The organism is Rhodanobacter lycopersici, assembly GCF_040812335.1.
Taxonomy (GTDB): Bacteria; Pseudomonadota; Gammaproteobacteria; order Xanthomonadales; family Rhodanobacteraceae; genus Rhodanobacter_A; species Rhodanobacter_A lycopersici.
The window spans coordinates 345,104-402,054 of record NZ_JBFOHK010000005.1; the positions used below are offsets into that span (position 1 = coordinate 345,104).

A 56,951-nucleotide genomic window follows, 5' to 3' on the forward strand; every position below is an offset into this window, starting at 1 on the left:
GAGGATTGCGTGCCGCCCAGCTGCTGCAGCGCCGCGGCCAGGGCGCCGCCCGCGACTGGCGGCGCCGCGCCTGTCGCCGTGGCGGCCGGCAGCGGCAGGTCGAGGTGTTCAGTGTGCGGCGGGTAGCAGATCTTCGGCTCCACCTCGTGGCAGCCCTGGTACTGCACGTCCATCTGCAGGCGCGTGGTGCCTGGCGCCACGGTGTAGGGGATGCTGGCGTCGACCGCGTGGTGGTAGGTCTCCACCGGACCGAGATACGGGTCGTCGTGTTTCTCGCCGGGTGGCAGTTGCGCCTCGCCCAGCGTCACGCCGGGGCCGGCGGTGAACTTCATGCGGCCGCGATAGAGGTAGTAGTCCGGTGCGATCGTCCAGTGCAGCTTGAGCGTGCCGGGCGTGCCCGCGTCCGCACTGAGCTTGTAGGCCTCGGTCACTGGCAGGATGTTGCCGTCCTGCGTCTGCGCGAACGCCGCGGGGGTCAATGCCGCCAGCAGGCCAAGCAGCAGGCCCGTCAGCAGGGTTCGATGGAAGATCTTCGACATCACGACTCCGGCGGTACGACCGCCCCATGCGGTGGCCACGAACAGTGCTTCATTATGACGACGGGATGCGCGCGAGGTTCAGTCCGTGGCGTTCGCCCGCACCCAGTCCAGATAGGCAGCATGGCCGCGTTCCGCCGGCAATGCGATCAGCTCGGGCACCTCGTACGGATGCAATTCCAGCAGACGCGCCTTGAGTGCTTCGAAACGGGCGGCGGTGGTCTTGATCAACAGCAGCTCCTCGCTGTCGGTGCTCACCTTGTCCTGCCAGCGGTAGGTGGAGAGCACGCCCGCTACGCGGTTGACGCAGGCGGCCAGCCGCTCGCCCACCAGGGTTTCGGCCAGCTGCTGTGCGCTGGCCGCGTCGGGGCAGGTGCACAGGCATAGCAGGATGGTGGGGTCGGGCATGGCGGCAATCGGTGTCGAAAGTCCTGTAGGCGCGAGGCTTCGAGATGCCTCTATGGCCTCAATGGCCGGCAATGGTCTGATCGATCCACGCCGCATAAAAACTCACCCGCGCCGCTGCAAAATGCTGCCCACAGACGCCCATGCGAAACGAGCCGTCTTGCATCTGCCGCACGATTTGCTGCACTTCACTGGCCGTACCATCGAGGCCGTGGGTGACGCCGGCCAGATAGGTACGGCCAGCCACATCGATGGTGACCGGGCCACCACTATCCCCGCCAGCCGTGGCACCGCCAAGTGCCGGCGCGCTGGCGCCGCAATCGAATATGTAGCGCACCCACGAGCCGTCGGCCTGGGTAAGGCGATTTTCCGCACGACGCAGTTGGGTCCGATGCGCTTCGCTGTCCGGCGCGCCGGTGAGGTCAGTGCCGGTAGCGCCCGCACCGTAGACTTTGGCCAGCAAACCGGGCTTGGCGTTGCCGCGGTCGATTGGCAGCGGCGCGACATCAGTTACTGGCTCGGCCAGTTCAAGCAGGGCGATGTCGTGCATCGTGCCCATCGCAGCACTGTATTGACGACTGAAGGTGGCGGGTTTGGCCGTTTTGACATGCTGGAACATCTGCTGCCACTGGCTGCGTGCGGCGGGGTAATCCGGATAAACGATGATGCGGCTCACCGTGCGGCGCTTCCCGTTGATCGTCACGAAATGCTCCTCCGGCATCTCCTGCATCATGCTCACTGCATGTGCAGCGGTGAGCACCCATCGCGGGGCGATCAGGGTGCCATGGCCTTCGTCAGGCAGGTCAGCCAAAGCAGGAATGGTTGACGGATTGACGCGATAGCGCGCATCGGGCTGGTTGTGACGGATCACGATGGCATGGGCGCTTGTGCTGAGCAGCAACAAGGGCAGGGCGAAGCGGAGCGTGATCTTCATGCGGTTCTTTCCCCTTGGGGATGGCGTTGAGCGAATCAGAGCCGGTTCGCAACGCGGGGCAGCTTAGTGCACGGACAGGCACCTGTCGGTCGGACGCAGTGCCGCATGGGCAGGCGACATCGGGTGGCTTTCGATGGCCGAGGGCTCTTGAAAGCTGCCCGGGTCCACCCCATTCGCTGTCCCAAGGGTCGAACCGGGTGATGTCGCACACGCCGCCACTTGCGGCGGGGGCTTGCATCGCTAGAATTGGCACTCATCTATGGCGAGTGCTAACAGCGGTCCCTCCGGCCGGCCTGTCAGTTCTCCAACCGCATTCCACCACCTAGCTTGGGAGCCACCCATGAGCAAACTGCGTCCGCTGCACGATCGCGTCATCGTCAAGCGCCTGGAAGAGGAGCGCGTCTCCGCCGGCGGCATCGTCATCCCCGACAGCGCCACCGAGAAGCCCACCCGCGGCAAGGTGATCGCCGCCGGTACCGGCCGCATCCTGGAAGACGGCAACGTCCGCCCGATGTCGCTGAAGGAAGGCGACGTGGTGCTGTTCGGCAAGTACGCCGGCCAGGAAATCAAGATCGACGGCGAAGAGCTGGTCTTCCTGAAGGAAGACGACATCGTGGCGGTGATCGAGGGCTGATCGACTGAGCGCGTAACACGCGCTCGCCGGCCGCCAGGGGCTTCCTCCGGCGACGCTTTCGAAACGACAAACCCCCTTACTTAATTTCAAAATTTTTCAAGGAAAAATTTTATGGCCGCTAAAGAAGTCCGCTTCGGCGAAGACGCCCGCTCGCGCATCCTGAAGGGCGTGAACACGCTCGCCAACGCCGTTAAGGTCACCCTGGGCCCGAAGGGCCGCAACGTCGTGCTGCAGAAGAGCTTCGGCGCCCCCACCGTCACCAAGGACGGCGTGTCCGTGGCGAAGGAGATCGAGCTGGCCGACGCCTACGAGAACATGGGCGCGCAGATCGTCAAGGAAGCCGCCTCCAAGACCTCCGACAATGCCGGTGACGGCACCACCACCGCCACCGTGCTGGCGCAGGCGTTCATCCGCGAGGGCATGAAGGCGGTCGCCGCCGGCATCAACCCGATGGACCTGAAGCGCGGCATCGACAAGGCCGTGGTCGCCGCCGTGGCCGAGCTGAAGAGCCTCAGCAAGCCCACCGCCGACGACAAGGCGATCGCCCAGGTCGGCACCATCTCCGCCAACTCCGACAGCGCGATCGGCGACATCATCGCCACCGCGATGAAGAAGGTCGGCAAGGAAGGCGTGATCACCGTCGAGGAAGGCTCGGGCCTGGACAACGAGCTGGACGTGGTCGAGGGCATGCAGTTCGACCGCGGCTACCTGTCGCCGTACTTCATCAACAACCAGCAGAGCCAGCAGGTCGAGCTGGAAGACCCGTTCATCCTGCTGTACGACAAGAAGATCTCCAACGTGCGCGAGCTGCTGCCCGTGCTCGAGGGCGTGGCCAAGGCCGGCAAGCCGCTGCTGATCGTCGCCGAGGAAGTGGAAGGCGAGGCGCTGGCCACCCTGGTGGTCAACACCATCCGCGGCATCGTCAAGGTCGCCGCCGTCAAGGCGCCGGGCTTCGGTGACCGTCGCAAGGCGATGCTGGAAGACATGGCCATCCTCACCAACGGCCAGGTGATCTCCGAGGAAGTGGGCCTGCAGCTCGAGAAGGCCACCGTGGCCGACCTGGGCCGCGCCAAGAAGATCGTGGTCACCAAGGAAAACAGCACCATCATCGATGGTGCCGGCGAAGCCGAGAAGATCCAGGCACGCATCAAGCAGATCAAGGCGCAGATCGAGGAGACCTCCTCCGACTACGACCGCGAGAAGCTGCAGGAGCGCGTGGCGAAGCTGGCCGGCGGCGTGGCGGTGATCAAGGTCGGTGCCGCCACCGAAGTCGAGATGAAGGAAAAGAAGGCCCGCGTCGAAGACGCCCTGCACGCCACCCGTGCGGCGGTCGAGGAAGGCGTGGTGCCGGGCGGCGGCGTGGCCCTGATCCGTTCGCTGAAGGCGGTCGAGAACCTGAAGGGCGACAACGAGGACCAGAACCTCGGCATCGCCATCACCCGCCGTGCGCTGGAAGCCCCGCTGCGCGAGATCGTGTTCAACGCCGGCGCCGAGCCGTCCGTGATCGTCAACCAGGTCAAGGAAGGCAAGGGCAACTACGGCTACAACGCCGCCACCGGCGAGTTCGGCGACATGATCGAGTTCGGCATCCTGGACCCGACCAAGGTCACCCGCTCGGCGCTGCAGTACGCCTCCTCAGTGGCCGGTCTCGCCATCACCACCGAAGCGATGGTGGCCGAGCTGCCGAAGAAGGAAGAGCACAACCACGGCGGCGCCCCCGGTGGCATGGGCGGCATGGGCGGCATGGATTTCTGATCCATTCCCCACCGCTGCACGCAAGACGAAAAACCCCGCTTCGGCGGGGTTTTTCATTGAAGCCGACTCCAGGGATTTGCAAGTTTTCGAGCGAAGAGCTCCTGGCGATGCCCAAGGCAAAGAGCCTGCCCCGGCCAGAACCGTTCTACGCGCTTGCCCGGATCGATGGCCCAGCATCCGGAGAGGGATGGATGCGCATACATCTCTCCGCCGTCTCCGAAGTTGATCGATGGCTCGTCGAACAGTGCATCGACATGGGGCGGCCCGGCTCGCGTCTTGCTCGGCCGAATACGGGTCAAGCCGTGGACATGGGTGCGGTGGGGTCAGTGAGTGAGTCGCGCGCCTTCGCCCGGTGTCGCCGGTGCGGGTGCCGCATGGACCACGGTAGTGGGCGCGGGTGTTCCGCCAATTACCTTCGCCAGAACCGCCTGCAGCTTGCGGTTCATGCGCAGCTGCTCGACGCTGCCCATGGACTGGTCGAGCTGGCGGGTGGCGGCGTCTTCGTCCGGCTGCGGGGCACCGGGGGCGCGGGTGAGCGCGGCGAGTTGCGGGCCGAGGAGCTCGGTAAGCGCGAAGTAGGGATCGTCGTGGATGCCGGCCGCGGCAAGCAGCTTGCCGGGCAGCAGCCATGCGGCCGTGTCCTCGTGCACGGGCTGGCCGGTGGTGGCATGGGGGTCGACCAGCAGCCAGGTGCCGGCTTGCGCGAGCATGTCGCCGCCGTTGACGAAGCCGTCGATGCGGTAGCTGTCGGTGAGCGCGGGCAGGTGGTCGCCGTAGAACAGCAGCAGGGCGGGGCGCTGGCGCTTGGCGAGCAGCGCGGCGAGACGGCCGAGTTCCTGGTCGGCGTGCTGCATGTGATAGAGGTAGGTCTGCAGCTCCAGCTTGTTCTTGCCTTCGATGCCGGCAGGCACCGCGATCGCGTCGCGCGCGGCGGTATCCTTCGGCACCACGTCGTAGGGGCCGTGCGCCTCGATGCTGATCGCGAAGATGAACTGCGGCGGCCCGCTGTCCTTGAGCTGGCGCATGATTTCGTCGGTCATCGCGCTGTCGGCCATGTACTTGCCGTCGTTCGGCGCATCAGGCGGGAACGCTGACTGCGACACGAAGCGCTGGAAGCCCAGCGTCTTGAACGCGATGTTGCGGTTCCAGAACGTGGGGTCGTTGCCGTGCACCGCCACAGTCGCGTAGCCGTGCTCGTCCAGTACCTGCACCAGGCTGGACATCGGCTTGCGGCCGATCTGCAGGTAGGGGAACTGCAGGTTGTCGAAGTAGCGCAGCGAGAGTCCGGAGAGCACCTCGAACTCGGTGCGGATGGTGCCGCCGCCGAAGGTGGGCACGTGCAATGCGCCACTGATGCCGTGCTGCGCCAGGCGGTGCAGGTTGGGCGTGAGATCGCTGTGCGCGTAGCCCTTCATGATGCTCGGGTCGAAGAACGACTCGCTCTGCACCACCACGATGTCGGGCAGCACACTGGCGTTCGGCATTGCGAGGTGCTGGCGCAGCGCGTCGGCGGATTGGCCGATCAGCTGCTCGGCGATAGTGCGGTCGGGCTTGGGTTTCTGCTGGCCGTATTGCAGGTGGAACATCACCAGCTCGCTGAGCAGGCCGGCATGCACGCGGGTGGATGCGGCCGACCATGGCTCCAGCCACAGCACGCGGCCGTTGTAGATCTTCGCCCAGCCGCTCCAGCCACCGAGCAGGCTGCCGAACAGCAGCAGCAGCACACCGCCGGCCGCGAGGCGCTTGCCACCGGTGCGGCGCGCGAACAGCGGCGGCTCCAGCCGCCACATCGCCAGCAGGATCAGCACCCCGGCGATCAGTGCCAGGTACGGCCACGGGCTGTGCGGGAGGTAGCCAGCCAGCAGGTGGAACCCGCCCTTGCGCAGCTGGCCCACCATGCGGAAGTCCGCCGGCAGCAGCGGTGTGCCCAGGTTCGCCGCCTTCAGCGCGCTGACACCGTAGATCAGCCCCTGCAGCAGGTAGGCCAGTCCGAACGACAGCAGCAGGCGGCGTGTCATCACCAGCAGCAGGCCCGCGAACAGCAGGCCGGGCCAGGCGTTGGCGATGGGGAAGCGCGGCTGGTCCAGCAGGCGCAGGGGCAGCACGCCCTTGCCGCCGTCGAGCAAGCCGGTGAGCAACACGAAGATCAGCGTCATCGCCAGGATCAGGGCGATGCGCGGTGCCGCGCGGCGAAGGTTGGGGACAGCGGATGGGGTCATGGCGAAACCGGGGACTCGGTTGTCATGGGATGGATTGAAGAGTGCGGCCATGGCTGGCCGCCTGTTTGATTCTTGCGAGCGTGAAGGATTGCCGGGGAACAGTAATCAGGATGACATGAATCGACTGTTCGCCGCGGGCGGGCGACAATCGTCGGGGACTCCCCCTGCAACGCACCAGCTCGGCCGGCGGTGTACCGGTCGTGCTGCCGGTCCGTCCCCCGGCTGCGGCACAATGGCCCGATGCCTGCCTTCGCCCATGAATCGCCCGCGCTGCGCGCCCTGATCGACGATCGCTATGCCGAGCTGGCCGCCTGCTGCCGTACGGCCGGCGTGCCCCTGCACGACGATGCCGGCGTGGCCGAGCGCATCCGCCGCACACTCGGGGCCAGCGACTTCGCGTTCGAGGCCTGGCGCGCCCAGCCGGCGCTGCTGTCGCCCGCGGGGCTGGAGCGGTTGCGCTCGAATGCCGATGCCGCCGCCCGCATCGACACGCTGAGGCTGCCCGGGGACGAGGTCCCGACGCTGGCCGCGCTGCGCCGCTTCCGCCACGCCGAGGCGCTGCGGCTGGTGTTCCGCGACGTCAACGGACTGGACGAGCTGCCGGAGACCCTGTCCGCCACCAGCGTGCTGTACGAGGTGCTGCTGGAAGCGGCGCTGGGCTGGTCCGAGCGCGCATTGGCCGCGCGCTACGGTCAGGCGCGCAGTCGCGAGGGCGAACGGCAGCGGCTGGTGGTGGTGGGCTTCGGCAAGCTGGGTGGCGCAGAGCTCAACTTCTCCTCCGACATCGATCTGGTGCTGGCCTACCCGCACGGCGGCGAGAGCGACGGCGCGCGCGTGCTCGACAACGGCGAGTACTTCGTGCGGCTGGGCCGGCAGCTGGTGCGCCTGCTCAACGAACCCACGGTGGACGGCATCTGCGCGCGCGTGGACCTGCGCCTGCGGCCGTTCGGCAACGCGGGGCGGCTCGCGCTGTCGTTCGCGGCGATGGAGCAGTACTACCAGCGCGAGGGCCGCGACTGGGAGCGCTATGCGTGGATCAAGGCGCGCCCGGTGGCCGGCGACCGCACTGCCGGCAAGCAGTTGCAGGAGCTGCTGCGGCCTTTCATCTATCGCAAATACCTCGACTACACCGCGTTCGCCGGCCTGCGCGAAATGAAGGCGCTGATCGACGCCGAGGTGGCGCGCAAGGATCTTTCCGACAACCTCAAGCTCGGCTCCGGCGGCATCCGCGAGATCGAGTTCATCGTGCAGCTCACCCAGCTGATCCGCGGCGGCCGCGAGCCGTCCATGCGTGTGCGCGGCCTGTTGCCCGCGCTGGCCGCCTGCGAGGCGCGCGGGCACATTCCCGCGGCACGCGCGAAGGCGCTGCGCGAGGCCTACGTGTTCCTGCGCCGGCTGGAGAATCGCGTGCAGATGCTGCGCGATGCGCAGACCCACGACATTCCCGCCGACGCGTTGAGCCGCGAGCGCATCGCGCGGGGACTGGACTGGCCGGCCTGGGAGCCGCTGGCCGAGGCGCTGGCGAAACATCGCGAGATCGTCGCCAGCGAATTCGCCGCCGTGCTGATGCCGCAGGGCGGACGCGGCGCCCGCGTGCCGGCGGCGGATGCGGCGCTGTGGCAGGCCGCCTGCGCCGAGACGCTGGATGCGGGCATGCTGGAGGCCAGCGGCTTCGTGCCGGGCGCGGACCTGGCCGATGTGCTGGCCAAGCTGCCGCAGGGGGGCGCAGTGCGTGCGATGTCGGCGCGTTCGCGCGAACGGCTGGATCACCTGATGCCGCAGCTGATCACGGCCGCGCGCGGCAGTGCGGCGCCGGTGCCATGCCTGCTGCGGTTGTGCCGGCTGACCCAGGCGGTGGCGCGGCGCTCGTCCTATCTCGCGCTGCTGGAGGAGCAGCCCGCCGCGCGCAAGCGGCTGGCCACGCTGTTCGCCGACAGCGCCCTGCTTGCCGGGCAGGTGATCGCGCAGCCGTTGCTGCTGGACGATGTGCTCGATCCGCGCATCGAGCAATTGCCGCTGAAGCGTGCCGACATCGCCGCCGAGATCGCCCGCGTGCTGGCCACGCTGGAGGAGCGCGAAGCCGAAGCCGAGCTGGAACGCATCAACGAGTTCCAGTCGTCCACCGCGTTCCGCCTCGGCCTTGCCTTCAACGACGGTCGGGCCGATGCAGCGGCCACCGCGCGCCGGCTCGCCGCGCTGGCCGAGTCGGTGGTGGGCGTGGTCACCGCGCTGGCCGAGCGCGAGCTGATCGCCCAGCATGGTCGCTTGCCGGGCGCGGGATCCGGCTTCGCGGTGCTGGGCTACGGCAGCCTCGGCGGCGAGGAACTGGGTTTCGCCTCCGACCTCGACCTGGTGTTCGTCTACGACGGCAGGCGCGCGCAGGCGATGAGCGACGGCGCGCGACCGATCGAGGGCGCGCGCTGGTACCAGCGCCTCGCCCAGCGCGTGATGAACTGGCTCACCGTGCCCACCCGCGCCGGCCGCCTGTACGAGGTGGACACGCGCCTGCGGCCGGATGGGTCCAAGGGCCTGCTCGTGGGCAGCCTCGACGCTTTCGTCGCCTACCAGCAGAGCCGCGCCTGGACCTGGGAACATCAGGCGCTGCTGCGCGCGCGCCCGGTGGCCGGCGATGCCGCGCTGGGCGCGGCGCTGGCGGCGGTACGCCGCGACATCCTCGGCGTATCACGCGAGCACACCGTGGTGATCGACGAAGTGAGCCAGATGCGCCGCCGCTGGCGCGCCGAGCGCGATCGCTCGGACGCGCAGAACATCGATCTCAAGCAGGGCCGCGGCGCGTTGCTCGACATCGAGTTCGCGCTGCAGGGGCTGGTGCTGGCGCATGCCGCGCGACATCCCGCCCTGCTTGGCGTCACGGCCAACGCGGCCCTGCTCACCGCCTGTCGCGACGCCGGCCTGCTCGACGCGGCGCAGTCCGCCGCACTGGCGGGCGCGCATGCAACCCTGCTGCAACGCTCGCTCGCCTGCACGCTGGACGCGCGTCCGCGCATCTCGCCGCGCGCCGCCGCGCTGGAAACGCTCTGCAACGAGGTCGCCGCGGTCACGCGGGCGCTGGGCTTCGCGTTCGACTGATCCGGCTGCGTCGCCCTGCGTGCTTCGAGGCCAAGGTGGCGGCGCGGTCGGGTCGATTGCGGACGGCGAAGCAGAACAGGGCAGGGCGTTGGCGGCCGGCAAGCCGCGCCGGCCGCCGCCCGTGATCGAGTGGTGCCGGGCTCAATGCACCAGTGCCGGTGCGGTCAGCGGCGTGTTCACGACGTACTCGATCGATTCACGGCTGTCCTTGCTGGATTCGTGGTAGCCGCCGCCATAGAACTTGCGCGCCCAGTCGCCATGGCGCTCGAGCTTGGTGGGCATGTGGTCGCTGCGCGTGATGATGTTGCAGGCATAGGGAGAGCTGACAAACGCGTCGAACATGTTCATGACGACACCTCCTCTCTGGATCCGCACCATGCGCTGATGGTGCGACGCTGGCCGCCAGCCTCCCGGGGGATGTGCGTCGATGGCCGGGCTGGCGTCCGAAACCCGTGACCTGTTTGCGCTGCCGTGCTTTCGACGCCATTGGACGCCAGGTCTGGGTACAGCAGCCGTGAACACCGGGCGATGCGGAAGTGAAGGTCTTGTTCTGCGAACGTCCGTTCAGTCTTTGGCCATGCGCCGCCGCAGTTCGGCCGCGATCATCGCGGTTTCGCGCAACGGTGGCTGGCGGGCGGTGGCGGCGTCATCGAGCCCGTGCAGCAGCCCGCGTTCGCGCAGGGCGTGATGGAAGCGCGCGAGCTTGTCCGGTAGCGGTGCGGCGACATGGGTATGCACGGCGCAACCCACCGCGCAGGCCTCGCTGAGCATGTTTACCGAGTCGGGCGTGACCACCAGCCGATCGGCCCAGCCCAGCACGCCGGGATAGGGATTGCGGCCATCGTCGGGACCGGACCATACCAGTCCCGGCACCGCGGCCAGCGCCTCGCGAAAGATCTCCAGCACTTCCGGCGGCGTGCGCCGTGAGGCCAGTGCGAGCAGGCTGCCACCTTCGTGGTCGTGACGGGCGAGCAGGCGCGCCGACAGTTCGTGTGCATAGTCTGCGTCCAGCGCCAGCTGCTTGCGTGGACCGCCGAGCAGCACGCCGACGCGCGGTTGCGGCAATTCCCCGAAGGCGGGGCAGGCGTCACGGCCGTCGGCCAGCCAGTCCTCGTCCACCGGGTTCAGCGAGCCCAGCGGGGTGAGCACGTTGGGGCCGGCGAGCTGGTCGTGGTGCGGCGCGATCACCGTGTCCCAGTACGCCGGAGCGATGCGCGGATCGAGGATCTGCACGGTGTGGCACTGTCCATGCGACAGGCGGCGCAGCATGCGGGTGAACAGCGCGGCGGCGCGCCCGCAGCCGATCGCCAGCCGCGGCCACGGCGATGCGAACTGGCGACGCTGGTCCGCCGGCAGCGTCAGCGCGCCGCCCAGCGCGAAGCGCGGCGCCAGCCACGACCACGGCGCACGCGGCTCCAGCAGCAGGTGACGCACCGGCAGGTCCATCATTTCGGCCAGCGCCAGCGCTTGCCGCTGGTTGCCAGCGGAGGCGTCGGTGATGGCCCAGCATTCTTCCCTCAGGCCGGGCATGCGGAGGGAGGCCGATGGATTGTTTCCCGTACGTACACGCTGCGTTGCTCCCGGCTGCGTTTCTGGCTTGGCGGCGTGTCTATACACTGACGGCCGGCACTGTTGCCGTCCAGCCGGCGCCTTGGAGAATACCGGCGATTGACCGTTTTTCCGAGGCGTCAGCGTGGGCTGCTCGTCGACTTTACTTGCCGGTGCGGCTGTCGCACGGCCGATCATCCATCCACTGCGGAGAATTTCCATGCGCGTGTTTCGTTGCCTCCTGCTCGCGGGCCTGCTCGGCGCCGCGGCCACCGTCCAGGCCGATCCGGTCACCTACAAGCTGGACCCGGGCCACACCATGGTGCTGTTCAGCTGGAACCACTTCGGTTATTCCAACCCCACCGCCGACCTGGGCCTGGGTGATGGCACGCTGGTGTTCGACCAGCAGAACCCGGCCAAGTCCTCGGTGGACGTGACGCTGCCGCTCGCCAAGCTCGACACCCATGTGCCGGCGCTGGACCAGCACCTCAAGGAGGCCGATTTCTTCAATGCCGCCAAGTACCCGGTGGTGACGTTCAAAAGCACCAGCGTCGAGCCGCTCGGGGGCAACCACTTCAAGGTCACGGGCAATCTCACCGTGCACGGCGTGACCAAGCCGGTGACGCTGGATGCCACGCTCAACAAGATCGGCCCGCACCCGATGACCAAGGCCCAGGCGATCGGCTTCGATGCCACCGGCACGCTGAAGCGCTCGGATTTCGGCGTGGGGGCCTATGTGCCGATGGTGAGCGACGAGATCACGATCCACATCACCACCGAAGGCGCGGTGCCGAAAGCGAAGTAAGCCGCGGTCCGCGGAACGAACAAGCCCACGCCGGCGACGGTGCGGGCTTGCTGTTGCGGGAAACCGGAGCCGGCGACGCGGCTGCGCCTGCCGGGCGCGTCCGCCGGCCACGAGCCAGCACTGCACTGTCCGGGCACGGCAGCCTGCTACCATTGGCAGCCTCGCATCCAGTCCGGAGCCATCCCCATGTCTGCCTCTGCCGCGGCTGTCGCGCCGATCCCGGCGAATGCCGAAAATCGTTATGAAGTGACGCGCGCCGACCTGCCGCTGTCCTGCCCGATGCCGGGGATGGCGCTGTGGAACTCGCACCCGAAGGTGTACCTGCCGATCGTCGACGACGGTGGCGAGTCGGTTTGTCCTTATTGCGGAGCACGTTACGTTCTGCGCGACTGATCCGGCCTGCCGTTCAGGGTGACGACGGCATTGTTCTTGCTTGGATTTCAGGATGAAACTCGTGCACCAGGATGCAGGCCCGCAGGCGGGAACCATGTCCGGCAGTGTCGATACCGCACCGCGACTGACCGTCGTCCAGCTGATCCCCGCGCTGCAGTCCGGCGGCGCGGAGCGTTCCGCGCTGGAGGTTGCCCGTGCGCTGGTGCAGGTCGGGCACCGCTCGGTGGTGATCTCGGCCGGCGGCCGGCTGGTGGAGCAGCTGGTGGCCGAGGGCAGCGAGCACATCACGCTGGACATCGGCCGCAAGTCGCTGGCCACCCTGCGGCGGCTCGGTGCCCTGCGCCGGCGCCTGCGCGAGCTCAAGCCCGACATCGTGCATGCGCGCTCGCGCCTGCCGGCATGGCTGGGCTGGTGGGCGCTGAAGGGCTTGAAGCCGCGGCCGCATTTCGTCACCACGGTGCACGGACTCAATTCGCCCGGCCGCTACAGTTCGATCCTGCTGCGCGGCGAGCGCGTGATCGTGGTCTCGCAGACCCTGCGCGACTACGTGCTGGGCCATTACCGCTGGCTGGAGCCGGGCCGGGTACGGGTGATTCCGCGCGGCATCGACCCCGCGGCCTTCCCCTACGGCCATCGCCCGGACGAGGCGTGGAAGCGGGCGTTCTTCGCTGAATATCCCGCGCTGGCCGGCGCGCCGCTGCTGACCCTGCCGGGTCGCGGCACCCGCCTCAAGGGGCATCATGACGCGATCGAGCTGCTGGCCGACCTGAAGCGTCGCGGCATCGACGCGCGGCTGCTGCTGCTGGGTGTGATCGAGGCAGGCCGCGAGGCGTACGTGGAAGAGCTGCGTGCGTTGATCCGCGAGCGCGGTGTGGAGGCGCAGGCAGTGCTGACACCGCCGCGCAGCGATGTGCGCGATGTCTATGCGATCTCCAGCCTGATCCTGCAACTGTCGAACAAGCCGGAATCCTTCGGTCGCACCGTGATCGAGGCTCTGTCGCTGTGCCGGCCGGTGCTGGGTTACGCGCATGGCGGCGTGGGTGAGCTGCTGGCCGAGCTGTATCCCGCCGGTCGCGTGCCGCCGGGCGACCGCGAGCGGCTGGTGGAGCGCGCCGCCGAACTGCTGCGCGTGGCGCCACCGATCCCGATGTTGCAGTCCTACCGGCTGGAGGACATGCAGCAGGCTGTGCTGGCGTTGTACGGGGATGTCGTGGCGGGCTGAGCCGCGCATCCCTAAAATGCGGGATCGTCGTCCTGCCGGTTCCCGCATGACCACCACGATCGATTCCCTCAAGGCCGCCCTGCGCTCGCCGCTGCTGCCGTTCTGGCTGGTGATCGCGCTGCTGCCGTTCGGGCGCAGCAGCGAGTTCGGCACCTTCCTCTGCCTGGTCGGGGTGATCCTGTTGTTCGTGCGCTCGCCGCAGGGCTGGCGCGAACAGCCTGGCGCGCGGCTGCTGCTGTGGCTGTTGGCGGCCTATATCGGCGCGGCCCTGGTCTCGGCTTTCGATTCGCTGGCGCCGGGCAAGAGCTGGAGCACGGTGGCCGCGCTGCTGCGCTATCTGCCACTGGGTCTGTACGCCTGTTTCGTGGTCCGCGGAGAGCGTCGTTTGCAGGCTTTGTACATGGCGGTGGCCTGCGTGCTGGCGTGGTGGGTGCTCGACGCGTGGACGCAGGCCCTCACCGGCTGGAGCCTGGGCGGACATGCCGAAGCCGAACGCATTTCCGGCATCTTCGGCGCGCGGAACCTCAAGCTCGGGCCCACGCTGGCGGTGCTGTCGCCGTTCGCGCTGTGGACGGCCCAGCGGCGCTGGGGCTGGCCGGGGCTGGTCGCAGCCTTTCTGCTGCTGCTGGGGCCGGTGTTGCTGGCCGGTTCGCGTGCGGCATGGTTGTGCTACGGGCTGGTGGCGCTGGCCTTTGCGTGGCGCGAGGCGCGCTCATGGCGCCGCTTCGTGCTGTACTGCGTGTTGGGGGCCATGGTGCTGGCGCTGGCCGGCGGCCTCGCGTGGCGTACCTCCACCCGTTTCGAGACGCGCATGGAGCGCACGCTGGATGCATTGCACGGCACGCATCGCGGCTTGGACGAGGCGCTGACCGGACGACTGGATATCTGGCACGACAGCCTGAAGATGATCGCCGCGCATCCGTTCAACGGCGTGGGCGTGCGCGCCTTCCGCTACGCCTACCCGCAGTTCGCGCCTGCGGACGACCACTTCATGGTGGCCGAGTCCTGCGGCGAGGGCGAGGGTGCCTGCCACGCGCACCAGATCGTGCTGGAGATCCTCACCGAGACCGGCGGCATCGGTCTTGCGCTATGGCTGGCCGCGGTAGTGCTGGCCTGGCGCAGCTGGCGACGCGTGGGTGCGGCGGCGCGCGAGCGGGCGTTCCCGGTCACGCTGGCGCTGGGCGCGATGCTGTTTCCGTTGAACACCCATCTGGCCTTCTACTCGGCGTGGTGGGGCTTGCTGTTCGCCTGGCTGCTGGGGCTGTGGTGCGCAAGTTTGTTTGTTGCCGGCGGCATAGCCGATGCCGGCCTCCCTGCCGGCAGAGCAGAGCCCGGCTTCCCTGCCGGACTCCTCAAAGAAGCACTTCCTGCGGAGCATTGCGATGGAGCGTGAGCCGCTGTCGGTGGTGGTGATCACCCTCAACAATGCGGCCACGCTGGATGCCTGCCTCTCTGGCGTGGATTGGGCCGACGAGATCGTGGTGCTGGATTCGGGTTCGACCGACGACACGCTGGCGATCGCGCAACGCCACGGCGCGCGCGTGGCCACGCATCCGTTCGACGAGTTCGGTCCGCAGAAGCAGCGCGCGATCGACATGGCCAGCCACGACTGGATCCTCAACCTCGATGCCGACGAGGTGCTTTCGCCGGCCAGCCGCGCGGTGATCGAGCGCGCGCTGACGCAACCGGGATACGCGGGCTTCCGCCTGCCGCGGCGCGAGCGCATGTTCTGGACCGTGCAGCACCCGTGGAGCTGGCGCAACGCGCACCTGCGCCTGTACGACCGCCGCCGCGGTCGCATGAACGACGTGGAAGTGCATTCGGCGATGGAAGTGGATGGCCCGGTGAAGACGCTGTGGCGTGCCGACTTCATCAACGACAGCGACCCCGACATCGCCAGCCGCATCGACCGCATCAACCGCTACAGCAGCGCACTGGTGGCGCACAAGCTGCGCCGTCGGCAGCGCTTCACCGGACTGCGCATGGTGGTCTATCCGCCCGTGTTCTTCCTGCGCCAATACCTCTTCAAGCGCTACTTCCTCAACGGCTGGGCCGGCTTCATCGCCAGCGTGGTCGGCGCCAACTACGTGTTCCTGAAGTACGCCAAGCTGCACGAGGCGCGGCGGCGGATACGTTGAGGAGTGCGGCCAAGGATGGCTGCCCGTGTGATTTTTGCGATCAGGGATGATCGCAAAGACCATGGCGGCGTGCTCAGTTCTGCAAGTCGCCCAGCTGGCGCACGAACTCGGCGGCGATCACCAACGTGCTGAAGTGCCGCAACGCGAAGTCGCGCGTGGCTGCAGCCATGGAGCGGCGCTTCGTATCGTTGCACAGCGAGAGGATGCCATCGCGCCAGGCCTCGGTGTCGCCGGGCGGCAACAGCAGGCCGGTGACGCCGGGCTGCAGGGTTTCCGGGATGCCGAAGGCATCGCTGCACAGCACCGGCACGTTGCAGGCCTGCGCCTCCACCGGCGTGCGGCCGAAGGCTTCCGTCGCGATCGAAGGGAAGGCCAGCATCGACAGCACGTTGTAGTACGGCGATGCGTCGGCAACCCAGCCGGGCTGGTGGTGGCGGGCGGGAAACGGCGAACTGGCGATGCTTTCGCGCAATTGCTGCGTATCGGTGCCGCTGCCCAGCCACAGGCAGTGCAGACGCGGCTCCTGCGCCATCGCTGCGTTGGCGGCGTCGAGCAGGGTGTAGATGCCCTTGCCGGCATGCAGGCGGCCAAAACAGCCCAGCACGATCGCGTTTTCGTCCAGCCCCAGCTGCTGCTGCAGCGTGGCGCGGCGCACCGGATCCGGTCGGCACAGTTCCATGTTCACCGGGTTGTACAGCACCTGTACGCGCCTGGCGGGCATGCCGTGCTCGATGCAGTCGCGGCGTGCGTATTGCGACACCGCAAAGAAGCGTTGCGCACAACGGGCCACCAGGCGCGCCGAGAGCCACTTCATCGGCTTGAGGCGATGGCGGAACAGCGCTACCGGGATGCCAAGCAGGCGACCGATCAGGATCAGCGGCCAGTATTCCTTGCCGAAATCGCCCACCAGCCAGTCCGGCTTCAGGCGGCGCGCGGCGGTGATGGTGGCGTGGTAGCCGCGCAGGTCGAACACGTTGCGGAAGCGGCCCGCATGCAGCTGCACCGTCGTGTCGGCCAGCGCCTGTGCCATGGGCGCGCCCAGGTGCACCACCGCCTCGACGGTATGGCCGGTGCCGGCCAGCGCCTGGGTCAGGGTGACGAAGTGGGTCTCTGCACCGCCATTCTCGCGGCTGGTGCCGATGAACAGGAATTTCATCCGTGGCGGTCCTCGTAGCCGGTGAGCGCACGCCAGGCGAACTGCGGCAGGATGTGGCTACGCGCCACCGCCACGCGCGGCAGCCGCCACAGGTCGCCGCCCGATCGCGCGCGGCCGCGTTGAACCGTGGTGGCCGCCGCGTAGCCGGCTTCCCGCGTGGCCGCGACCACGCGCTCGTCGTGGTCGCCGTAGGGGTAGCAGAACTGCGTCACCGGCGCGCCGAGCAGGTCTTCCAGCTCGGCCTTGTTGCCGGCGATCTCGTCGCGCAGTCGCGTGTCGTCGCACTGGCGGAGGCGGGGATGCGTGCGGGTGTGCGCGCCCACTTCCATACCGCCCGCGTGCCAGGCGCGCAGTTGTGCCGCGTCCATCATCGGCTTGCGCACGCCGAGCTTGGCATCGTCCCAGTCGTTGTAGCGGCCCAGCGCGCCGCTCACCGCGTAGCAGGTGGCGCTGAAGCCGTGGCGTTGCAGCACCGGCAGCGCGTTCGCCAGGTTGTCAGCGTAGCCGTCGTCCAGCGTGATCGCCACGATGCGGCCCTGGCGTTCGCCGCGCAGGTACGGCATCGCTGCGTCCATCGACAGGCCGGTGTAGCCGAGTCGACGCAACAGGGCCATCTGCCGAGCAAACGAACGCGGGTGCACATAGAGACTGCGCCAGCGTTTCAGCTCGCGCGGCACCGGTGCGATGTTGTGGTACATCAGGATGGGGATGGGCATGGCGCGCATGCTGCGAACGCCGCCTTTGCGCCAGCTTTCAGCGACGCTGGGCAAGTGCACCGGCTTGCAGCGCCGTTGAACAACCGTTCAGCGTGTCAGTACACGGGCGGCAGGCCGGGGGGGCGGGTCTTGAAGCGCTTGTGCACCCACAGGTACTGCTCGGGTGCCTCGCGCACCATCTGCTCGATGCAGGCGTTGATCCGTGCGGCGTCGTCCAGGGCGCCCGGTCCCGGGAAATCGTCCAGTGGCGCGCCGAGGCGCAGGGCATAACCCTTGCCATCGGGCAGGCGGCGGTGGAAGAACGGGATCACCGCCGCCCCGGACAGCCGCGCCAGATGATGGGTGGCAGTGATGGTGGCGGCAGGCACGCCGAAGAACGGCACGAACACATTGTCCTTGCTGCGCATGTCCTGGTCGGGCGCGTACCACAGCGTGCCGCCCGCGCGCAGGTATTTCACCGTGCCGCGGATGTCGTCCTTGTCGAACATCGCGTCGGCATAGCCGAGTCGGGCGCGCAGTACCACCCATTCGAACACCGCCGAATCCATCCTGCGGTACATGCCGGCGATGCGGATGCGTTGCGAGACCAGTCGCGCGCACAACTCAAGGTGCGAGAAGTGGCCGCCCACCAGCAGCACGCCGCGGCCCTGCGCACGGGCCGCTTCGAGATGCTCCAGCCCCTCGATGCTCACCGGTACGCGTTCGATGGCGCGATCCGAACCCAGCCAGCCCAGTGCGAACTCCATCAGCATCAGACCGATGTCGCGCAGGTGCGCGTCGACCAGCGCGGCCTGTGCCGGCGCGTCCAGCTCGGGAAAGCACAGCGCGATATTGGTCGCCGCCACTGGTCGCCGCGCGGACGGCACGCGTTGCACCAAGGCGCCCAGCGCACGGCCCAGCGCCATCAGTGCGCGATATGGCAGCAGCGCCACCAGCCGGATCATGCCCACGCCCAGCCACGCCAACCAGTGGCGTGGAGAGAGCAGGGAGCGGTGGAAGTCGGGGCGTGGGGTGCCGGGCATCCGCGGCATTGTAATGGACCTGTGCCATGGACGAGCCGGAGCCACATGCCGGCTCCCGTATACTCGGGCGCTGTTTCCGGAGCCCGCCGTTGCGTTATCTCTACACCCTCGCGATGTATCTGGTGACGCCGCTGATCGTGCTGCGACTGGCGCTGCGCGGTTTCCGCTCGCGGCCGTACTACTGGCGCTGGGCCGAGCGCTTCGGCTTCTTCAAGGCGCCGCCGGAGCTTTCCGGCAGCCTGTGGGTGCATGCGGTGTCGGTGGGCGAGGTGAACGCGGCCGAGCCGCTGATCAAGGCGCTCAAGCGCGACTATCCGGACGCGCCGCTGGTGGTGACCACGGTGACCCCCACCGGTACCGCGCGCGTGCAGCAGCTGTTCGGTGACAGCGTGTTCCACGTCTATCTGCCCTACGACCTGCCGTATGCGGTGAACCGCTTCCTCGCCGGGGTGCAGCCGCGGCTGGCGCTGATCGTGGAAACCGAGATCTGGCCGAACCTGTACTTCGCCTGCCGGCGCCGTGGCATCCCGCTGATGATCGTCAACGCGCGGCTGTCCGAGCGCTCGCTGCGCGGCTACCTGCCGCGGCCCTTGCGCGGGATGGTGCGCGCGGCGCTGGGTTGCGTGCGCCTGGTGGCCGCGCAGTCACGCGCCGATGCCGCGCGCTATCGCCTGATCGGCGCGCCGCCCGAGCGGATCATGGTCTGCGGCAACCTGAAGTACGACATGCCGGTACCGCAGGATGCACTGGAGACCGGTGCACGCCTGCGCGAACATTGGGGTGCGCGGCGGCCGGTGTGGATCGCGGCCAGCACCCACGAGGGCGAGGAGCAGGCCGTGCTGGAGGCGCACCTTTCGGTGCTCAAGCGCCTGCCCGATGCGCTGCTGCTGATCGCCCCGCGTCACCCGGAGCGCTTCCGGCCGGTGGAGCATGCCGTGCGCAGCCTGGGTTTCGCCACCGGCACCTATGGCGCCGACGGCATGCCTGGCCTGTCGAACCAGGTCTTCGTGATCGATGCGATGGGCCAGCTGATGCCGTTCTATGCCGCGGCGGGACTGGCCTTCGTGGGCGGCAGCCTGGTGCCGATCGGCGGCCACAACGTGCTGGAGCCGGCCGCTCTTTCCACGCCGGTGCTGGTGGGGCCGCACACCTTCAACTTCGAGGAGATCACCACCAGCCTGATCGAGCATGGCGGCGCGCTGCGTGTGGCGGACGGCGGATCACTGGGCGAGATGGTGCTGAGCCTGCTGCGCGACGGTGCACATCGGCGCGGGATGGGGCTGGCTGCGCAGCGGGTGTTCGAGCGCGAACGCGGCGCGGTGGGGCGCCTGATGCAGCTGATCGCCGCGCAATTGCAGGGGTGACGGCGTGCTGGAACGACGACGGCCGGGCATAGGCCCGGCCGTCGTCGTTCGTGCCCGTGGATGGCTTACTGCAGCAGGGCGTTGATCTCCTGCAGATCGTCGAGGCTGGCGGTGCCGGCGCTCTGCTTCAGCAGCAGGCGGTCCAGCACCAGCTGATGCCGCGCCTGCGAGTAGGTGCCTTCCGCCTGGGTCAGGGTCTGGATCGCCAGCAGCACGTTGATCATGGTCTGCGTGCCCACGTTGAAACCCGCGCGGGTGGCGTCCAGCGCCTTCTGCGCCGATTCCACCGCGGCCTTGCCCGACTGCACCTGGCTGATGCCGGCCAGCACCGAGCGGTAGTAGTTGAGCGTGCTCGCCTTCACCTGGCGGCGCTCGATTTCCATCGAGTCCTGCGCGGCGTCACGGTTGTAGATGGACTGGCGCACCTGCGAATGGACCAGCCCGCCGGAGAAGATCGGCACGTTGAGGGTGAGCCCCACCGTGGTCTGCGACGGCGTGTTGGAATGGATCGCCGCGTTCTCGTACCAGCTCGCGGTCTTGCCGTAGCTGACGTTGGCGGTGATCGTGGGCAGGTGGCCGGAACGCGCTGCGGTGACATTGGCATCGGCTGCCTGCACGTTCTGCTGTTGCGCGAGCAGGCTGGGGTTGTTGATCAGCGCCTGCTTGACCCAGGCATCCGGATCGGCCGGGTCGGGCGAATGCATCGGCAGCTCGTCGCGCAGTTTCTTCAGGTTGCCGGTGGGCTGGCCGGTGATCTGGCTCAGCGCCTCGCGGTCGTTGTCCAGGGTGTTTTGCGCGGCGATGGTCTGTGCCTTGGCCGCCTCGTAGTAGGACTTGGCCTGGAACTCCCCGGTGATCGCCGCGATGCCGACCTTGTACTGCTGCACGGCCTGGTCGTACTGCTCCTTGTAGGCATCCTCGTTGGCCTTGGCGTAGGTGAGCTGGTCCTCGTCGGTGAGCACGGTGAAGTACGCCGTGGCCACGCGCACGTAAAGGTCCTGCAGCGCGGCTTCGTAGGTTTCGTCCTGCGCGTTCGCCGAGGCATGCGCCGCCTTGAGGTTGGCGTACTTGCTGAAGTCGAACACGGTCTGGCTGAGGTTGGCGTTCAGGCTGCGCGTGCGGCTGTGGCCGAACGTGCTGCTGCTGATGAACTGGTTCGGGTCGTTCGGGTCTTGCACATAGCCATTGTTCCCGCCCGTGGTCTGGTTCAGCGACAGGCTGCCGCTGATCTGCGGCAGCAGCAACGCGCGCGCCTGGTTGACACCCTCGCCGGTAGCGAGGCGGGTGGCGTCGGCCTGGGCCAGCACCGGATCGTTGGCGCGCGCTTCGCGGTAGGCGTCGAGCAGGTCTTCGCCATGGCTGGGCAGCGAGACGGCGGCCAGGGTCAGTGCCAAGGTGAGCAGCTTCAAACGCATGGATTGCCTCGTGGGGTATCGGGACGGTGGGGCATTCAGAGCACGAAACGCGACGACGGCGCGGCGTGGGCGAGATAGGGCAGGTCGGTCTCGAACAGGCTTTCCTCACGGTAACGGCCCTCACCCTCGTGGGTGAGCAGCACCGCCTGCTGCGCGGGCGACTCACCGCGGATCATCAGCAGGCGACCGCCCGGCTTGAGCCAAGCCAGCCAGCGCGACGGCGTCTCGGCCACCGCGCCGGTGGCGACCACCGCGTCGAACAGGCCGTCCGGCTGCCAGCCGCGCACGGCTTCGCCGGTGTGGAGCCGCACGTTCGCCACACCGGCAGCCTGCAGGCGCTGGCCGGCGGTCGCGGTGAAGTCGGCATGGATGTCGACGCTGACCACTTCGGCCGACAGGCCGGCGAGGCAGGCGGTGAGGAAGCCCGAACCGGTGCCGATCTCCAGCACGCGATCACTCGCCAGCAGCTCGAGCGCCTGCAACATGCGACCTTCCAGCACCGGCTTCATCATCACTTCGCCGTGGCCCAGCGGCAGGCACAGGTCGGCGAAGGCAAGCTGGCGATGCTCGGGCGCCACGAAATCCTCGCGCCGCACGCGGCCGAGCATGTCCAGCACGCGGCCGTCCAGCACTTCCCATGGACGCACCTGGTTCTCGACCATGTTCGTCCGCGCCTGTTCGAAGTTCATCGCCATGTCTGCCAGGGTTCCGTGAGTGTCGAAAAAGACCTGAAAGGATAAGGGCTTGGCCTTGGCTCGACAATGACTAGACTGCGGCCCGCGCGGTGTGTCACGAAGTGCCGGAAGTCACCGCGATGCGCTGACGTAAGTCATGTCCCGCGGTATGTCCGCGGACACTTTCGCCGCCGCTTGGCTGGAAATAATTGAACCAGCGCGTATAATAAAGTCCGCATACCGTTTTGGGAAGGCTTCGACATGAGCAGCATCTCGCCGGTCAGATCGCAGGGGCCGGGACGACCGAAGGACCTCGAAAAACGCGCGGCGATCCTCGCCGCGGCCAAGGCGCTGTTCATCCGCAACGCCTTCGCCGGCACCAGCATGGACGCGATCGCCGCCGAGGCAGGCGTCTCCAAGCTCACCGTCTACAGCCATTTCGGCGACAAGGACAACCTGTTCCGCGAGGTGATCCGTGCGCGCATCGAGGACCTGCTGCCGGAAAACACCTACGACTACGACCCGCAGGCCCCCGTCGAACAGACCCTGCTGCGCGTGGCGCTGATCCATGCGCGGCTCGATTGCGACCCGGAAACTGTCGGCACCTTCCGCGCCATCCTCGGCGACTGCCGCCAGGGCAACCCGCGCTTCGGCCGGTTGCTGTGGGAGGAAGGCACCCTGCGCACGCACGGTCTGATGGAGCGCCTGCTGCAGCAGGCGGTCGACGCCGGCCAGCTCGCCATCGGCGACGTGCCGCGCGCCTGCGTGCAGTTCTTCGCATTGATCAAGGGCGACCTGTTCATGCGCCGCATGTTCGGCTGCGTGGACTGCGGCGAGAGCTATGCCGCCGAGATCGAGGCCACCGCCCGTGCCGGCGTGGCCACCTTCCTGCGCGCCTACGCGACGCCCTGAATACCTGCCGCACTCGCGGTGATCCCCGCTTCGTGCTTGAATAACCACTCCAGAAGCGGGGGTGCCGGCGCAACGGTCGGCTGAGAGAGTCCCTTCGAACCTGATCCGGTTAGCACCGGTGTAGGGAGCTTCGCCGCACGATGCTCCACCTGTCGTGCGTCCGGCGCCGTCGCTTCGTGCGCGAGTCCCTTCGCGAAGAACCGCACGTCCGTGTGCGGACTGTTCAAGAAAGCCACACCGGAACCCAGCCGATGAATGCCCAGCTCTCCGACCTCGCGCGCGCCGCGCAGGAACTCTCCGAAGCCGTGACCCGGCCGATTCCCGGGTCGCGCAAGATCCACGCAGCCGGCAGCCGCGCCGACCTGCGCGTGCCGCTGCGCGAAATCGCACAGGCCGACACGCCGGCGATGTTCGGCGTGGAGAAGAATCCTTCGATTACCGTCTACGACACCTCCGGCCCTTACACCGATCCGGATTACTCCGTGGATCTGGTCGCCGGCCTGCCGGCGCTGCGCGCGGTGTGGATCGCCGAGCGCGGCGACACCGAGGCACTGGACGGGCGCAGTTCCGAGTTCGGCCGCCGTCATGCGAATGCACCTGAACTGGCCGCGATCCGCTTCCCGCAGCTGCCCGTGCCGCGCCGCGCGAAGGCCGGCGCCAACGTCACCCAGATGCACTACGCGCGCAAAGGCATCGTAACGCCGGAGATGGAATACATCGCCATCCGCGAGAACCAGCGCATCGAGGCGCTGGGCGACAGTGCACTGCGCGTGCAGCATCCGGGGCAGTCGTTCGGCGCGGCGATCCCGCGCATCATCACGCCGGAATTCGTGCGCGACGAAGTGGCGCGCGGCCGCGCCATCATCCCCGCCAACATCAACCATCCGGAAAGCGAGCCGATGATCATCGGCCGCAACTTCCTCACCAAGATCAACGCGAATATCGGTAATTCCGCAGTCACTTCGTCGATCGCGGAAGAGGTCGAGAAGATGGTGTGGTCGATCCGCTGGGGCGGCGACACGGTGATGGACCTCTCCACCGGCAAGCACATCCACGAGACGCGCGAATGGATCCTGCGCAACTCGCCGGTGCCGATCGGCACGGTGCCGATCTACCAGGCGCTGGAGAAGGTCGGCGGCGTGGCCGAGGAGCTGACCTGGGAGCTGTTCCGCGACACCCTGATCGAGCAGGCCGAGCAGGGCGTGGATTACTTCACCATCCACGCCGGCGTACTGCTGCGTTTCGTGCCGCTCACCGCGAAGCGCGTCACCGGCATCGTCTCGCGCGGCGGCTCGATCATGGCGAAGTGGTGCCTGGCGCACCACAGGGAGAACTTCCTCTACACGCACTTCGAAGACATCTGCGAGATCATGAAGGCGTACGACGTATCCTTCAGCCTCGGCGACGGCCTGCGCCCCGGCTGCGTGGCCGACGCCAACGACGCCGCGCAGTTCGGCGAGCTGGACACGCTGGGCGAGCTGACGCAGATCGCGTGGAAGCACGACGTGCAGACCATGATCGAAGGCCCCGGCCATGTTCCGATGCAGCTGATCAAGGAGAACATGGACCGCCAGCTGGAGAAGTGCGGCGAGGCGCCGTTCTACACGCTGGGGCCGCTGACTACCGACATCGCGCCCGGCTACGACCACATCACCAGCGCGATCGGCGCGGCGATGATCGGCTGGTTCGGCACCGCGATGCTCTGCTACGTGACGCCGAAGGAGCACCTCGGCTTGCCGAACAAGCAGGACGTGCGCGACGGCATCATCGCCTACAAGATCGCCGCGCATGCGGCCGATCTCGCCAAGGGCCACCCGGGCGCGCAGGTGCGCGACAACGCGCTCAGCAAGGCGCGTTTCGAGTTCCGCTGGGAAGACCAGTTCAACCTCGGCCTCGATCCGGAAAAGGCCAAGGAATTCCACGACGAAACCCTGCCCAAGGACGCACACAAGAGCGCGCACTTCTGCTCGATGTGCGGCCCCAAGTTCTGCTCGATGAAGATCACCCAGGACGTGCGCGACTATGCCGCCGAGCACGGCACCGGCGAAGCCGAGGCGCTGGAGGAAGGCATGGCCGAGAAGGCCGCCGAGTTCCGCGCGCAGGGCGCCGAGGTGTATCGCAAGGCCTGATCGCGCGAGGGCTGGCGGAACCGACGGAGCCGGGTGATTCCTTCACCCGGCTTTTTCGTGCGTGCACCTAGGCTGGCGGGACTTTCGCGCGCCGCATCGATCCGGCAGGAGTCTCCACCATGTCCAAAGCCAAGCCCTTCGTCAGCGACATCGAGGCCATCCGCAAGCGCGCGCGCCAGGACATCGACAAGGGCGCGATGACCGCCGGCTACAAGGCCGACCGCGCCAGCGTGGTGAAGCTGCTCAACCACGCGCTGGCCACCGAGATCGTCTGCGTGCTGCGCTACAAGTACCACTACTACATGGCCTCGGGCATCCATTCGCAGGCGATCAAGCAGGAGTTCCTGCAGCATGCGAACGAGGAGCAGGGCCACGCAGACCTGATCGCCGAGCGCATCACCCAGCTCGACGGCAAGCCTGATTTCTCGCCCGAAGGGCTGGCCACGCGCAGCCATTCCGACTACGTGGAAGGCGAGGACATCGTCGACATGATCAAGGAGGACCTGGTGGCCGAGCGCATCGCCATCGACAGCTACCGCGAGATGATCGACTACGTGGGCAGCGCCGACCCCACCACCCGCCGCGTGCTGGAAAGCATCCTGGCGATGGAGGAGGAACACGCCGAGGACATGAACACCCTGCTGGAGCAGTTGGGCAAGAAGGGCGAGCCGGCCAAGCCGGCGCCCGTCCACGGCGGTCATGCGGGCGCGAAGAAAAACGGGCGCAAGCGCGGCTGAGATTCACCTGCGCTGTAGGAGCGCACCCTGTGCGCGAATGCTTTTGCCCCGATCGGCGCCAGAGCCGTTCGCGCACAGGGTGCGCTCCTACGCGCGAGCCATGCCCTGAGTGCCGATGGGTCCTGCGCCTGCCCGCAGCCGCTTCACCAGCCGGCCAGCACCAGCTTGCCGATGCTGGCGCCCGATTCCAGCCGGCGATGCGCCTCGCGCAGGTTGGCTGCGTTGATCGGATTCAGCGCCTCGTGCTGGATGCTCTTCAGTTCGCCGGTGTCGACCAGCTGCGCCACGCGTCCAAGGATGCGGCCCTGCTCGGCCATGTCCGGCGTCTTGAAGCGCGCTCGCGCGAACATGAATTCCCAATGGATGCCGATGCACTTGGCCTTGTACGGATCGCCGATATGCAACGCGCCCTTCGGTTCCACGATCAGGCCTACATGGCCCTGTGGCGCCAGCAGCGCGCCAAGATCGTCCCAGTAGCGGTCGGTGTCGGCGAGGTTGAGTGCGGCGTCGATCTGTTCGAAGCCCAGCGCGGCCAGTTGCGGCGCCAGCGGTTCACGGTGGTTGATGACATGCTGCGCGCCCATCGCGCGGCACCAGTCCATGGTCTCGGGACGCGAGGCGGTGGCGACCACGCTGAAGCCCGCGCGGCGCGCCAACTGGATCGCGATCGAGCCCACGCCACCCGCACCGGCGATCACCAGCAGCGACTTGCCATTGCCACCGTGCTCGCTGTCGAACGGCATGCGCTGGAACAGCAGCTCCCATGCGGTGATCGCCACCAGTGGCAGCGCGGCGGCTCCGGCGAAGTCCAGCGAATGTGGCATAGCCGCGGCGAGCCGCGCATCGACCAGCTGGAATTCGGCGTTGCTGCCTGGCCGGATGACGTCGCCGGCGTAGTACACGCGGTCGCCGGGCTTGAATCCCTGCACCCCGGCACCCGCGGCCTCGACCACGCCGGCCGCGTCGTAACCCAGCACCTTCGGCTGTGTTTCCACCTGCGGCTTGGGCGCGCGGATCTTGGTGTCGACCGGATTCACCGACACCGCTTCCACGCGCACCAGCAGGTCGTGCGCACCCGGCACGGGTTTCGACAATTCCACATCCACCAGTGATTCGGGGTCATCGATGGGCAGGTAGCGGGTGAGGGCGACGGCTTTCATGGCGTGGCTCCGTGGGAATGGGGGAAGGATAGGTTCATGCCTGTGTGCAGGGCGTGGCCGCCTGCGAAGCGCGATGGCCGCGCAGCGCCCAAGCCGCCAAGGCGATGCCGACGATGGTGGCCAAGGCCGCGATCCACGGCAGCGAGGTCAGGCCTGCGCCACGCGCCACCGCTTCGCTGCCCAGCCATGCACCCAGCGCGTTGGCGAGGTTGAACGCGCCGATGTTGAGGCTGGAGGCGAGGCTCGGGGCAGCGGAAGCGCGGCGCAGTATCCACATCTGCAGCGGCGCCACGGTGGCGAACATCGCCATGCCGAGCAGGCCGGTGGACAGCACCATGGTCCAGCGCATCTGCATGGCGAAGCCGAACACCAGCAGCACCACGGCGAGCGCGGCCAGCGTGCCGACCAGGGCGTTGGACAGGTTGCGGTCGGCGAACCTGCCGCCCAGTGGGTTGCCGATGGCCATGCCGAGGCCGAACACCAGCAGGATCGGCGACACCATCGCCTCGCCGAAGCCGGTGACGTGGGTGAGCAACGGCTGGATGAAGGTATAGACCACGAACACGCCGGCGAAGCCGAACACCGTGGTGGCAAGGCCGATCAGTACCGGCGCACCTGCGATGGCACGCAATTCCGTACCCAGCGATACCGGCGCAACCGCGTCGTGCGTGTTCGGCAACCATGCAGCCAGCGCCGCCATCGCCAGCACGCCGATGGCGGTGATCGCCCAGAACGCCGCATGCCAGCCGCAGTGCAGGCCCAGCCATGCGCATGCCGGCACGCCAACCAGCGTGGCCAGCGCGAGGCCGTTGAACATGGTGGCGATGGCCGAAGCCTTGCGCTGCTCCGGCACCAGCGAGATGGCCACCACCGAGCCCACGCCGAAGAAGCTGCCGTGTGCCAGCGATGCGAGCACGCGCGCAGCCATCAGCGCGGCGTAGCTGGTCGCCAATGCACAGGCGAGGTTGCCCAGGGTGAAGATGGCCATCAGCCCCAGCAGCACGACCTTGCGCGGCAGCTGGCGCGTGGCCAGCGTGATCGCGGGCGCGCCCACGAACACGCCGAAGGCATAGCCGGAGATCAACAGCCCTGCGCTGGCGATGCTCACGCCAAGGCTGGCGGATACCTGCTGCAGCAGGCCCATGATGATGAACTCGGTGGTGCCGATGCCGAAGGCGCCGATGGCCAGCGCGTACAGCGCCGGCGGTGTGCGGATGGGGGCCATGAGGATGATTCGGTGCGATGGAATGCGTCCAGCCTAGGCACTTGCACTGTCAGTAGAAACCACCAAGATGGCTATTCATTTTCAACATTTCATTGAAAATCATGGATCGTCTCGACGACCTCGCCCTGTTCCTGCGCGTGCTGGACCAGGGCTCGATCAGCGCCGCGGCGCGCAGCCTCGATCTTTCGGTGGCGGCGGCCAGCCAACGCCTGCAGCGACTGGAGCGCGGACTGGGCGTGCGGCTGTTGCAGCGGACCACGCGCCGCCTGCATCCCACGCCGGAGGGCCGCCTGCTGGCCGAGCAGGGGCGCGCGCTGGTGGAGGATCTGGACGCGCTGACCGCCGGCCTGCGCCAGAGCGCAGGCGACGTGGCCGGCACGCTGCGCGTGACCATGTCAGCCGCGTTTGCCCGCGAATACATCTCGGCGCTGCTGCCTGAATTCCTGGCGCGCCACCCGAAGCTGCGCCTGTTCGCCCACCTCAGCGACGAGATGGTGGACGTGGTGGGTGCCGGTTACGACCTTGCCATCCGCATCGGTGCCTTGAACGATTCCAGCCTCGTCGCGCGCAAGCTGGCCGCGAACCGGCGCGTGCTGTGTGCTTCGCCGGATTATCTGCGCCGGCACGGCCGCCCGCGCACGCTCGCCGACCTGGCGCGGCACGAATGCGTGTTGCTGTCCGGCCAGGACGTGTGGCGTTTCACCGATCGCCGCGGGCACGGGCATGCAGTGCGCGTGCAGGGGCGTTTCGAGACCACGCTGGGCGAAGCGGTGCGCGATGCGGCGCTGGCCGGGCAGGGCATCGCCGTGCATTCGCTGTGGCACGTGCACGAGGCGCTGGCCGCGGGCCGGCTGGAAGTGGTGCTGCCGGAATACATGCTGCCCGAAAGCGGTATCTGGGCAGTGACGCCACAGCGCCGGCTGGTGCCGCCGCGCGTGCGCGCCTTCGTGGATTTCCTGGTCGAGAAGCTGGGCGATCCGCCGCCGTGGGAACGCGGTGTGACCGGCGGTGCAGTCTCCGTGAAACGCAAGCCGCAAAAGCGCAGCGGGTGACGGCGCCCGGTTGTCAGGACACGGCGAGTCTTGCAGCAACGCGCCAATGCGTGGCCGAAGTCGCCTGCCAATCTGCTTCGTCCAGGCAGCGGGCGAACAGTTGCGCGGCTTCGCGCAGCGCCGTCACCGATAGGCGCGCATAGCCGAACATCAGGCCGGGCCTGGGGGGCGGCTGCTGGTAATGCATGGCCAGTGGATGCAGGCCAAGGCCATGCGCGCGGGCGCGGGCGATCAACGCCTCGGTGCCGGCGTGGTCGCAATCGCGCAACCAGACCAGCACGTACATGCCCGCGGGCGCGTCGACGATTTCCACGCGATCCCCGGCATGTTGCCGCAGGGCTTCGACCAGCGTTGTGTAGCGGGCCTTCAGTTCCCTGCGGGCAAGGCGCAGGTGGCGTTCAAAACCACCGCTCTCCATGAAGTGTGCCAACGCCGCCTGTTCGATCTCTGGGCAGGCGAAATCGTTGAGGTATTTCGCGGTGACGAGGTCGCGGCGCAATGCCGTCGGCAGCACCATGTAGCCCAGTCGCAGCGCGCCGAACAGGGTCTTGGAGAAGGTGCCGACGTAGATCACGCGATCGCCCTCGTCGAGCGAACGCAGCGCTGCCAGCGGTTGCGTGTCGAAGCGGAACTCGCCGTCGAAGTCGTCTTCCAGGATCCAGCAGCGGTTCTCCGCCGCGTATCTCAGCAGTTCCAGCCGGCGTGGCAGCGACATCGTGGCGCCGCTGGGGAACTGGTGCGATGGCGTCACGCAGATCAGCCGCGGCGCGACCGCCGGCAATTCGTCGCAAACCAATCCTTCGCCGTCGGTGCGCACGGCATGCAGTTGTGCACCGTGCGCAAGCAGCGCCTGGCGTACGCCGAAATAGTGGGGCTCTTCCAGTACGGCACTGTCGCCTTCGTCCAGCAGCACGCGTGCGGTCAGCGAGAACGCCTGCTGCGTGCCATTGACGACCAGGATATCCTCCGGCGCGGCCACCACGCCGCGTCGACGCACCAGGTAATCGCAGATCTGCTGGCGCAGGCCCAGCAGGCCCTGCGGGCTGGTTTCCTCCAGGTTGATGTGGGTGGCCGCACGCGCCAGTTCGCGCCCCCAGATGCCGTTCAGGGCAGGATTCACCAGCGGGTTGCAGTACTGCAGGTTGTAGCGCTTGTCGTAGTGCTGCTGTGCTGGCCGCAAATCGTCGATGTGCCGTATGCGGCGTGCGTAACGCGAAGGTGGTGTGATTGCCTGGCGCGGGAGCGTGGCCACGGGGGCCAGGTGCAGCGCTGACACGTAACTGCCGGCACCGGCGCGGCCCTGGATGAAGCCTTCGGCACGCAGACGTTCGTAGGCGGCCAGCACGGTGGTGCGGGACATTTCCAGTTCCTGTGCGAGCAGGCGAGTGGGCGGCAGGCGGGCTCCCGCTGCGAGGCGGCCGTCGAGGATCGCCCGCTTCAGTGCGCGGATGAGCTGCGTGTAATGCGGGCCCTTGCCGTCGAGTTCGAGGAACATGGCTGTCTTCCCGGGCGTTCGGTCGCGGACGTGGGATCGTTTGCGGGAGTATGCGCCGGTTTGGCAGGTGCTTCCAAAGCGCCTGGAGCAATGCAGGTCATGCGGTTTGCCGCCGCACTGGCGCGAGGCGGCAAACTGCGTTTCTGCGCGGCTGCATCACCAGTCGTAGGTGATGCCGAACGATACGTAGCGCGGGTTCTCCAGGCTGAACGGCAGCAGGTACCCGGGGTTATAGGAGCCCGCATTGCTGCCGTTGTTGTACTGACCGTAGAACTGCGTGACGTTCTGCTCGTTGAACACGTTGTGCACCTGCAACTGGAAGTCCAGCTTGTGCTGGGCCCAGGCAGGGCGATAGTCCACCTGCAGGTTCAACTGGTGCGTCCACGGCGTGAAGCCGGTGGAGCCGGGTGGCGTCGGCATGCCATTGCACCAGTGGTACGACGAGCCGTATGGCGAGCCGATGGCAGCCGGCGGATCGGACTGCTGGGGGCCGAAGAGACCCAGACAGGAAATCGGCGTGCCCGAGGCGATGCGGTAGGTACCGCCGACGCTCCATTCGGGCGTGATCGCGTACGAGCCGTAGAGCCTCAACTGATGCTTCTGGTCATTGGGCTGGTCTCCATTGGCGTACTGCATGATCTGCCAGAAATCCCACTGCTCGGTGATCGACTGCGAGCTGCCGCCCTGGCCGATGCTGGACTGCACCGGGCCCTCGGTATCGCCGTAGCTGCGCGAGAACACGTAGTCGACCTTGCCGAACCACTTGCCGTCGAACGGATGCTCCAGATAGAGCTCCAGCGAATAGTAATTGCGCTTGACCTTCGGAAAGCCGAGCGCTGCGTTCGACAGGGTTACCTTGCTGTAGCCGCCACTGCCGTTCGGGATCGTTATGGTGTTGGCGGCACCCGGATTGATCAGGATGCTGCCGAGGATGTCGCTCGGGTCGATGGTGACGCCCTGGGCCGCCGCCGCCGCTTCGATGATGTTGGCCTCGTAACTGCCGAAAGTGTCATCGATAGCACGACCAAGCTTGTTGACCGTGCCGGTGACGCCGTACACCCATGCCGGGTCGATCTGTTGCTGCATGCCCAGGACGAACTGATCCTGATACTCCGCCTTGAGGTTCTGGGCCGATACCAGCCTGGGATCGATCGGCGTTCCGTTTTCGCCGTTGACGTAGCTCACACCATTCGGCAGGTTCGTCGCGATCGGGGTCGGATTGATCGGCAGACCGGAACCGGTGATGCCCGAGTAGTTGTAGTACTGCTCCGTGTACGTCGGGGCGGAGGCCTCACGCAAGGCCACAGAAGTGGGCATGGCCAGGTAGTAGCGACCGGCGTTGCCGAACACCTTCATGGTGGAGTCGCCGAACACGTCCCAGCTGAAGCCGATGCGCGGCGCCCACTGTGGCTTGGTCAGGCGCAGATACGGTGCGCCCACCGAGTTGTAGTTGGTGAACTGGTCGTTGCGCAGGCCGAGGTTCAGCAGGAAGTTGGGCGTGACTTGCCAGTTGTCCTGGATGTACTGCGCACGTTGCGTCACCTGCACCGTCGCGCTTGTGGTGAATATGTACTTGTACGCATAGCAGCCGACCGGCTTGCCGCCAACGGTGCACGGCGAGCCCGCTCCCACATAGGCACCCGAGCCGCCCGGCGTCCCGATGATGTAGGCATCGGCCGAGCCGGTTTGGCCGTAGAACCAGGCGTAGCCTGGCCCGGTCATCGCAGTGCCATCGTCCTTGTCGATATCGGTGTCATTGTCGATACCGAACTGGATGTCGTGATCACCCAACTTCCAGTCGAGATCGAGGCGAAGGTTGCGCACCTCCGACTTGTGCTGCGGGTTGGCAATGCCGGTGTTGAGATTCTGGCTGTGTACCGGGCCATTGGGGGTGTACGCCGGATTCTCCAGCGAGATAAGGCCAATATACGGCGCCGTCGGATCGTAGCCCGGATATGCGGGCTGGGCGGTGTAGTACGAACCATCCATCTTGCCGAACATCAGGTTCAGCGTCAGGTTGTCGGTGATGTACGAGGTGTACTTGCCGATCCAGATCTTGAAGGCGTTCTTGGTACGCTGACCAAGGCTCTGGAAAGCGCCTGTCGTTTTCGTATTGTTGTCGTAGGCGTAGTACTCGCCGGGGTCGTATTCCGCCGCGTTGTAGATGCCCGTCAACGACAGGATATTGCTGGAGTTGATGTTCCAGTCCAGCTTGCCGTAGAACTTGGGGTTGCTGTCCTTGTAGTAGTACATGTTGCCGTCATTGACGTTACCCATCGTCTGGCCCTGTGTCTTGTCGGACTCGGCCGACAGGAACATGAACAGCGTGTCCTTGATCAGCGGGCCGCCGACGTAGGCGTCGTAGACCGTGTTCCAGCTGTTGTCGCGCTGGTTGTAGGACTCGAGATTGCCGTACTCTTCGCCGGGCTGGATGCTCAGCGGATTGTTCCAGTAGACGTTGTCGGCGCTGCTGCGCGCGAACGTCGGTTGCCACAGCACCTGACCGCCGAAGTGCCAGTCGTTGGTGCCGCTCTTGCCCACCTGGCTGATCACGCCGCCGGCCGAGCGGCCGTACTGGGCGCCGTAACCGCTGGTCAGCGTCTGCTGCTGGTCGATCGAGCCGTAGGGCAGCGTGATGCCACCGGTGTTGCTGAGCGGGTCGGTGGTGTTGAAGCCGTTGATGTAGTACGCGTTCTCGACGATGGATGAACCACCGAACGAGACCACTGGTTCACCGGTGGGGCCGCCGCCCAGCATGGACGCACCCGAGATGGTGCCCGGGGCCAGCAGGGCGATGGCCGCCGCATTGCGCGCCAGCGGCAACTGCGCCAATTGCTGCGAGGTGATGGTGAGATTCTGGTTGGTCGAGGTCACATCGATCGCGGGCAGCGCGTTCGCCGTCACGGACACCGTGCCCAGCGTGCTGGTGTCTTTGCCGCCTGGCTGCACGAAGTCGGCTTCCGACGCGCCGCCAGCAACAGGATTGACGTTGTTGTGCGATTGCACCACGGCACCGTTCTGGATCAGGTTGACCGTGTAGTCGCCGACCGGCACGGTCAGCGAGTAATGACCGGTATTGTCGACCGGCACGGTGCGGTTGAAACCCGCGCCGCCGGTGACCTGCACGGTGGCGCCGGACGAGGGCGCGCTGCCGAAGATGGTGCCGGTGGTGGCCTGCGCATGCGCGGGCACCAGTGCGGACAGGCCGTACAGACCCAGCACGGTGGCGATGGCCGCACTCAGCGTCGAACGCGGCACGATGCGGCGGGCAGAATGCCGATCGAATGGTTTGACATGGCTGTTGCTGGACATGCGGTTCCCCTCCGGGATCTGATTCGAGGTTGGGCTTGCTTTGTCGCGTGGATGGAGCAAGGTCGCGGCGATGGGGCGCCTAGCCGATCAGCGATTTCCTGCTGCAGAAATAGCCGTTGAGCACGGAGTGGAAGGCGACCATGCGTGTGGCGTGACCGGTTTCCCCGGCATGGCCGAGCAGGTGATAAAGCCGTACCAGGGCGTCGGCCCGCTGATGCAGGTCCAGCGAGCCGCCGACCAGGCCGACGTAGGACTGGAGCAATTGCATCGCGGCGGCCAGCAGGGTCTGATCGACGGAGGCGATGGAAGCCGTGCCGGTTGCGTCTTGCGGATCCGTGTGGGGCGGTGGTGGGGTGCTTGCCGCCCCCTCTCCCGGTTCGGGTGGCGAGGCTGACGCCGGCACCGCGTCTTCACGCGCGGGAATTTTCACCGGGCCCTCGCCGACGATCAGCCAGCGCAATGAAATGCCGAATGTCTGCGCCAGCACGATGCAGCGTTCGCGCGAGATGTCGCTGCGGCCGTGGCACCAGTTGCGCACGGCGCCTTCCGAGAAGCCGCAGTGCCGTGCGATGGCCGTGGCGCCACCGACCATGCGGCAAATGATTTGCATGCGCCCCGGCAAGTCGTTGATGGCAACGGACAGCGGTCGCGGGTCTGCGGTTGGCAGGCTTCCATCAGGGCTGGCGGCAGGGATCCCGGCGATTCGTCGCGACGGAAACGCGACAGGCAATGGATCGTTGCCGGAAATGCCGCTGGCACGGGTGTTCATGGCCAAGGCCAAACGGAAAGTGCGGGCCTCAAGAAACTGTGCGGTCGTCGTCATCGAACTGCTCCGCAGGCAACAAGCCGCCGCAACCGGAGCGGGTCCGGCCGGGCATGTGAAGAGTTGTTTGTTGAAACGCCAACGCTTCGTTACAAAAGCGTCTGGTCGGCAGAGTAGGCGAGCCGATATGGCAGGCGCGTAGCCAATTTTCTTCAATCGGCTAAGGCCAAGTTCGGTCGCGCATCGCTCGGCAACGAAAGCAGCAGGCCGGCCGTGAGCGCATGAAAAACGGCGCGCCGCCCAGGGCGACGCGCCGTTTCTTGCGGCCATCATCCATGCTGGCCGCTGTGCAGGTCATCGCCTGCGCGATGTCAGAAATCGCTCACGGCGATAATTGTCCGGCTCAGGTCTTGGAAATCCGCTTCAGGCCTTCGAAGCCTTGTAACGTTCGACGCCAGCGGCGATCTCGGCCTTCGCCGCGTCGGCGCCGACCCAGCCGTCGACCTTTACCCACTTGCCCTTCTCGAGGTCCTTGTAGTGCTCGAAGAAGTGGCCGATGCGCTCCAGCCAGTGCGGCGACACGCCCTTGATGTCGCTGATGTGCGCGTAGCCCGGGAACACCTTGGGCGACGGGATCACCAGCAGCTTCTCGTCGCTGCCGGCCTCGTCGGTCATCTTCAGCATGCCGACCGGATGGCAGCGGATCACCGAGCCCACGGTCAGCGGCAGCGGCAGGATCACCAGCGCGTCCAGCGGATCGCCGTCGCCGCCCAGCGTGCCCGGCACGTAGCCGTAGTTGCACGGGTAGCGCATCGGCGTGGACAGGATGCGGTCGACGAAGATCGCGCCCGAGTCCTTGTCCACCTCGTACTTGACCGGCTCGGCGTCCTTGGGGATTTCGATGATGACGTTGATTTCGTCCGGCACGTTGCGGCCGGCGGGAACCAGGTGCAGACCCATGGGGATGTCCTTGCGCGTGTTTCAGGGAGATGGAAAGCCCGCAAGGATACGCTACTGGCTGCTGCAATGCAGCGACGGAGCCTGAATGACAGGGCGGCCTGGCGTTGTTTCGCAGGAGTGTGCCCTGTGCGAGGGACCTTCAAGCCGGGCGCGCATCCATGTCGTCCAGGCACTGCCCGAACAGTTGCATGGCCTCGCGCAGGGTGGAGATCGGCAGGCCACAGTAGCCGAGCAACAGGCCGGGGCGTGCCGGCGGATTCAGGTAGAGCGGGGTTATCGAGTACAGGCCCAGGCCACGCCCGTGCGCGAGTTCGATCAAGGCCTCGGCACGCGCATGGTCGTACCCGCGCAGCCAGACCGCGACGTGCATGCCCGCGGGATGATCGGTGATCTCTACGCGCGCGCCCGCATGCTGGCGCAGGCCTTCGATCAATGCCTCGCGGCGCGCCTGCAGTTCCTTGCGCGCAAGGCGCAGATGCCGCTCGAAGCCGCCGTCCTCCATGAAATGCGCCAGCGCGGCCTGTTCGATGCCCGGACTGGCGATGTCGCTGAGGTACTTGGCGTTGATGAAATCCGCGACCAGCGCCACCGGCAGCACCACGTACGCCAGCCGCAGGGTGCCGAACAGCACCTTGGAGAAGGTGCCGACGTAGATCACGCGGTCGCCTTCGTCGAGCGAACGCAGGGCCGCCAGCGGACGGGCGTCGTAGCGGAACTCGCCGTCGTAGTCGTCCTCGAGGATCCAGCAATGGTGTTTCTCCGCATAGCGCAGCAGTTCCAGCCGGCGTGGCAGCGAGAGCACCGCGCCACTGGGGAACTGGTGCGAGGGCGTCACGCAGACCAGGCGCGGCGACACTTGCGGCAGTTCGGTGCAGACCAGTCCCTCGGCGTCGGCGCGCACGGGGCATATCCGTGCGCCGTGCGCGACCAGGGCCTGGTACAGGCTGAAATAGTGCGGCTCCTCCAGCACCACCGCGTCGCCCTCGTCCAGCAGCACGCGCGCAGTGAGGGCCACGGCCTGCTGGGTCCCGGCGACGACCATGACCTGGTCCGGCGAGGCGCGTATGCCGCGGCGGTGTGCGAGGTAGTCGCAGATCTGCTTGCGCAGGGCCGGCAGGCCCTGGATGTCGGCGATGTAGGGCGGGGTGTAGCTGGCAGCGCGTGCCAGTTCCCGTCCCCAGAGGCCGCTCAGGGCCGGGTTGATCTGCGAGTGGCCGTACTGCAATTCGTAGCGCAGTCCACGGTGCTTCGTGGCGATTCCCGGGGTGCGTACCTGCCGGGCGCGTTGTGCGTAGCGCGAGGGCGGCTCCACCGTCGGCTTGGCGGGAAGCAGCGGTGGATCGATTTGCAGCGGCGCCACGTAGCTGCCCGAGCCGGTATGCGCCTCGATGAAGCCCTCCGCGCGCAGTTGTTCGTAGGCGGCCAGCACGGTGGTGCGCGAGAGTTCCAGCTCGCGGGCGAATTCGCGCGTGGGCGGCAGGCGGGTGCCGGTCGCCAGCCGGCCGTCGAGGATCGCGCCCTTGAGCGCCCGGATCAGTTGCGCGTAGTGCGGGCCATGGCCGTCGAGTTCGAGGAACATGTCGGTGCCTTCGGAGACCGGCTTCGCAATAGAGCTGTGGCCATCGAAAAACTGCGTGCGCAGTATACGATCCGCCACGATGGAGCAATTCCGGGAAGTGGAAAATCGGGTGCCGGGTTGCGTGGGCATGGCGTATCCCGGAAACCGCTAGCTAGCCCGGAATGCCCAGCTGCCGCAGCAGGTCGCGCAGCGGGTCCAGCAGCGCACCGTAGCGGGCCGAGCGGGCGGTGTCCGATTGCAGTGGCTGGCGCACCTGGGCGGCGCTGGCCGTGCTGCGCACGGCTCGGGTGGTCTTGTGGAATGCCAGGCAAGCCGGTTCGAACGGCAGGTCGCAGAACGCCAGCAGTTCGCGGATCCTGCCTTCCGGGTCGGCCAGCATGTCCTCGTAGATGTGGTCGTGGTAGCGCTCAGGGAAACGCTGTTGCCAGAACCGGCTGATGCGGTCGTATCCGGCGTAGTAGTGCGCCATGGACTCGAAGTCGTAGGTGAAAGCGGCGCCGTCGCTGAACAGCTGGCGATAGCAGGCAAAGCAGGTTTCCAGCGGGTCGCGTCGGGTGTTCACCACGCGGGCGCCCGGCAGCATCGCCAGCACGGGGCCGACCAGCGACCAGTTGCCGAGGTTCTTGTCGGTGAACCGCGGCTTGTGCTTGCGCCAGTGCGTGGTGCGTTCCAGGTATTCGCAGCCCAGGCGATGCCAGTCTTCCGCCGTCGCCAGGGGCGCCCACTGGGCAAGCGTCTGTTGACGACGTTTGGACTCGCCGCCGATGACTGCAGCCAGATCCGGTATTTCGTTGGCGCCTTCCACCTGGGAATGGGAGGCGAGGATGTGCTCGGTGAGCGTCGATCCGGAGCGGGGCAGGCAGGCGATGAAGATGACCTCGCTGCCGAGCTTCGGATCCGCGGCAGGAGGCAGCGGCTGGGCGAAGGCTTCGATCAGGTTGTCGACCCGCTGCTGTTCGGCCGCGATGTCCCACGAGGTGAAGCGGCGCTTGATGGCATTCGCCGCTTGCAGCGTCTGGAAGGAGGCCGCCGGATCGTCCTGGTCCTCGAGTGATTTGGCCAACGCAAAACCCAGCCATACACGGTCGTCGGCGGAGAGGTTGGGACGCTCCAGCAATTGCCTGATGTGCCGGACCTCGGCGCTGTCGAGTTTCACCGTCTTGAGGTTGACCAGCGAGTACCAGGCCCTGGCATGGTTCGGATGGCTCTTCAGGACATCGCGGTAAAGCTGGACGGTTCCCGCAATGTCACCCAGGCCGTTCAGCACATTGGCCAGGGTCATGCGCGTCATGGTGTGCGAGGGATCAAGTGCCATCGCCCGCTCCAGTGCCGGACGCGCTTCCTCGGTATGGCGTGCGATGTGCAAGGCGCGCCCGAGGTTGTACCAGGGAGCGCTTGCATCGGGAGCCAACTCGCAAGCGCGACGCATGCTCGCAAAGGCGGCGTCGGGGTACTGGCACTGGAACAGCGCGCTGCCCAGGTTCATGTGTGCGTTGAAGTCGCCGGGCTTCAACTCGACTGCGCGGCGCAGATAGCCAACAGCCATGCCGGCGTTGCCGCGCACGAGCTGCACGACGCCCGAGAGCCGTTGCGCCTCGGCCGAATCCGGCGCGATGGCCACGGCCTGCTTCAAGATCTGTTCCGCGGTCGCCAGCTTTTGCGCTGCCATGGCCCGGGACGCGGCGGCCAACAGGTCATTCAATGGCCGGGTATCGCTGGAATCCATGGCGGGCTCCGTGGCCGAATCCCCAGGGGTCGGGTCAGGCCTGACGGCAATGGCCTTGGTCGGCAACAAGCAAATGGCAGATCAGCCGAAGCTGAAACTGTATACCTGCAAGCCTTTCGCGGGGATATGCAGTTTCAGCAGATGGCTGCCATCGGTGCCGCCGTCGAACAGGGTGTAGAGACGGCTGCCCTGCACCGTGACGGGGGGCTGCGGTTTGCCGTCGATCGTCACTTCCAGCGTGATGGGGCTGCTTGCGCTGGCGACCATGTAGAGCTTGGTGGCCTTGAACCGAAGTTCGATGTCGCCTTGGGCGCCCAGCAAACCCGCATATTCGTCGGTGGTTTCCCATAGGCCGTTCAACGCGTAGTGGTTGGGTGCCGGTTGCACGGGAGCGGCAAAATGACGCTTGCCGTTGTGGCCATCCTCGGAGCTGTCCAGGCCCGATTGGTCGAAACTGCCCAGATGCAGCTCGGGAGTGTCGTCGGCGCTGGGGGTGTAGCCGTTCGCGGCGGCGGTGTCGGGTAGCGCATCCAGCCCCAGCAACAGGCGGATGGCGTTCTCCATCCGCAGGTAGCCGCCTTCGCCGTACTGGTGGCCGATCAACTGGCCGTTCTGGCCGATCAGGTATTCGGCGGGCCAGTACTGGTTGTGCCAGCCGTTCCAGGTGGCGTGCTCGCTGTCCAGCGCCACAGGGAAGGTGATGCCCATGCGATGCACGGCGGCGGTGACGTTGGACGGGCTCTGCTCGAAATCGAATTCCGGCGAATGCACGCCGATCACCATCAGCCCTTTGTCCTTGTAGGTTTCGTACAGATGCTCGACGTGCGGCAACTCGCGCACGCAGTTGATGCAGGAATAGGCCCAGAAATCGACCAGCACCACCTTGCCGCGCAGGTTGGCCATGGTCAGCGGCGGCGAGTTGATCCAGCGGTCGATGCCGGTGAAGTCCGGCGCGGTCGCGGCCCGTGCCGCGACGATGCAGCAGGACAAAAGCAGCAGGAAAGCCAGCGAACGTGGTGGCAGCTTCATGGGGACACCTCCCGTTGCGGATGGTGCGTTGGGATCGCACGACGCGGCGAATGGCCGCGTCGGCGTGCCGTTGGATGCGGGGCGGCGCCGGTGGACACTGTGCCCCGCGAAGCGGCGCGCGGTGTCCGACCGGTCAATAGTCGTAGGTGATGCCGAACTGCACGTAGCGCGGAGCCTCCATGCCCGCTGGCAACAGATACGTCGGCAGTGGGGCTGCCGTAGTGCCATACAGCGAGTTGATCTGCGTGAGGTTCTGCTCGTTGAACACGTTGTGGATCTGCAGCTGGAAGTCCAGCTTGTGCTGAGCCCAGGCCGGACGGTAGTCCACCTGCAGGTCCAGCTGGTGCGTCCAGGGCGTGAAGCCGGTGGTGCCCGGCGGCGTCGGCACGCCGCCACACCAGTGGTATGCGCCACCGAACTGCGCATAGTTCTGGTAGTTGCTCTCGCCTGGGCCGTAGTAACCCAGGCAGGATTCCGGTGTGCCTGACGCAATGCGATAGATGCCGCCGACCATCCACTCCGGGGTGATCGCGTAGGAACCGTAAATCCGCAACTGGTGCTTCTGGTCGTTGGCCTGGTCGCCGTTGGCGTACTGCATGATCTGCCAGAAGTCCCACTGCTCGGTGGCGGACTGCGAACTGCCGCCCTGGCCGATGTTCGACTGCACCGGGCCCTCGGTGTCGCCGTAGCTGCGCGAGAACACGTAGTCGATCTTGCCGAACCACTTGCCGTCGAACGGATGCTCCAGGTACAGCTCCAATGAGTAGTAATCGCGCTTGGCCGGCGGGAAGTTGAAGGCCGCCCCCGGCATCTTGACCGTGCTGTAGCCACCGGTGCCGTTCGGGATGGTCAGGATGGCGGTGCTGCCCGGGTTGATCAGCACGCTGCCGCTGAGCAGGGACGGGTCGATGGTTACGCCCTGGGCCGCGGCCAGGGCGGTGATCTGCGGTTCGTAGGCCTGCGGATCGAAGTCGTCGATGACGCGGCCCAGCTTGTTTGCCGTACCGGTCACGCCGTACACCCACGCCGGATTGATCTGCTGCTGCATGCCCAGCACGAACTGATCCTGGTATTCCGGCTTGAGGGTTGCAGACGCCGCCGTCCTGGGATCGATCAATTGGCCGTTTTCGCCGTTGATGTAGTAGGTGTTGCCGCTGGTGGAGATGGAGCCGGGGATCGACTGGATCGGGGTCAGGCCGGTCGGCACGCCATCCGAATTCATGCCCGTGTAGCTGTAGAAGCTCTCCGAGTACAGCGGATAGCTGGCCTCGCGCAGGGCCACGGAGACCGGCATCGCCAGGTAGTAGCGGCCGGCGTTGCCGAACACCTTCATGCTGGAGTCGCCGAACACGTCCCAGCTGAAGCCGATGCGCGGCGCCCATTGCGGCTTGGTCAGGCGCAGGTAGGGCTCGCCCGCCGGGTTGTAGTTAGTGAAGTTGTCGTTGCGCAGGCCGATGTTCAGCAACAGGTTCGGCGTGACCTGCCAGTTGTCCTGGATGTATTGGGCGCGCTGCTGGATGCGCAGCGAGGACGTGAGCGTGGAGAACACGAACTTGTCCACGTAGTAGGTGCCGCCGTTCGGCACGGGGCCGATCGTGCCGGGAATGATGTCCTGCCCCGGGGTTCCGTTATTGCCATACTGCCAGGCATAGCCCGGACCGGTCATCTGCAGGCCATCCTCGAAATCGGCATCGTCGTCGTTGTCGATGCCGAACTGCAGGTCGTGGTTGCCCAGCTTCCAGTCGAGGTCGAGGCGCAGGTTGCGCACTTCCGACTTGTGCGACGCATTGTTGATTTGAGTGAAGAAGTTGCCGCTGTGGACCGGATTGCCGTTGGGCATGTACGCCGGGTTCTCCTGCGACGAGCTTATGATGTTCGCCACAGTCGAGTCGTAACCCGGATAAGGCGGCTGGTTGACGTAGTACTTGCCGTCCATCTTGCCGTACAGGAAGTTCAGCGTCAGGTTGTCGGTGATGTACGAGGTGTACTTGGCGATCCAGATGTTGAAGCTGTTCTTGGTTTCCTGGCCCAGGCTCTCGAACTGGCCGCGCTGGTTGGTGGTGTTGTCGTAGGCGTAGAACTCGGCCGGATCGTTGGTTTTCGAGTTGTAGATGTCGGTCAGCGACAGGATGTTGCTGTCGTTGATGTTCCAGTCCAGCTTGATGTAGTACTTGGGGTTGCTCGAATGCTGGTAGAACACGTTGCCCTGGTTGACGGTACCCACCGTCGTCGACTGCATCTTGTCGGCTTCGGCCGCCACGAACAGGAACAGCTTGTCCTTGATCAGCGGGCCGCCGAGGTAGGCGTCGTAGACCGTTTCCCAACTGCCGTCGCCTTTCCTGTACTGATAAAGCTGGCCGTCATTGCTGACGCACTGGCCGGTGCAACGCGGATTGCTGTAGTAGAAGTTGTCGAAGCTGCTCTGCGCGAACTCCGGCGACCACAGCACCTGACCGCCGAAGTGCCAGTCGTTGGTGCCGCTCTTGCCCACCTGGCTGATCACGCCGCCGGCCGAACGGCCGTACTGGGCGCCGTAGCCGCTGGTGAGGGTCTGCTGCTGGTCGATGGCGCCGTAGGGCAGGGCGATGCCGCCGGTGTTGCTGAGCGGGTCGGAGGTGTTGAAGCCGTTGATGTAGTAGGCGTTCTCCACGATGGACGAGCCGCCGAAAGAGATTGGCGACCCACCCGTGGGGCCGGGGCCGTTACCACCGCCCATACCCATGCTCATACCCATGAACATGGCCGCGCCCGGGACCGTGCCCGGTGCCAGCATGGCGATCGCTTCCGCGCTGCGCTGTATGGGCAACTGGGTCAGTTGCTTCGACGTGATGGTGAGGTTCTGGTTGGTGGAGGTCACGTCGATCGCAGGCAGCGCGTTCGCCGTCACGGTCACCGTGCTCAGGTTCTGCGCGTTGGTGCTGCTGCCGCCGGGCTGCACGAAGTCGGCCTCGGATGCACCGCCGGCGGCCGGATTGACGTTCTGGTGCGACTGCACCACGGCGCCGTTCTGGACCAGGCTGACCGTGTAGTTGCCCACTGGCACGGTCACCGAGTAGTGGCCGGTCTTGTCCACCGGAACGACGCGGTTGAAGCCGGCGCCGCCGGTGATCTGCACGGTGGCGCCGGAGGTGGGCGCGCTGCCGAAGATCGTGCCGGTGGTGGCCTGCGCATGCGCAGGCGCGAATGCGGTCGCGCCGTAGAGTCCCAGCATGGCGGCGATGGTCGCGCTCAATGCCGTGTGGTTCATCCGGTGCCCGTGGGGTTTGCGTTCGGTGCGCTGGCTGCTGTTGTGCATGTGACTCCCCTCGCGATGGGTGTTGGTTGCGGGGCTGCGCCCGGATGAATTGCGTCGCGTCCGCTGCTGCATGGAACGCTTCCCGGCGATGTCCGAAACGTTGCACGTGGTGTCGGTGAACAGCGTCTCCCGATCGTGCGGGGCGAGCGGACCGCACCGTCGCCGTGCTAGCCGATCAGTGATCTCCTGCTGCAGAAGTAGCCGCCCAGCGTCGAATGGAGCGCGACCAGGCGATCCGCATGATCGGTGCCACCCGCGCTGGCCAGCGCCTGATAGATCTGTGCCGCCGCGTCGGCGCGTTGCAACGGATTCAACGAGCCGCCAACCAGGACGATGTAGGACTGGAGCACGCGCAGTGCCGCGGCCAGCAAATCCGGATCGACCGTGGTGGCATGCGTTCCGGCATCGCCCGATGGATCGTCGTCGTCGGCAGGCGGATGCGCCGCGGCTTGTGCTGTCGACGCATGCAAGGCCGGTCCGCTTTCGTCCCGCATGCAACCCTCGCCGGTGACCAGCCAGCGCAGGGAAATGCCGAGCGTCCGCGCGATGATCACGCAGCGCTCGCGCGAGATGTCGCTGCGGCCGTGGCACCAGCTGTGCACGGCACCTCCCGAAAAGCCGCAGCGCTTGGCGAGGGCCGCGGCGCTGCCTGCGACGTGGATCAGCAGCTGCATGCGCGCAGGCAGGCCGTGCAGGTCGGCGACGACGGATGGCGTCTGCGGCGCAACCGTCATGGGCGCTGCGGGAACGTTCGTTCCCGGCGGATGCTCCACGAGCAGCGCGCTGTCATCGTCGTCGACAAGATTGCCGGCGCGGAAATCCCCGGCGATGGCCGGACGGACAGGCTGGGCACCGAGCTGGATGGCTGCTGTCGGCATCGAACTGCTCCGCGGCTGATCGAGCGATGGCATTCCACTTGGCGGCAGGTGGGGACTGCCGGGCACGTGCCAAACGGACGCAAGGGGGAATCGTCCGTTTGGATGTCAATGCTTCGTTATGAAAGCGTCTGAAAAACAGCGTAGGCGAGCAGAAAGTTTCGGTACATAGCCAATTCACGCGGAATGACCGAAGCCAATTCAGGATCGACGCACGTTGTGTGCCGATCGCCTTTTCGTGTCGATGCGATGTACGCGGGTATCGTTTCTCCGGCATGCCGTGGCTCCTCCGGCAGGCATGTGGATGAGGAAATCGGCTATGGAGAAAAAGCGCCGCCGCGTTTAGCCTGATGCCGCCGCGTGGCTTCACAACGGACGCGCGGGTGGCTTCGACGGATCGCCAGCCGCAACGGTCGTTTCCTTCCCCGGCATCGACGGACACGCGCATGCCGGCCACGACGTACCACCACCATCGAAGGTGCGTTCCGCCATGCCCGTGCTGTCGAAAGTCGCGGCGTCATCCATGGCCCGTGTCGCCGTCGCCCTGGTCGGCGGCGCGGTCTATGTGGGATCGCTGGACCTTGTCTATGCCTGCGGCTACTGGTGGTTGCTGCACGGCGTACCGCCCGGGCGCATCCTCCAGGTCATCGCCTCGGGCGTGCTGGGGAGGCGTTCCTTCGACGGCGGCATCGCCAGCGTATCGCTCGGGTTGCTCCTGCAGTACGCCATCTCGTTCGTGATGGTGGGCGCCTATTACGTCGTCAGCGGCTGGATGCCCGCGCTGATCCGCCGCGCCATATGGATTTACGGTGCCCTGTACGGCCTGTGGCTGTACGTGGCGATGAACGATGTCGTGGTGCCGCTGTCGGCTGCGGCGAAGGGCTCGACCATCCCGAGCTGGGTCGTGGGCAGCATCGTCGAGAGCGTCCTGTTGATCGGCGTGCCCATCGCCTGGATCGCACGCTGGGCGAGGAACCCGGGGGGATGAAGTGAGTATTCGCGAAGCCTTCGCACAGCTTCTGCTCATCGCCTTGCCGTGGGCGATCCTCGCGCTGCTGCATGGCAGGAGAACGCGCTGATGTTCGCCGCGCATTTCGCGGCCGGTCTCGCCATCGGCGCGCACGCGCGCCGCGCACCGATGGCCGCGCTGCTGGCGGGCGCCTTCCTGCCGGACATTGTCTGGATCGGCCTTGCCGTTGCCGGCATCGAGCCTTCCGCGCCGGCGGTCTTCTTCGATGGCTGGTCGCACTCGTTCGCCTCGGTCCTGGTCATGGCTGCGCTGTTCGCGCTGTGCTTTGCCCATGCGGGCATGCAGGCATGGTTGCCCGCCGGGCTTGCAGTGATGTCGCACGTGGTGCTGGACGCCATCGTCCATCCCGTGCCCATCGCGCTCTATCCGCATGCGTCGCTGCGCGTTCCATGGGATCTGTGGAGTTGGGGGGCGCAGCCGGCGGCGCTGGGTTTTTCGCACTACTGGTGGATCCAGCTTGCCGTGGTCGTCGCGCTGCTCGGCGTGTATGCGAGGGCATCGTTGCGATCCTCGTTTCCGCCCAATCTGGTGGCGGCGACCGTGCTGCTGGTGTTGGGCCTGCACATGGTCATCTGATTTTCCCGACAGACATGCAGCGGATACTGGGAGTCGTTGCGACGCGGTTGATCGCGGGTAGCGGGTCCATTTCGTCAAGGGGTGAGTGATGCTGGCCGGCGTGTATGCGCGGCTGGCCGCCCACTGTCGGCGCCGCAGATGGGCTTGTTCACGCTGCTGGTGCGGGTGCCCATCCTGTTGGCCGCTCCCAGCGCCAGCCAGTGGAGCGAATTTGTCATTTACTGCGCGTTGACCGCCGGCGGCTGGGTCGTGACGGATTCCTGCCGCGGCATATCGTGGCTCGCGGTGGGGCGGCGCCGATGCGGCGGCGCGTGCCTGACTGCGTCTGGTCACTTCCGGCCTGCTTCCTGAGGAACGACAGGCGCGGAGACGATGGATCAGGACGCAGCTAGTACGGCCGTTCGCGCAGCCACTTGGTGGCGATCCATTTCTCCCCGCGCAGTACCGGCAGGCCGGCGTGCAGCGAACTGGCGTCGCCGCCATCGTAGGCGAAATAGACGGCCGAACCGCGCAGCGCGGTGACGGTGAGGCCGACTGCGGGGAAAGCGGTACCGCCGCCGGCTTCGGGCGTGTTGAGGTAGATCACCACGCTGGCGATGCGCTGGCCGCCGCGTGCGGTGACCGTGGCGTAGCCGGGTTGGTCCGGATCGAACCAGTCGTAGTGCGGCTGGTATTCCTGGCCGGGCAGGTAGTGCAGGATCTGCAGGCCCTCGCCGTGGCTCACCGGGATGTCGAACAGGTCGGCAATGCGCTGTTCGAGTTGCGCCACCAGCGGCAGTTCCCCCGGCTTGAAGAACATGCCCACGCTGGTGCGCCGGTGATCCACCTGTTGCCCACCGGTCGCGTTCACGGTGAGCGCACGCCCAAGGCGGGGCGTGGCCAGCGCAATCAGTTCGTCGCATTCCTCACCTGACAGCAGACCGTCGAGTACACGCAACGCAGGCTTGTCCATGCTGAGTACAACCTTCACTTCGCGGTCGCCCGCTTTCGCCAGCGGTGCCTCTGGATGTTTCGTGCGGCGCACGAGCGCCGCATCGGCATCCACAAGCAGGTTGGCCGGCGGAAGCTTCAGTACCTCGGTCACGATGGCTCGGCTTCGCTGCGGATCGTAGCCATGCGCCCGCATCAGTTCGACCACGGTCTGCGGACTGTGCCCGGCGCGGCTGGTGGCGAGTATCCATTCGCGCAGTTCGAGGCTGATGGCGGTGCGTGCGTTCATGGTGCGATGGGGATCATGGGGTCGCCCAAGCTTACTTCACGGCGCTCGATGCGGGCCGGGCTTGTGCATGGTGGCGAGGGGGCTTCGCTGCCCTTCCTTGCCGCATTTGGCCGCGGCGGGACGCCTTTCCACGCTCCTGTCCTGTGAGGTTCGGCAGATCGGGGAACTGCAGTAACTCCATGTTGTGGTGCCGCCCCTCGAGTTGGCCGATCGCCTTGCCCGGTGCAACGTCGAGTGCAGCGAACGGCGATGTGGCGCCCTGCCGCCGATAGTCGAGCATGCTGCCGGTAGCATCGTGACGGCTTCCGTCCTTGGCGAGACACCTACTGCAATCCGCGCAGCGGCAGTGGCAGCGCACTTGGATAGGAAGACGTCGTATTCGCCACGGCCCAGTGAGTTGGACTGGGCGACTTTGCGTTGATTCCGCACGTGGATCATGACGATCACCCGGACGCTTCCCTGGTCAACGCGGAAAATGGGCTGCGAGGCTGCCGGTCCCGGTATATGCGATTGACGATCAGGCCGCCATCTAGAGTGATCGACGGCACCGTCGAAGTCGCCTCCGAAGGACACTGGAAGATGTTTACCCCCTGACCCGAACCGCAGTGGCCGGGCATCAGTCCGCATGCCTGCCGGTTTGCATGTCACGCTGCCCCGGAACGACGCGAGCGGGCACAAGGCCGGCTCGCGCGTGCTTCAGGGCCAGGCGGCTTACTTCAACTTGTCCCACAGGAAGTCGTACACCATCGCATGCATGTGCGCGGACTGTTTGTTGTCCGCGCCGGCGCCGTGGCCACCTTCGAGGTTCTCGTAGAACCACACGTCAGGGATGCCCATGCCTTCCATTTTCGCGGCCATCTTGCGCGCCTGCGCGGGGCCGACGCGGTCGTCGCTGGTGGTGGTGTAGAACAACACCGGCGGATAGCGGGTTTCCTTGTGCAGGTTCTGGTAGGGCGAGAAGGTCTTGATGAAGGCCCACTGCTTCGGATCGTCGGGGTTGCCGTATTCGGCGATCCACGAGGCGCCGGCGTCGAGGTGGGTGTAGCGCTTCATGTCGAGCAGCGGCACTTCGCAGGCGATCGCGCCGAACAGCTGTGGATACTGGGTGAGCATGTTGCCCATCAGCAGGCCGCCGTTGCTGCCACCCTCGGCGCCGAGATGCTTCGCGGAGGTGACGCCGCGTTTCACCAGGTCTTCGGCCACCGCGGCGAAGTCCTGGTAAGCCTTGGGCCGGTTGGCCTGCAGCGCGGCCTGGTGCCAGGCCGGGCCGTATTCGCCGCCGCCACGGATGTTGGCGACCACGTACACGCCGCCGCGATCCAGCCAGGCGCGGCCGATGCTGCCGCTGTAGAACGGCTGCAGCGAGACCTCGAAGCCGCCGTAGCCGTACAGCAGGGTGCGGTGGCTGCCGTCGAGCTTCAGGTCCTTCGGCGCGATCTCGAAATAGGGCACGCGGGTACCATCCTTCGAGGTGACGAAATGCTGGCTCACGCTGAACTTCGAGGCGTCGAAGAAGGCGGGCTGGTGCTTGACCGTCTCGGCCTTGCCCTCCCCCAGCACGCCACGCTCCAGCGTAGGCGGGGTGAGGAAGCCGGTGACGGTGAGCCAGTACTCGTCGCTATGGTCGGGGTCGGTATCGACCACCGCCACCGTGCTCATCGCCGGCGCGCCCGGCATGGCCTCGCGCCGCCAGTCGCCGGCGGTTGCGGGATTTTCGGGGGGCGTCAGCACTTCCAGCCGGCTCTTCACGTCATCCAGCACGTCGAGGATCAGGTGGTGCTGCGTCCACGCGTAGTTGGACAGCGCGGTGTGCGCGTCGGGCTTGAACAGCACGGTGAACACGCGCTTGCCGGCCATGAAGTCGTCGAACCTGGTGGCGATCAGCGCGCCATTGGGGTAAGTGGTGCCGCCCACCGTCCACGGCGAGCGCAGCGTCACCAGCAGCCACTCGCGGTGCGCATCGGCGCTGGCATCGCTGGGGATGTCGAGCTTCACCAGCTTGCCGTCCTTGCGCAGGAAGGTTTCGCTGTGGAAGAAGTCGGTGGCCACTTGCACGAAATCGCGCTCGAAGCCGGGCGTGCGGTCGTGGAAGGCGCTCACCGCGAGGTCGTCGGGCTTGCCCTCGTACACCGTGGTGGCGGCCGACAGCGGGGTGCCGCGCGTCCACTCCTTGGCGATGCGCGGGTAGCTGGACTTGGTCATCGAGCCGGGGCCGAAATCGGTGCCCACGTAGAGGTGGTCCTGGTCGATCCAGCCCACCTGGGTCTTGGCGATTGGCAGCTCGAAACCGCCTTTCACGAAGGACTTCGTGGGAATGTCGAACTCGCGCACCGCCACCGCGTCGCCGCCGTCGGGCGACAGCGAAAGCAGGCAGCGCGTGTAGGCGGGCTTCAGGCAATCCACGCCCTTGAACACCCAGCGCTTGCCCTCGGCCTTGTTCAGCGCGTCCACGTCCAGCACGGTTTCCCACTTCGGCTCGGCCTTGCGGTATTCGGCCAGAGTGGTGCGACGCCACAGACCGCGCGGATGCGCCTTGTCCTGCCAGAAGTTGTAGAGGTACTCGCCCATGCGGCTCACGTAGGGAATGCGCGCGTCGGAATCGAGCACCTCGAGGATCTGGTTGCGGGTGCGCTCGAATTCGGCGGAACTGGCGAAGGAGGCTTTCTCGGTGATCGCGTTCTGCTGCTTCACCCAGTCCATCGCGCGCGCGCCGTGGGTGGCTTCCAGCCACAGGTAGGGATCGTCGCTGGCGGCGGACTGGTCGGTGGTCGCGGCGTAAACGGTGTTCATGCCACCCAGTGTGACGCCCAGCGCGAGCGCCAGCCAGAGGGAAGTCTTGGAAGTCATGGATGCTCCTTGTCGGATGACCGTGTGTTGCGGCGAAAGCCTGAGTGTGATGGTGCGGCGCGGCGTATGCCTGTGGCTGAAGTCGGGTTCGCGGCTGAAGCCGCTCCTACAGGGGCAGGCACCGTAGGAGCGGCTTCAGCCGCGATGTGCCCGAAATGCGACAGGCCCCGCGAACGGGGCCTGTCGTCGTGCCGGATCCGATCAATGCAGCAGCGGGATGATCAGCAATGCCACGATGTTGATGATCTTGATCAGCGGGTTCACCGCGGGGCCGGCGGTGTCCTTGTAGGGGTCGCCCACGGTGTCGCCGGTGACGGCGGCCTTGTGCGCTTCCGAACCCTTGCCGCCGTGGTGGCCGTCCTCGATGTACTTCTTGGCGTTGTCCCAGGCGCCGCCGCCGGTGGTCATCGAGATCGCCACGAACAGGCCGGTGACAATGGTGCCGATCAGCACGCCGCCCAGCGCCTTCGGCCCCAGCAGCAGGCCGACCACGATCGGCACGATCACCGGCAGCAGCGAGGGCACGATCATCTCGCGGATCGCGGACTTGGTAAGCATGTCGACCGCGCGCGAATAGTCCGGCTTGGCGGTGCCCTGCATGATGCCGGCGATGTCGCGGAACTGGCGGCGAACTTCCTCCACCACCGCGCCTGCGGCGCGGCCCACCGCCTCCATCGCCATCGCGCCGAACAGGTACGGGATCAGGCCGCCGATCAGCAGGCCGATGATCACCATGTGGTCGGACAGGTCGAAGCTCAGCGTCTGCGCCACGCCGCCGCTGGCGGCGGCCTTCATCTGTGCGGCGATGTCGAGGTTGTGCGTGTAGTCGGCGAACAGCACGAGTGCGGCAAGGGCGGCCGAACCGATCGCGTAGCCCTTGGTCACCGCCTTGGTGGTGTTGCCCACCGCGTCCAGCGGGTCGGTGACGCCGCGCACCTCTGGCGGCAGGTCGGCCATCTCGGCGATGCCGCCGGCGTTGTCGGTGATCGGGCCGTAGGCGTCCAGCGCCACGATCATGCCGGCCATCGACAGCATCGCGGTCGCCGCGATCGCGATGCCATACAGGCCGCCCAGCGCGAACGCGCCCCAGATCGCCACGCAGATCGCCACCACCGGCAGGCCGGTGGCCTTCATCGAGATGCCCAGGCCCGCGATGATGTTGGTGCCGTGGCCGGTGGTGGAAGCCTGCGCGATGTGCTGCACCGGCTTGTAGTCGGTGCCGGTGTAGTACTCGGTGATCCACACGATCGCGCCGGTCAGCGCCAGGCCGATCAGCGAACAGAACCACAGGTTCATTGCGCCGCCATCGAAGCTCGCCATCATCTGCATGGTGATCGGGTAGAACGCGATCGCGGCCAGCACGCCCGACACGATCACGCCCTTGTACAGCGCGCCCATGATCGAGCCACCCGCGCCCACCCGCACGAACAGCGTGCCGATGATCGAGGCGATGATCGATACCGCGCCCAGCAGCAGCGGGTACAGCACCGCTTCGCTACCTGCGTTGCTCAGGGTGAGGCCGCCCAGCAGCATGGTGGCGATCACCGTCACCGCGTAGGTCTCGAACAGGTCGGCCGCCATGCCCGCGCAGTCGCCCACGTTGTCGCCCACGTTGTCGGCGATCACCGCGGGGTTGCGCGGATCGTCCTCGGGGATGCCGGCCTCGACCTTGCCCACCAGGTCGGCGCCCACGTCCGCGCCCTTGGTGAAGATGCCGCCGCCCAGCCGCGCGAAGATCGAGATCAGCGAGCTGCCGAAGGCCAGGCCCACCAGCGCGTGCAGCGCGTGCTCGCTGGTGATGCCGCTGCGGTTGAGGATCAGCCAGTAGCCGGCCACGCCCAGCAGCGCCAGGCCCACCACCAGCATGCCGGTGATCGCGCCGCCGCGGAACGCCACGTTCATTGCTGCCGAGAGACCCTGCCGTGCCGCCTCGGCGGTGCGCACGTTCGCGCGCACTGAGACGTTCATGCCGATGTAGCCGGCGGCGCCGGACAGCACCGCGCCGATCAAAAAGCCCACCGCGGTGGGCCAGGAGAGGAAGAAACCGATCAGCAGGAACAGCACCACGCCGACCAGGGCGATCGTGCCGTACTGGCGGTTGAGGTAGGCGCGTGCACCCTCCTGCACCGCCGCGGCGATCTCCTGCATCCGTGCGTTGCCCGGCGACTGCGCCAACACCCAGCGTGCCGACAATGCGCCATACAAAACTGCCACCACTGCACACGCGAGCACGATCCACCAGCCATACTGCTGCAGCATCGGAGCCTCCCCATGGGTTGTGGGCCGTCCGGAACGGGCGGTCACGGGGAGTATAGGCAGAGCCTGCCGCGTATCCTGTTGTGCGGCGCAACGTCCTGCAGGAACGCGAAGGCCACGCATCGCTGCGTGGCCTTCGTCGTCGTTGTATGGGTTCAGCGCGTGGCGATGTCTAGGATGATGCCGGTGGTGAGCGCGACCAGCAGGTAGTCGTTGTTCTCCGCGCGCACCCAGCCGTAGCCGCGCGGCGGCGGACGCAGGCGATAGTGGCCGTAGTCGTGCACCACGTAGATCGGGCCGCCGTAACGGTGGCCGCGTTCCCAGTGGCGATAGCGATCGTGGTGGCGGACGGCCGCATGGCGATGTTCGTCGCGGTGCCCGTGTCCCCGATGGTCCCGCTCGCCGTGGCGGTCGTGGCCGTGGTCACGGTCGGCCAGGGCCACGCCGCTGCCGGCGAGCAGGGGCAGGGCGAGCATCAGGCTGTGCAAGGTCTTCATCGCGGATTCTCCGGTCGCGCCGATGGCGGCTGGGGATGGAGCGTATGAAATTGCGTCTGAACGAATGATTATGTCGGCGACGCGTCGTCTTCCGGCAACAGTCGGCGGTTCGTCCTGGCGCATGCCGCGTGTCAGCAGTGACAACGAGGTCGGCACTGCGGTCGCGCGCGGCATAGTAGGCTGCGGGCATGAATCCCACCGACTTCGCGCCGCGCCGCGCCGCCTTCCGCAAGCTGCACGAAAGCGGCTGCTTCATGCTCCCCAATCCCTGGGACCCTGGTTCCGCCCGGGCCTTGCAGGGGCTCGGTTTCAAGGCGCTGGCGACCACCAGTTCGGGTTTCGCGTGGTCGCAGGCGCATGTCGACAACGCGATGGGCGTGGACGCGGTGCTGGCGCATTGCCGTGCGATCGTGGCGGCCACCGATCTGCCGGTGAACGCCGATTTCGAGGACGGGCATGCCCGCGACCTCAAGGAGCTGGCGGACAACGTGCGCCGTTGCGTCGACACCGGCGTGGCGGGCCTGTCGATCGAGGATTCGACCGGCGATGCCGGGCATCCGCTGTACGACCTGGACGAAGCCGTTGCGCGCATGCGCGCGGCGCGCGCGGCGATCGACGCCTCGGGCCAGGACGTGCTGCTGGTCGGACGCGCCGAATGCTTCCTGGTCGGCCATCCCGATCCGCTGGACGAATCGCTGAAGCGCCTGCAGGCCTATGCCGCAGCCGGCGCGGATTGCCTGTACGCTCCGGGCCTGCGCACCAGCGAGCAGATCGAGGCGGTGGTGCGCGGCGTCGCGCCGAAGCCGGTCAACGTGCTGGTCGGCTACGCCGCGCCGTTCACGCAGGTCGATCTCGCGAAACTCGGCGTGCGCCGGATCAGCGTGGGTAGCGCGCTGGCCGGGGCTGCCTGGGGTGGTTTCCTGCGTGCCGCGCGCGGCCTGGCCGACGGGCACTTCGATGGCTTTGCCGACAACGCCACGCACGCGCAGGCCAACGACCTGTTCTGAATGCCGTGCCCGGCGTCTGCCATGGCGGCATCCCGCGCGACCTCAGGGCTTGTCCGGCGACCACGCCGCCAGCTTCTTCGCCACCGGCAGATTCTTCAGCTGCACATAGGCCGGCAGGCCGTCCTTGCCGTTGGGCGGCGGGGCTTCGCCGGCGATCAGCGGCGCGAGGTGGCGGCGCGCGGCGGCGGTGATGCCGAAGCCGTCCTTGCGGATGAAGCCCCTGGGCAGCTTCTTCTCCCGGTTCGCTATTTTCGCCAGCGGCGCGGGTTCGATCTTCCAGCGATAGGGTGAGTCGGAGTTGCGCACGATCACCGGCATCACCGCGTTCATGCCCGCCAGCGCGCAGTCCACCGCGGCCTTGCCCACGGCGTAGGCCTGCTCGGCGTCCACCTTGGAGGCGAGGTGGCGGGCGGAGCGTTGCAGGTAGTCGGGCAGCGCCCAGTGCACCTTGTAGCCGAGCCTGCCCTTCACCAGCCCGGCCAGCGTGGGCGCCACACCGCCGAGCTGCACGTGGCCGAAGGCGTCGCGCGTGCCGGCGTCGGCGAGGAACTGCCCCGCCGCGTTGCGGATGCCCTCGGAGGCCACCACGGTGCACCAGCCCACGCGTTCCACCGTGGCCTTCACCTTGGCCAGGAACGCGGCTTCGTCGAACACGTTCTCGGGGAACAGGATCAGGTGCGGCGGCGCGTCCGCGCCTTCGCCGGCGAGGCCGGCCGCGGCGGCGATCCAGCCGGCATGGCGGCCCATCACCTCCAGGATGAACACCTTCGTGGAGGTGGACGCCATCGAGGCCACGTCGAGGCTGGCCTCCAGCGTGGAGACGGCGGTGTACTTCGCCACCGAGCCGAAACCGGGGCAGCAGTCGGTGACGGCGAGGTCGTTGTCCACCGTCTTGGGCACGCCGATGCAGCGGATGTCGTAGCCGAGCGCCTTGCCGATCTGCGAGAGCTTGAGCGCGGTGTCGGCCGAGTCGTTGCCGCCGTTGTAGAGGAACCAGCGGATGTCGTGGGCGCGGAACACCTCGATCAGCCGCTCGTACTCGGCGCGGTTCGCTTCCAGCGATTTCAGCTTGTAGCGACAGCTGCCGAACGCCCCGCCGGGGGTGTGGCGCAAGGCCGCGATCGCGGCCTTCGATTCCTTCGCGGTATCGATCAGTTCCTCGCGCAGCGCACCGAGGATGCCGTTGCGCGCGGCGTACACCGCGACGCCGCGGGCGCGCGCGGCCTCGATCACGCCGGCGGCGGTGGCGTTGATCACGGCGGTGACGCCGCCGGACTGGGCGTAGAGCAGGCGGCCGGACGTGGCGTTGCGGGTCGGCATGGCGATCTCCTGGCGTGAAGACCCAGTATCGCGCCAATGCGACGCATGTCGGTACTTCGGCACTGTTTTCCGTTTGACGACAACAGCCTTCAAACGCTACCGTGAAAGCCATTTCCCAGGGAATCGGCGGCCGTCCGCCGCCATTGCGGAGCGATATGCGACTCGTGCTACTCGGTGCGCCCGGTTCGGGCAAGGGCACCCAGGCCACCCGGCTGAAGAACGACCTGGGCGTGCCGCACATCTCCACCGGCGACATGCTGCGCGCGGCCGTGGCCGCAGGCACACCCACCGGACTCAAGGCCAAGGCCGTCATGGACGCCGGCAAGCTGGTCTCCGACGACATCCTGCTGGCCATGCTGGAAGAGCGCCTGGCCCAGGCCGACGCGAAAAGCGGCTTCATCCTCGACGGCTACCCGCGCAACCTCGCGCAGGCCGACGCGCTCGACCACCTGCTGGCCCGCATCGGCCAGCCGCTGGACGCGGTGGTGAAGCTGGAGGTGCCGAACGAGGTGATCATCAGCCGCTGCGAGATCCGCTACGCCGCCGAGCATCGCAAGGACGACGACCCGGCCGTGGTGCGCGACCGCCTCAAGGTCTACGCCGAGCAGACCGCCCCGGTGGCGGATTTCTATGCGAAGCGCGGCACGCTGCAGGTGGTCGACGGCGTGGGCGGCCTGGACGAAGTCACTGCCCGCGTGAAGCGCGCGCTCAAGGCCGAAGCGGCGGCCGCGAACGGCTGAGCCAGGACTTCCCCCTCTCCCGCTTGCGGGAGAGGGCTGGGGAGAGGGCGCTCTTGATTCGATTCGCCTTGCGTGAACTTTCCGCAAGCGCCGTATCCTCTCTCCCAACCCTCCCCCGGCGGGGTGGAGCCTTCCAAGGACTCTTCATGCGTCTGCACATCCTCGGCATCTGCGGCACCTTCATGGGCGGCGTGGCCGCGCTGGCGCGCGAGCTGGGGCACGAGGTCGAAGGTTCCGATGCCAACGTCTATCCGCCGATGAGCACCCAGCTCGAGGCGCTGGGCATCCGGCTGATGGACGGCTATGCGGCCGGACACCTGCAGCCTGCGCCCGACCTGGTGGTGGTGGGCAACGCGATGACGCGCGGCAATCCCGCCGTCGAATACATGCTCGACGAGCAGTTGCGCTACATCTCCGGCCCGCAGTGGTTGGGCGAGGCCGTGCTGGCCGGGCGCGAAGTGCTGGCTGTGGCCGGCACGCACGGCAAGACCACCACCACCAGCCTGCTGGCGCACCTGCTGGAAAGCGCAGGCATGTCGCCCGGCTTCCTGATCGGCGGCGTGCCGGGCAACTTCGGTGTTTCCGCGCGGCTGGGAGGCGCGTCGGGACACGCAAGCCCCGAACCCTCATCCGGCGCTGCGCGCCACCTTCTCCCGGGGGGAGAAGGGAAGGCCGTGCCGCCTGTGGCGGCGCCTTTTGTCATCGAGGCGGACGAGTACGACAGCGCGTTCTTCGACAAGCGCTCGAAGTTCGTGCACTACCGCCCACGCATCGCCATCCTCAACAACCTCGAATACGACCACGCGGACATTTTCCCCGACGTGGCGGCGATCCAGCGCCAGTTCCATCACCTGGTGCGCACCGTGCCGGGCAACGGCCGGCTGATCGTCAACGCCCACGACGAACGCCTCGCCGAAGTGCTGGCGATGGGTTGCTGGACGCCGGTGGAGAGCTTCGGCATCGGCCGCGGCGACTGGCAGGCCGAGCTGGTCGAAGCCGACGGCAGTGCGTTCAAGGTGACGCGCAAGGGCGAGCCGGTGGGCGAAGTGCATTGGCCACTGCTCGGCAACCACAGCGTGATGAACGCGCTGGCCGCGCTGGCCGCCGCCACGGCCGCAGGTGCCGATCCGCGCGCGCTGCTGCCTGCCTTCGCCAGTTTCGAGAGCGTGAAGCGGCGCATGGAA

The 56,951-nt window shown here is 67.0% G+C and carries 46 protein-coding genes and 1 riboswitch (2 of these 47 running past the window's edge); of the genes, 19 read left to right on the forward strand and 27 right to left on the reverse strand.

All coding sequences use genetic code 11. From position 1 onward, the window contains the following. The 3 genes from ABQJ54_RS17570 to ABQJ54_RS17580 form a co-directional block, all read right to left on the reverse strand. Positions 1–539: the 5' end (the start) of a protein-disulfide reductase DsbD family protein gene (locus tag ABQJ54_RS17570; protein WP_367855617.1), read on the reverse strand. Its footprint begins 1,672 nt before the window's first position; only the first 539 of its 2,211 coding nucleotides appear in the window; the start codon lies at positions 537–539; the stop codon falls past the left edge of the window. Between the two features lie 78 nt (positions 540–617). Next, entirely contained in the window at positions 618–944 is a 327-nt protein-coding gene (cutA, locus tag ABQJ54_RS17575; protein ID WP_367855618.1) for a divalent-cation tolerance protein CutA, read from the reverse strand. A gap of 58 nt (positions 945–1,002) precedes the next feature. Continuing rightward, positions 1,003–1,875 (reverse strand): S1 family peptidase, encoded by an 873-nt coding sequence (locus ABQJ54_RS17580; RefSeq protein WP_367855619.1) that lies wholly within the window; start codon positions 1,873–1,875, stop codon positions 1,003–1,005. A 340-nt stretch (positions 1,876–2,215) separates the two neighbouring features. Here ABQJ54_RS17580 and groES point away from each other — a divergent pair, with 340 nt between their 5' ends. Together groES and groL are read left to right on the forward strand one after the other, a co-directional pair. Continuing rightward, the gene (groES, locus tag ABQJ54_RS17585; protein ID WP_049623107.1) at positions 2,216–2,509 is read left to right on the forward strand and encodes a co-chaperone GroES; all 294 of its coding nucleotides are present in this window, start codon (positions 2,216–2,218) and stop codon (positions 2,507–2,509) included. Between the two features lie 111 nt (positions 2,510–2,620). Next, positions 2,621–4,264, forward strand: a complete 1,644-nt coding sequence (groL, locus tag ABQJ54_RS17590; RefSeq protein ID WP_367855620.1) for a chaperonin GroEL — start codon at positions 2,621–2,623, stop codon at positions 4,262–4,264. A 323-nt stretch (positions 4,265–4,587) separates the two neighbouring features. Here the strand turns inward: groL and ABQJ54_RS17595 are convergent, their stop codons facing one another. Next, positions 4,588–6,483 (reverse strand): LTA synthase family protein, encoded by a 1,896-nt coding sequence (locus ABQJ54_RS17595; RefSeq protein WP_367855621.1) that lies wholly within the window; start codon positions 6,481–6,483, stop codon positions 4,588–4,590. Positions 6,484–6,723: 240 nt separating this feature from the next. Here ABQJ54_RS17595 and glnE point away from each other — a divergent pair, with 240 nt between their 5' ends. Beyond that, on the forward strand, positions 6,724–9,573 hold the full coding sequence (gene glnE, locus ABQJ54_RS17600; protein WP_367855622.1) for a bifunctional [glutamate--ammonia ligase]-adenylyl-L-tyrosine phosphorylase/[glutamate--ammonia-ligase] adenylyltransferase: 2,850 nt from the start codon (positions 6,724–6,726) through the stop codon (positions 9,571–9,573). A gap of 141 nt (positions 9,574–9,714) precedes the next feature. Here the strand turns inward: glnE and ABQJ54_RS17605 are convergent, their stop codons facing one another. Further along, positions 9,715–9,921 carry a hypothetical protein gene (locus ABQJ54_RS17605; protein WP_367855623.1) on the reverse strand — a complete coding sequence of 69 codons (207 nt, stop codon included), beginning with the start codon at positions 9,919–9,921 and terminating at the stop codon, positions 9,715–9,717. Between the two features lie 216 nt (positions 9,922–10,137). Beyond that, a complete protein-coding gene (locus ABQJ54_RS17610; RefSeq protein ID WP_367855624.1) occupies positions 10,138–11,103 on the reverse strand; it encodes a mitochondrial fission ELM1 family protein in 966 nt (321 codons plus the stop codon). 238 nt (positions 11,104–11,341) lie between these two features. On the opposite strand from ABQJ54_RS17610, the gene ABQJ54_RS17615 reads away from it, so the two are divergent. From ABQJ54_RS17615 to ABQJ54_RS17635, 5 genes are all read left to right on the forward strand, one after another. Then, positions 11,342–11,926, forward strand: a complete 585-nt coding sequence (locus tag ABQJ54_RS17615; protein WP_367855625.1) for a YceI family protein — start codon at positions 11,342–11,344, stop codon at positions 11,924–11,926. Between the two features lie 186 nt (positions 11,927–12,112). Continuing rightward, the gene (locus ABQJ54_RS17620; RefSeq protein ID WP_367855626.1) at positions 12,113–12,319 is read left to right on the forward strand and encodes a zinc-finger domain-containing protein; all 207 of its coding nucleotides are present in this window, start codon (positions 12,113–12,115) and stop codon (positions 12,317–12,319) included. A gap of 94 nt (positions 12,320–12,413) precedes the next feature. Next, entirely contained in the window at positions 12,414–13,541 is a 1,128-nt protein-coding gene (locus ABQJ54_RS17625) for a glycosyltransferase (RefSeq protein WP_367855682.1), read from the forward strand. 46 nt (positions 13,542–13,587) lie between these two features. Next, complete coding sequence (locus ABQJ54_RS17630; RefSeq protein WP_367855627.1) at positions 13,588–14,934, forward strand: O-antigen ligase family protein; 1,347 nt, start codon at positions 13,588–13,590, stop codon at positions 14,932–14,934. Further along, positions 14,924–15,679 (forward strand): glycosyltransferase family 2 protein, encoded by a 756-nt coding sequence (locus ABQJ54_RS17635; RefSeq protein ID WP_367855628.1) that lies wholly within the window; start codon positions 14,924–14,926, stop codon positions 15,677–15,679. Before ABQJ54_RS17630 ends, ABQJ54_RS17635 begins: the two co-directional genes overlap by 11 nt. Before the next feature lie 73 nt (positions 15,680–15,752). On the opposite strand, the gene ABQJ54_RS17640 is transcribed toward ABQJ54_RS17635, so the two are convergent. From ABQJ54_RS17640 to lpxL, 3 genes are all read right to left on the reverse strand, one after another. Continuing rightward, a complete protein-coding gene (locus tag ABQJ54_RS17640; RefSeq protein ID WP_367855629.1) occupies positions 15,753–16,835 on the reverse strand; it encodes a glycosyltransferase family 4 protein in 1,083 nt (360 codons plus the stop codon). Next, positions 16,832–17,551, reverse strand: a complete 720-nt coding sequence (locus ABQJ54_RS17645) for a polysaccharide deacetylase family protein (protein WP_367855630.1) — start codon at positions 17,549–17,551, stop codon at positions 16,832–16,834. The genes ABQJ54_RS17640 and ABQJ54_RS17645 overlap by 4 nt, the downstream gene beginning before the upstream one ends. A gap of 95 nt (positions 17,552–17,646) precedes the next feature. Continuing rightward, on the reverse strand, positions 17,647–18,582 hold the full coding sequence (gene lpxL, locus ABQJ54_RS17650) for an LpxL/LpxP family Kdo(2)-lipid IV(A) lauroyl/palmitoleoyl acyltransferase (protein WP_367855631.1): 936 nt from the start codon (positions 18,580–18,582) through the stop codon (positions 17,647–17,649). A gap of 80 nt (positions 18,583–18,662) precedes the next feature. Here lpxL and waaA point away from each other — a divergent pair, with 80 nt between their 5' ends. Beyond that, positions 18,663–19,937 (forward strand): lipid IV(A) 3-deoxy-D-manno-octulosonic acid transferase, encoded by a 1,275-nt coding sequence (gene waaA / locus ABQJ54_RS17655; RefSeq protein WP_367855632.1) that lies wholly within the window; start codon positions 18,663–18,665, stop codon positions 19,935–19,937. A gap of 65 nt (positions 19,938–20,002) precedes the next feature. Here the strand turns inward: waaA and ABQJ54_RS17660 are convergent, their stop codons facing one another. Together ABQJ54_RS17660 and ABQJ54_RS17665 are read right to left on the reverse strand one after the other, a co-directional pair. Beyond that, entirely contained in the window at positions 20,003–21,352 is a 1,350-nt protein-coding gene (locus ABQJ54_RS17660) for a TolC family outer membrane protein (protein ID WP_367855633.1), read from the reverse strand. A 35-nt stretch (positions 21,353–21,387) separates the two neighbouring features. Continuing rightward, positions 21,388–22,047 carry a protein-L-isoaspartate O-methyltransferase family protein gene (locus ABQJ54_RS17665; RefSeq protein ID WP_367855634.1) on the reverse strand — a complete coding sequence of 220 codons (660 nt, stop codon included), beginning with the start codon at positions 22,045–22,047 and terminating at the stop codon, positions 21,388–21,390. 240 nt (positions 22,048–22,287) lie between these two features. Here ABQJ54_RS17665 and ABQJ54_RS17670 point away from each other — a divergent pair, with 240 nt between their 5' ends. The 3 genes from ABQJ54_RS17670 to ABQJ54_RS17680 all read left to right on the forward strand — a co-directional run bounded on the left by ABQJ54_RS17670 (position 22,288) and on the right by ABQJ54_RS17680 (position 25,804). Continuing rightward, positions 22,288–22,938: a TetR/AcrR family transcriptional regulator gene (locus tag ABQJ54_RS17670; protein WP_367855635.1), complete on the forward strand. Its 651-nt coding sequence runs from the start codon at positions 22,288–22,290 to the stop codon at positions 22,936–22,938. 47 nt (positions 22,939–22,985) lie between these two features. After that, positions 22,986–23,082: riboswitch (TPP riboswitch) on the forward strand. Positions 23,083–23,189: 107 nt separating this feature from the next. Further along, entirely contained in the window at positions 23,190–25,067 is a 1,878-nt protein-coding gene (gene thiC / locus ABQJ54_RS17675; RefSeq protein WP_367855636.1) for a phosphomethylpyrimidine synthase ThiC, read from the forward strand. A 119-nt stretch (positions 25,068–25,186) separates the two neighbouring features. Further along, on the forward strand, positions 25,187–25,804 hold the full coding sequence (locus ABQJ54_RS17680; RefSeq protein WP_367855637.1) for a ferritin-like domain-containing protein: 618 nt from the start codon (positions 25,187–25,189) through the stop codon (positions 25,802–25,804). 143 nt (positions 25,805–25,947) lie between these two features. On the opposite strand, the gene ABQJ54_RS17685 is transcribed toward ABQJ54_RS17680, so the two are convergent. Then, positions 25,948–26,964, reverse strand: a complete 1,017-nt coding sequence (locus ABQJ54_RS17685; protein ID WP_367855638.1) for a zinc-binding alcohol dehydrogenase family protein — start codon at positions 26,962–26,964, stop codon at positions 25,948–25,950. A gap of 34 nt (positions 26,965–26,998) precedes the next feature. Next, entirely contained in the window at positions 26,999–28,189 is a 1,191-nt protein-coding gene (locus tag ABQJ54_RS17690; protein ID WP_367855639.1) for an MFS transporter, read from the reverse strand. 101 nt (positions 28,190–28,290) lie between these two features. Between ABQJ54_RS17690 and ABQJ54_RS17695 the strand changes: the two genes are divergently transcribed. Next, positions 28,291–29,241 (forward strand): LysR family transcriptional regulator, encoded by a 951-nt coding sequence (locus ABQJ54_RS17695; RefSeq protein ID WP_367855640.1) that lies wholly within the window; start codon positions 28,291–28,293, stop codon positions 29,239–29,241. 13 nt (positions 29,242–29,254) lie between these two features. Here ABQJ54_RS17695 and pdxR (ABQJ54_RS17700) read toward each other — a convergent pair whose 3' ends face one another. The 9 genes from pdxR (ABQJ54_RS17700) to ABQJ54_RS17740 form a co-directional block, all read right to left on the reverse strand. Continuing rightward, positions 29,255–30,736, reverse strand: a complete 1,482-nt coding sequence (gene pdxR, locus ABQJ54_RS17700) for a MocR-like pyridoxine biosynthesis transcription factor PdxR (protein WP_367855641.1) — start codon at positions 30,734–30,736, stop codon at positions 29,255–29,257. Between the two features lie 156 nt (positions 30,737–30,892). Continuing rightward, positions 30,893–34,048, reverse strand: coding sequence for a TonB-dependent receptor plug domain-containing protein (locus tag ABQJ54_RS17705; RefSeq protein WP_367855642.1), 3,156 nt, complete (start codon positions 34,046–34,048; stop codon positions 30,893–30,895). A 79-nt stretch (positions 34,049–34,127) separates the two neighbouring features. Beyond that, on the reverse strand, positions 34,128–34,871 hold the full coding sequence (locus ABQJ54_RS17710) for a helix-turn-helix domain-containing protein (RefSeq protein WP_367855643.1): 744 nt from the start codon (positions 34,869–34,871) through the stop codon (positions 34,128–34,130). A gap of 363 nt (positions 34,872–35,234) precedes the next feature. Continuing rightward, positions 35,235–35,771 carry an inorganic diphosphatase gene (ppa, locus tag ABQJ54_RS17715; RefSeq protein ID WP_367855644.1) on the reverse strand — a complete coding sequence of 179 codons (537 nt, stop codon included), beginning with the start codon at positions 35,769–35,771 and terminating at the stop codon, positions 35,235–35,237. A 139-nt stretch (positions 35,772–35,910) separates the two neighbouring features. After that, the gene (gene pdxR / locus ABQJ54_RS17720) at positions 35,911–37,428 is read right to left on the reverse strand and encodes a MocR-like pyridoxine biosynthesis transcription factor PdxR (protein WP_367855645.1); all 1,518 of its coding nucleotides are present in this window, start codon (positions 37,426–37,428) and stop codon (positions 35,911–35,913) included. Between the two features lie 73 nt (positions 37,429–37,501). Continuing rightward, positions 37,502–39,076 (reverse strand): tetratricopeptide repeat-containing sulfotransferase family protein, encoded by a 1,575-nt coding sequence (locus tag ABQJ54_RS17725; protein WP_367855646.1) that lies wholly within the window; start codon positions 39,074–39,076, stop codon positions 37,502–37,504. 81 nt (positions 39,077–39,157) lie between these two features. Continuing rightward, positions 39,158–40,105: a redoxin domain-containing protein gene (locus ABQJ54_RS17730; protein WP_367855647.1), complete on the reverse strand. Its 948-nt coding sequence runs from the start codon at positions 40,103–40,105 to the stop codon at positions 39,158–39,160. A gap of 133 nt (positions 40,106–40,238) precedes the next feature. Beyond that, positions 40,239–43,400 (reverse strand): TonB-dependent receptor, encoded by a 3,162-nt coding sequence (locus ABQJ54_RS17735; RefSeq protein WP_367855648.1) that lies wholly within the window; start codon positions 43,398–43,400, stop codon positions 40,239–40,241. Positions 43,401–43,567: 167 nt separating this feature from the next. Then, a complete protein-coding gene (locus tag ABQJ54_RS17740) occupies positions 43,568–44,278 on the reverse strand; it encodes a helix-turn-helix domain-containing protein (protein WP_367855649.1) in 711 nt (236 codons plus the stop codon). Positions 44,279–44,765: 487 nt separating this feature from the next. On the opposite strand from ABQJ54_RS17740, the gene ABQJ54_RS17745 reads away from it, so the two are divergent. From ABQJ54_RS17745 to ABQJ54_RS17755, 3 genes are all read left to right on the forward strand, one after another. Beyond that, positions 44,766–45,263 carry a hypothetical protein gene (locus ABQJ54_RS17745; RefSeq protein WP_367855650.1) on the forward strand — a complete coding sequence of 166 codons (498 nt, stop codon included), beginning with the start codon at positions 44,766–44,768 and terminating at the stop codon, positions 45,261–45,263. Positions 45,264–45,353: 90 nt separating this feature from the next. Then, positions 45,354–45,881, forward strand: coding sequence for a hypothetical protein (locus ABQJ54_RS17750; RefSeq protein ID WP_367855651.1), 528 nt, complete (start codon positions 45,354–45,356; stop codon positions 45,879–45,881). 144 nt (positions 45,882–46,025) lie between these two features. Further along, positions 46,026–46,232 carry a hypothetical protein gene (locus ABQJ54_RS17755; RefSeq protein WP_367855652.1) on the forward strand — a complete coding sequence of 69 codons (207 nt, stop codon included), beginning with the start codon at positions 46,026–46,028 and terminating at the stop codon, positions 46,230–46,232. A 37-nt stretch (positions 46,233–46,269) separates the two neighbouring features. Here the strand turns inward: ABQJ54_RS17755 and ABQJ54_RS17760 are convergent, their stop codons facing one another. From ABQJ54_RS17760 to ABQJ54_RS17775, 4 genes are all read right to left on the reverse strand, one after another. Continuing rightward, a complete protein-coding gene (locus ABQJ54_RS17760) occupies positions 46,270–47,100 on the reverse strand; it encodes a 2OG-Fe(II) oxygenase (RefSeq protein ID WP_367855653.1) in 831 nt (276 codons plus the stop codon). A gap of 711 nt (positions 47,101–47,811) precedes the next feature. Beyond that, positions 47,812–49,947 carry a prolyl oligopeptidase family serine peptidase gene (locus ABQJ54_RS17765; RefSeq protein WP_367855654.1) on the reverse strand — a complete coding sequence of 712 codons (2,136 nt, stop codon included), beginning with the start codon at positions 49,945–49,947 and terminating at the stop codon, positions 47,812–47,814. 201 nt (positions 49,948–50,148) lie between these two features. After that, positions 50,149–52,206, reverse strand: a complete 2,058-nt coding sequence (locus tag ABQJ54_RS17770; protein WP_367855655.1) for a sodium-translocating pyrophosphatase — start codon at positions 52,204–52,206, stop codon at positions 50,149–50,151. A 152-nt stretch (positions 52,207–52,358) separates the two neighbouring features. Then, positions 52,359–52,700: an RcnB family protein gene (locus tag ABQJ54_RS17775; protein ID WP_367855656.1), complete on the reverse strand. Its 342-nt coding sequence runs from the start codon at positions 52,698–52,700 to the stop codon at positions 52,359–52,361. Positions 52,701–52,888: 188 nt separating this feature from the next. On the opposite strand from ABQJ54_RS17775, the gene ABQJ54_RS17780 reads away from it, so the two are divergent. Next, positions 52,889–53,707, forward strand: a complete 819-nt coding sequence (locus ABQJ54_RS17780; protein WP_367855657.1) for an isocitrate lyase/PEP mutase family protein — start codon at positions 52,889–52,891, stop codon at positions 53,705–53,707. A 42-nt stretch (positions 53,708–53,749) separates the two neighbouring features. Here ABQJ54_RS17780 and ABQJ54_RS17785 read toward each other — a convergent pair whose 3' ends face one another. Continuing rightward, complete coding sequence (locus ABQJ54_RS17785) at positions 53,750–55,027, reverse strand: 6-phosphofructokinase (protein ID WP_367855658.1); 1,278 nt, start codon at positions 55,025–55,027, stop codon at positions 53,750–53,752. 155 nt (positions 55,028–55,182) lie between these two features. Between ABQJ54_RS17785 and ABQJ54_RS17790 the strand changes: the two genes are divergently transcribed. Further along, a complete protein-coding gene (locus tag ABQJ54_RS17790) occupies positions 55,183–55,767 on the forward strand; it encodes an adenylate kinase (protein ID WP_367855659.1) in 585 nt (194 codons plus the stop codon). A 146-nt stretch (positions 55,768–55,913) separates the two neighbouring features. Continuing rightward, a protein-coding gene (gene mpl, locus ABQJ54_RS17795; protein ID WP_367855660.1) for a UDP-N-acetylmuramate:L-alanyl-gamma-D-glutamyl-meso-diaminopimelate ligase crosses the window boundary here: on the forward strand, positions 55,914–56,951 show its 5' portion. The gene runs 405 nt beyond the window's last position; only the first 1,038 of its 1,443 coding nucleotides appear in the window; its start codon is at positions 55,914–55,916; its stop codon lies off the right edge, out of view.

What these genes read in the sequence shown, in the direction of transcription:
- ABQJ54_RS17670 (WP_367855635.1), top strand. Translation starts at nt 22,288, where the DNA reads ATGAGCAGCATCTCGCCGGTCAGATCGCAGGGGCCGGGACGACCGAAG.
- ABQJ54_RS17640 (WP_367855629.1), bottom strand. Translation starts at nt 16,835, where the DNA reads ATGAAATTCCTGTTCATCGGCACCAGCCGCGAGAATGGCGGTGCAGAG.
- ABQJ54_RS17605 (WP_367855623.1), bottom strand. Translation starts at nt 9,921, where the DNA reads ATGAACATGTTCGACGCGTTTGTCAGCTCTCCCTATGCCTGCAACATC.
- ABQJ54_RS17635 (WP_367855628.1), top strand. Translation starts at nt 14,924, where the DNA reads ATGGAGCGTGAGCCGCTGTCGGTGGTGGTGATCACCCTCAACAATGCG.
- ABQJ54_RS17625 (WP_367855682.1), top strand. Translation starts at nt 12,414, where the DNA reads ATGTCCGGCAGTGTCGATACCGCACCGCGACTGACCGTCGTCCAGCTG.
- ABQJ54_RS17630 (WP_367855627.1), top strand. Translation starts at nt 13,588, where the DNA reads ATGACCACCACGATCGATTCCCTCAAGGCCGCCCTGCGCTCGCCGCTG.
- ABQJ54_RS17770 (WP_367855655.1), bottom strand. Translation starts at nt 52,206, where the DNA reads ATGCTGCAGCAGTATGGCTGGTGGATCGTGCTCGCGTGTGCAGTGGTG.
- ABQJ54_RS17790 (WP_367855659.1), top strand. Translation starts at nt 55,183, where the DNA reads ATGCGACTCGTGCTACTCGGTGCGCCCGGTTCGGGCAAGGGCACCCAG.
- ABQJ54_RS17645 (WP_367855630.1), bottom strand. Translation starts at nt 17,551, where the DNA reads ATGCCCATCCCCATCCTGATGTACCACAACATCGCACCGGTGCCGCGC.
- ABQJ54_RS17740 (WP_367855649.1), bottom strand. Translation starts at nt 44,278, where the DNA reads ATGCCGACAGCAGCCATCCAGCTCGGTGCCCAGCCTGTCCGTCCGGCC.
- ABQJ54_RS17745 (WP_367855650.1), top strand. Translation starts at nt 44,766, where the DNA reads ATGCCCGTGCTGTCGAAAGTCGCGGCGTCATCCATGGCCCGTGTCGCC.
- ABQJ54_RS17775 (WP_367855656.1), bottom strand. Translation starts at nt 52,700, where the DNA reads ATGAAGACCTTGCACAGCCTGATGCTCGCCCTGCCCCTGCTCGCCGGC.
- ABQJ54_RS17660 (WP_367855633.1), bottom strand. Translation starts at nt 21,352, where the DNA reads ATGCGTTTGAAGCTGCTCACCTTGGCACTGACCCTGGCCGCCGTCTCG.
- lpxL (WP_367855631.1), bottom strand. Translation starts at nt 18,582, where the DNA reads ATGCCGCGGATGCCCGGCACCCCACGCCCCGACTTCCACCGCTCCCTG.
- ABQJ54_RS17595 (WP_367855621.1), bottom strand. Translation starts at nt 6,483, where the DNA reads ATGACCCCATCCGCTGTCCCCAACCTTCGCCGCGCGGCACCGCGCATC.
- ABQJ54_RS17620 (WP_367855626.1), top strand. Translation starts at nt 12,113, where the DNA reads ATGTCTGCCTCTGCCGCGGCTGTCGCGCCGATCCCGGCGAATGCCGAA.
- ABQJ54_RS17615 (WP_367855625.1), top strand. Translation starts at nt 11,342, where the DNA reads ATGCGCGTGTTTCGTTGCCTCCTGCTCGCGGGCCTGCTCGGCGCCGCG.
- ABQJ54_RS17680 (WP_367855637.1), top strand. Translation starts at nt 25,187, where the DNA reads ATGTCCAAAGCCAAGCCCTTCGTCAGCGACATCGAGGCCATCCGCAAG.
- pdxR (WP_367855641.1), bottom strand. Translation starts at nt 30,736, where the DNA reads ATGTTCCTCGAACTCGACGGCAAGGGCCCGCATTACACGCAGCTCATC.
- ABQJ54_RS17725 (WP_367855646.1), bottom strand. Translation starts at nt 39,076, where the DNA reads ATGGATTCCAGCGATACCCGGCCATTGAATGACCTGTTGGCCGCCGCG.
- ABQJ54_RS17765 (WP_367855654.1), bottom strand. Translation starts at nt 49,947, where the DNA reads ATGACTTCCAAGACTTCCCTCTGGCTGGCGCTCGCGCTGGGCGTCACA.
- ABQJ54_RS17730 (WP_367855647.1), bottom strand. Translation starts at nt 40,105, where the DNA reads ATGAAGCTGCCACCACGTTCGCTGGCTTTCCTGCTGCTTTTGTCCTGC.
- ABQJ54_RS17690 (WP_367855639.1), bottom strand. Translation starts at nt 28,189, where the DNA reads ATGGCCCCCATCCGCACACCGCCGGCGCTGTACGCGCTGGCCATCGGC.
- ABQJ54_RS17750 (WP_367855651.1), top strand. Translation starts at nt 45,354, where the DNA reads ATGTTCGCCGCGCATTTCGCGGCCGGTCTCGCCATCGGCGCGCACGCG.
- thiC (WP_367855636.1), top strand. Translation starts at nt 23,190, where the DNA reads ATGAATGCCCAGCTCTCCGACCTCGCGCGCGCCGCGCAGGAACTCTCC.
- ppa (WP_367855644.1), bottom strand. Translation starts at nt 35,771, where the DNA reads ATGGGTCTGCACCTGGTTCCCGCCGGCCGCAACGTGCCGGACGAAATC.
- ABQJ54_RS17780 (WP_367855657.1), top strand. Translation starts at nt 52,889, where the DNA reads ATGAATCCCACCGACTTCGCGCCGCGCCGCGCCGCCTTCCGCAAGCTG.
- ABQJ54_RS17735 (WP_367855648.1), bottom strand. Translation starts at nt 43,400, where the DNA reads ATGCACAACAGCAGCCAGCGCACCGAACGCAAACCCCACGGGCACCGG.
- ABQJ54_RS17695 (WP_367855640.1), top strand. Translation starts at nt 28,291, where the DNA reads ATGGATCGTCTCGACGACCTCGCCCTGTTCCTGCGCGTGCTGGACCAG.
- groL (WP_367855620.1), top strand. Translation starts at nt 2,621, where the DNA reads ATGGCCGCTAAAGAAGTCCGCTTCGGCGAAGACGCCCGCTCGCGCATC.
- ABQJ54_RS17785 (WP_367855658.1), bottom strand. Translation starts at nt 55,027, where the DNA reads ATGCCGACCCGCAACGCCACGTCCGGCCGCCTGCTCTACGCCCAGTCC.
- ABQJ54_RS17705 (WP_367855642.1), bottom strand. Translation starts at nt 34,048, where the DNA reads ATGTCCAGCAACAGCCATGTCAAACCATTCGATCGGCATTCTGCCCGC.
- ABQJ54_RS17580 (WP_367855619.1), bottom strand. Translation starts at nt 1,875, where the DNA reads ATGAAGATCACGCTCCGCTTCGCCCTGCCCTTGTTGCTGCTCAGCACA.
- glnE (WP_367855622.1), top strand. Translation starts at nt 6,724, where the DNA reads ATGCCTGCCTTCGCCCATGAATCGCCCGCGCTGCGCGCCCTGATCGAC.
- ABQJ54_RS17760 (WP_367855653.1), bottom strand. Translation starts at nt 47,100, where the DNA reads ATGAACGCACGCACCGCCATCAGCCTCGAACTGCGCGAATGGATACTC.
- cutA (WP_367855618.1), bottom strand. Translation starts at nt 944, where the DNA reads ATGCCCGACCCCACCATCCTGCTATGCCTGTGCACCTGCCCCGACGCG.
- ABQJ54_RS17665 (WP_367855634.1), bottom strand. Translation starts at nt 22,047, where the DNA reads ATGGCGATGAACTTCGAACAGGCGCGGACGAACATGGTCGAGAACCAG.
- ABQJ54_RS17685 (WP_367855638.1), bottom strand. Translation starts at nt 26,964, where the DNA reads ATGAAAGCCGTCGCCCTCACCCGCTACCTGCCCATCGATGACCCCGAA.
- ABQJ54_RS17710 (WP_367855643.1), bottom strand. Translation starts at nt 34,871, where the DNA reads ATGACGACGACCGCACAGTTTCTTGAGGCCCGCACTTTCCGTTTGGCC.
- ABQJ54_RS17610 (WP_367855624.1), bottom strand. Translation starts at nt 11,103, where the DNA reads ATGCCCGGCCTGAGGGAAGAATGCTGGGCCATCACCGACGCCTCCGCT.
- groES (WP_049623107.1), top strand. Translation starts at nt 2,216, where the DNA reads ATGAGCAAACTGCGTCCGCTGCACGATCGCGTCATCGTCAAGCGCCTG.